This window comes from Acinetobacter sp. 18QD2AZ41W, from assembly GCF_009829025.1.
Taxonomy (GTDB): Bacteria; Pseudomonadota; Gammaproteobacteria; order Pseudomonadales; family Moraxellaceae; genus Acinetobacter; species Acinetobacter pseudolwoffii.
The window spans coordinates 56,774-114,444 of record NZ_WURP01000006.1 but is presented as its reverse complement, the minus strand read 5'-3'; the positions used below and the strand labels follow the sequence as shown (position 1 = coordinate 114,444).

At 45.7% G+C, this 57,671-nt stretch carries 44 protein-coding genes and 1 riboswitch (1 of these 45 cut by a window edge); of the genes, 29 read left to right on the top strand and 15 right to left on the bottom strand.

From position 1 onward, the window contains the following. From ftsA to lpxC, 3 genes are all read left to right on the top strand, one after another. Window positions 1–962, top strand: partial view of a cell division protein FtsA gene (gene ftsA, locus GVV58_RS10350; protein WP_005173256.1) — the 3' portion only. The gene continues 301 nt to the left of window position 1, outside the view; the window shows 962 of its 1,263 coding nt (coding positions 302–1,263); its start codon lies off the left edge, out of view; the stop codon is at window positions 960–962. 159 nt (window positions 963–1,121) lie between these two features. After that, window positions 1,122–2,312, top strand: a complete 1,191-nt coding sequence (gene ftsZ / locus GVV58_RS10345; RefSeq protein WP_159516489.1) for a cell division protein FtsZ — start codon at window positions 1,122–1,124, stop codon at window positions 2,310–2,312. A 126-nt stretch (window positions 2,313–2,438) separates the two neighbouring features. Next, the gene (gene lpxC / locus GVV58_RS10340; RefSeq protein ID WP_159516488.1) at window positions 2,439–3,341 is read left to right on the top strand and encodes a UDP-3-O-acyl-N-acetylglucosamine deacetylase; all 903 of its coding nucleotides are present in this window, start codon (window positions 2,439–2,441) and stop codon (window positions 3,339–3,341) included. Window positions 3,342–3,440: 99 nt separating this feature from the next. Here lpxC and GVV58_RS10335 read toward each other — a convergent pair whose 3' ends face one another. Further along, window positions 3,441–3,881, bottom strand: a complete 441-nt coding sequence (locus tag GVV58_RS10335) for a DciA family protein (RefSeq protein ID WP_005095034.1) — start codon at window positions 3,879–3,881, stop codon at window positions 3,441–3,443. Window positions 3,882–3,988: 107 nt separating this feature from the next. Between GVV58_RS10335 and GVV58_RS10330 the strand changes: the two genes are divergently transcribed. From GVV58_RS10330 to recJ, 10 genes are all read left to right on the top strand, one after another. Next, window positions 3,989–4,672, top strand: coding sequence for a M23 family metallopeptidase (locus GVV58_RS10330; RefSeq protein WP_005173245.1), 684 nt, complete (start codon window positions 3,989–3,991; stop codon window positions 4,670–4,672). A gap of 328 nt (window positions 4,673–5,000) precedes the next feature. Beyond that, complete coding sequence (gene aceE / locus GVV58_RS10325) at window positions 5,001–7,703, top strand: pyruvate dehydrogenase (acetyl-transferring), homodimeric type (RefSeq protein ID WP_159516487.1); 2,703 nt, start codon at window positions 5,001–5,003, stop codon at window positions 7,701–7,703. Between the two features lie 2 nt (window positions 7,704–7,705). Further along, window positions 7,706–9,718, top strand: a complete 2,013-nt coding sequence (locus tag GVV58_RS10320) for a 2-oxo acid dehydrogenase subunit E2 (RefSeq protein ID WP_159516486.1) — start codon at window positions 7,706–7,708, stop codon at window positions 9,716–9,718. 93 nt (window positions 9,719–9,811) lie between these two features. Continuing rightward, window positions 9,812–9,954: riboswitch (yybP-ykoY riboswitch) on the top strand. A 73-nt stretch (window positions 9,955–10,027) separates the two neighbouring features. Continuing rightward, on the top strand, window positions 10,028–10,603 hold the full coding sequence (locus GVV58_RS10315) for a TMEM165/GDT1 family protein (protein ID WP_159516485.1): 576 nt from the start codon (window positions 10,028–10,030) through the stop codon (window positions 10,601–10,603). Between the two features lie 184 nt (window positions 10,604–10,787). After that, window positions 10,788–11,585, top strand: coding sequence for an MBL fold metallo-hydrolase (locus GVV58_RS10310; protein ID WP_159516484.1), 798 nt, complete (start codon window positions 10,788–10,790; stop codon window positions 11,583–11,585). Between the two features lie 96 nt (window positions 11,586–11,681). Next, a complete protein-coding gene (locus tag GVV58_RS10305) occupies window positions 11,682–12,047 on the top strand; it encodes a YkgJ family cysteine cluster protein (RefSeq protein WP_074383866.1) in 366 nt (121 codons plus the stop codon). A 236-nt stretch (window positions 12,048–12,283) separates the two neighbouring features. Beyond that, entirely contained in the window at window positions 12,284–13,750 is a 1,467-nt protein-coding gene (guaB, locus tag GVV58_RS10300) for an IMP dehydrogenase (protein WP_005095051.1), read from the top strand. Window positions 13,751–13,872: 122 nt separating this feature from the next. Further along, window positions 13,873–15,204: a phosphoglucosamine mutase gene (gene glmM, locus GVV58_RS10295; RefSeq protein ID WP_034608847.1), complete on the top strand. Its 1,332-nt coding sequence runs from the start codon at window positions 13,873–13,875 to the stop codon at window positions 15,202–15,204. Between the two features lie 11 nt (window positions 15,205–15,215). Beyond that, a complete protein-coding gene (pdxH, locus tag GVV58_RS10290; RefSeq protein ID WP_005173224.1) occupies window positions 15,216–15,872 on the top strand; it encodes a pyridoxamine 5'-phosphate oxidase in 657 nt (218 codons plus the stop codon). A gap of 14 nt (window positions 15,873–15,886) precedes the next feature. Continuing rightward, window positions 15,887–17,587, top strand: a complete 1,701-nt coding sequence (recJ, locus tag GVV58_RS10285; RefSeq protein WP_159516518.1) for a single-stranded-DNA-specific exonuclease RecJ — start codon at window positions 15,887–15,889, stop codon at window positions 17,585–17,587. Window positions 17,588–17,638: 51 nt separating this feature from the next. Here the strand turns inward: recJ and GVV58_RS10280 are convergent, their stop codons facing one another. Together GVV58_RS10280 and GVV58_RS10275 are read right to left on the bottom strand one after the other, a co-directional pair. Continuing rightward, window positions 17,639–18,376, bottom strand: a complete 738-nt coding sequence (locus GVV58_RS10280) for a putative porin (RefSeq protein ID WP_159516483.1) — start codon at window positions 18,374–18,376, stop codon at window positions 17,639–17,641. 178 nt (window positions 18,377–18,554) lie between these two features. Beyond that, window positions 18,555–19,325, bottom strand: a complete 771-nt coding sequence (locus tag GVV58_RS10275; RefSeq protein WP_074383870.1) for a putative porin — start codon at window positions 19,323–19,325, stop codon at window positions 18,555–18,557. Between the two features lie 503 nt (window positions 19,326–19,828). Here GVV58_RS10275 and prfB point away from each other — a divergent pair. The 5 genes from prfB (at window position 19,829) to GVV58_RS10250 (ending at window position 24,802) form a co-directional block, all read left to right on the top strand. Next, window positions 19,829–20,924, top strand: a protein-coding gene (gene prfB, locus GVV58_RS10270; protein WP_100329506.1) for a peptide chain release factor 2 whose coding sequence is annotated in 2 segments (ribosomal slippage) — window positions 19,829–19,900 and window positions 19,902–20,924 — 1,095 coding nt in all. Because the reading frame shifts where the segments join, the coding sequence is not laid out codon by codon here. 147 nt (window positions 20,925–21,071) lie between these two features. Next, window positions 21,072–21,371, top strand: a complete 300-nt coding sequence (locus GVV58_RS10265; protein WP_005173210.1) for a metalloregulator ArsR/SmtB family transcription factor — start codon at window positions 21,072–21,074, stop codon at window positions 21,369–21,371. A 20-nt stretch (window positions 21,372–21,391) separates the two neighbouring features. Further along, window positions 21,392–22,477 (top strand): alkene reductase, encoded by a 1,086-nt coding sequence (locus GVV58_RS10260; RefSeq protein WP_159516482.1) that lies wholly within the window; start codon window positions 21,392–21,394, stop codon window positions 22,475–22,477. Window positions 22,478–22,556: 79 nt separating this feature from the next. Further along, entirely contained in the window at window positions 22,557–23,837 is a 1,281-nt protein-coding gene (locus GVV58_RS10255; protein WP_074383872.1) for a 3-deoxy-D-manno-octulosonic acid transferase, read from the top strand. 251 nt (window positions 23,838–24,088) lie between these two features. Then, complete coding sequence (locus GVV58_RS10250; RefSeq protein WP_159516481.1) at window positions 24,089–24,802, top strand: 16S rRNA (uracil(1498)-N(3))-methyltransferase; 714 nt, start codon at window positions 24,089–24,091, stop codon at window positions 24,800–24,802. Here the strand turns inward: GVV58_RS10250 and GVV58_RS10245 are convergent. Together GVV58_RS10245 and GVV58_RS10240 are read right to left on the bottom strand one after the other, a co-directional pair. Continuing rightward, window positions 24,776–25,756 (bottom strand): mechanosensitive ion channel family protein, encoded by a 981-nt coding sequence (locus tag GVV58_RS10245; RefSeq protein ID WP_159516480.1) that lies wholly within the window; start codon window positions 25,754–25,756, stop codon window positions 24,776–24,778. The genes GVV58_RS10250 and GVV58_RS10245 overlap by 27 nt on opposite strands. 107 nt (window positions 25,757–25,863) lie before the next feature. Further along, window positions 25,864–26,442, bottom strand: a complete 579-nt coding sequence (locus GVV58_RS10240; protein ID WP_159516479.1) for a DUF805 domain-containing protein — start codon at window positions 26,440–26,442, stop codon at window positions 25,864–25,866. 273 nt (window positions 26,443–26,715) lie between these two features. On the opposite strand from GVV58_RS10240, the gene acs reads away from it, so the two are divergent. Next, window positions 26,716–28,662, top strand: a complete 1,947-nt coding sequence (acs, locus tag GVV58_RS10235; RefSeq protein WP_074383876.1) for an acetate--CoA ligase — start codon at window positions 26,716–26,718, stop codon at window positions 28,660–28,662. Window positions 28,663–28,800: 138 nt separating this feature from the next. Next, a complete protein-coding gene (locus GVV58_RS10230; RefSeq protein WP_159516478.1) occupies window positions 28,801–29,982 on the top strand; it encodes an acyl-CoA dehydrogenase family protein in 1,182 nt (393 codons plus the stop codon). A gap of 65 nt (window positions 29,983–30,047) precedes the next feature. Here the strand turns inward: GVV58_RS10230 and GVV58_RS10225 are convergent, their stop codons facing one another. From GVV58_RS10225 to msuE, 4 genes are all read right to left on the bottom strand, one after another. After that, window positions 30,048–31,463, bottom strand: a complete 1,416-nt coding sequence (locus tag GVV58_RS10225; RefSeq protein ID WP_159516477.1) for a deoxyribodipyrimidine photo-lyase — start codon at window positions 31,461–31,463, stop codon at window positions 30,048–30,050. Window positions 31,464–31,583: 120 nt separating this feature from the next. After that, window positions 31,584–32,204, bottom strand: a complete 621-nt coding sequence (locus tag GVV58_RS10220) for a riboflavin synthase subunit alpha (protein WP_159516476.1) — start codon at window positions 32,202–32,204, stop codon at window positions 31,584–31,586. A 211-nt stretch (window positions 32,205–32,415) separates the two neighbouring features. Then, window positions 32,416–33,498, bottom strand: a complete 1,083-nt coding sequence (sfnG, locus tag GVV58_RS10215; protein ID WP_159516475.1) for a dimethylsulfone monooxygenase SfnG — start codon at window positions 33,496–33,498, stop codon at window positions 32,416–32,418. 29 nt (window positions 33,499–33,527) lie between these two features. Then, complete coding sequence (gene msuE, locus GVV58_RS10210; protein WP_005095088.1) at window positions 33,528–34,262, bottom strand: FMN reductase; 735 nt, start codon at window positions 34,260–34,262, stop codon at window positions 33,528–33,530. 377 nt (window positions 34,263–34,639) lie between these two features. Here msuE and GVV58_RS10205 point away from each other — a divergent pair, with 377 nt between their 5' ends. Further along, window positions 34,640–35,290, top strand: coding sequence for a response regulator transcription factor (locus tag GVV58_RS10205; RefSeq protein WP_004281370.1), 651 nt, complete (start codon window positions 34,640–34,642; stop codon window positions 35,288–35,290). Window positions 35,291–35,367: 77 nt separating this feature from the next. Here the strand turns inward: GVV58_RS10205 and GVV58_RS10200 are convergent, their stop codons facing one another. Both GVV58_RS10200 and GVV58_RS10195 read right to left on the bottom strand, forming a co-directional pair. Beyond that, a complete protein-coding gene (locus GVV58_RS10200) occupies window positions 35,368–36,129 on the bottom strand; it encodes a hypothetical protein (protein ID WP_005095093.1) in 762 nt (253 codons plus the stop codon). A 410-nt stretch (window positions 36,130–36,539) separates the two neighbouring features. Further along, the gene (locus GVV58_RS10195) at window positions 36,540–40,031 is read right to left on the bottom strand and encodes a PAS domain-containing hybrid sensor histidine kinase/response regulator (protein WP_074383882.1); all 3,492 of its coding nucleotides are present in this window, start codon (window positions 40,029–40,031) and stop codon (window positions 36,540–36,542) included. 181 nt (window positions 40,032–40,212) lie between these two features. Between GVV58_RS10195 and GVV58_RS10190 the strand changes: the two genes are divergently transcribed. The 4 genes from GVV58_RS10190 to betT all read left to right on the top strand — a co-directional run bounded on the left by GVV58_RS10190 (window position 40,213) and on the right by betT (window position 45,341). After that, the gene (locus GVV58_RS10190) at window positions 40,213–40,545 is read left to right on the top strand and encodes a DUF485 domain-containing protein (protein WP_159516474.1); all 333 of its coding nucleotides are present in this window, start codon (window positions 40,213–40,215) and stop codon (window positions 40,543–40,545) included. Window position 40,546: 1 nt separating this feature from the next. After that, entirely contained in the window at window positions 40,547–42,253 is a 1,707-nt protein-coding gene (locus tag GVV58_RS10185; protein ID WP_159516473.1) for a cation acetate symporter, read from the top strand. A gap of 228 nt (window positions 42,254–42,481) precedes the next feature. Further along, window positions 42,482–43,195 carry an ion channel gene (locus tag GVV58_RS10180; protein ID WP_005095099.1) on the top strand — a complete coding sequence of 238 codons (714 nt, stop codon included), beginning with the start codon at window positions 42,482–42,484 and terminating at the stop codon, window positions 43,193–43,195. Between the two features lie 175 nt (window positions 43,196–43,370). After that, window positions 43,371–45,341 carry a choline BCCT transporter BetT gene (gene betT, locus GVV58_RS10175; protein ID WP_159516472.1) on the top strand — a complete coding sequence of 657 codons (1,971 nt, stop codon included), beginning with the start codon at window positions 43,371–43,373 and terminating at the stop codon, window positions 45,339–45,341. Window positions 45,342–45,409: 68 nt separating this feature from the next. Here the strand turns inward: betT and omp33-36 are convergent, their stop codons facing one another. After that, window positions 45,410–46,321: a porin Omp33-36 gene (gene omp33-36, locus GVV58_RS10170; RefSeq protein ID WP_289845706.1), complete on the bottom strand. Its 912-nt coding sequence runs from the start codon at window positions 46,319–46,321 to the stop codon at window positions 45,410–45,412. Between the two features lie 1,115 nt (window positions 46,322–47,436). On the opposite strand from omp33-36, the gene GVV58_RS10165 reads away from it, so the two are divergent. Continuing rightward, window positions 47,437–49,143 carry a GGDEF domain-containing protein gene (locus GVV58_RS10165; RefSeq protein ID WP_159516470.1) on the top strand — a complete coding sequence of 569 codons (1,707 nt, stop codon included), beginning with the start codon at window positions 47,437–47,439 and terminating at the stop codon, window positions 49,141–49,143. Window positions 49,144–49,535: 392 nt separating this feature from the next. Here GVV58_RS10165 and uvrA read toward each other — a convergent pair whose 3' ends face one another. From uvrA to tenA, 3 genes are all read right to left on the bottom strand, one after another. Then, window positions 49,536–52,367: an excinuclease ABC subunit UvrA gene (gene uvrA / locus GVV58_RS10160; protein WP_159516469.1), complete on the bottom strand. Its 2,832-nt coding sequence runs from the start codon at window positions 52,365–52,367 to the stop codon at window positions 49,536–49,538. A gap of 181 nt (window positions 52,368–52,548) precedes the next feature. Then, the gene (locus tag GVV58_RS10155) at window positions 52,549–52,917 is read right to left on the bottom strand and encodes a hypothetical protein (RefSeq protein ID WP_005095110.1); all 369 of its coding nucleotides are present in this window, start codon (window positions 52,915–52,917) and stop codon (window positions 52,549–52,551) included. A 437-nt stretch (window positions 52,918–53,354) separates the two neighbouring features. Next, the gene (tenA, locus tag GVV58_RS10150; protein ID WP_100354916.1) at window positions 53,355–54,026 is read right to left on the bottom strand and encodes a thiaminase II; all 672 of its coding nucleotides are present in this window, start codon (window positions 54,024–54,026) and stop codon (window positions 53,355–53,357) included. 221 nt (window positions 54,027–54,247) lie between these two features. Between tenA and GVV58_RS10145 the strand changes: the two genes are divergently transcribed. The 3 genes from GVV58_RS10145 (at window position 54,248) to ssb (ending at window position 57,496) form a co-directional block, all read left to right on the top strand. Then, the gene (locus GVV58_RS10145; protein ID WP_004647275.1) at window positions 54,248–55,336 is read left to right on the top strand and encodes a DUF475 domain-containing protein; all 1,089 of its coding nucleotides are present in this window, start codon (window positions 54,248–54,250) and stop codon (window positions 55,334–55,336) included. Window positions 55,337–55,489: 153 nt separating this feature from the next. Continuing rightward, a complete protein-coding gene (locus tag GVV58_RS10140) occupies window positions 55,490–56,854 on the top strand; it encodes an MFS transporter (RefSeq protein WP_159516468.1) in 1,365 nt (454 codons plus the stop codon). A gap of 51 nt (window positions 56,855–56,905) precedes the next feature. Next, a complete protein-coding gene (gene ssb / locus GVV58_RS10135) occupies window positions 56,906–57,496 on the top strand; it encodes a single-stranded DNA-binding protein (protein WP_159516467.1) in 591 nt (196 codons plus the stop codon). The last annotated feature ends 175 nt before the right edge of the window (window positions 57,497–57,671 follow it).

Here is a 57,671-nt window from a genome sequence, read left to right as displayed (position 1 = left end):
AACATGCGATTACCACCAGCGAAGTGGTTCGTGCACTGGAGTTGGCCAAAGCCAGTCATTTGACTTCAGACCATTATCTGGTCAGTGCTGTGCCTTTGGGCTTCGAGCTGGATGACTCATCAGAGTGGGTGCTGAATCCGATTCGGATGTCTGCACATAGCATGACTGGTCATTATCATCTGATGATGCTGCCGATTAGCACCATGCAAAATATTGACCGTGCCCTCAAGGGCGCCAATATTGGTGTGGAGAAAATGGTGGTCTCAAGTCTGGCAACTGCTGAGGCCAGTCTGCTCAAAGATGAAAAAGAATATGGCGTCTGTCTGGTCGATATCGGTGCCGGCACCACCAATGTGGCGGTGTATGTGGATGGTCGTCTGGCCTTAACCCATACCTTCCAGCGTGGTGGCGAGCATGTGACCCGTGATATTGCGGCGGTGTTACAGACCACGACCGAAGAAGCTGAACGCCTGAAACTGCTGTATGGCTGTGTAGACCTGAAAGTGGTTAAGCCTGACCATATGATTCAGTTCCAGGGGATTGATGGGCCACAAACCATCAGCCGGATTGAGCTGACCGAAATTATCATGGCGCGTTATGACGAGATTCTTGGATTGGTGCGTGATGAACTGGTGAAAAATGGCGCGATCCAGGGCTTGTATCATGGTGTGGTCCTGACCGGTGATGCCAGTCATATTGAAGGTATGGTGAGTTTTGTACGCCGTACCTTGGGTGTGTCAGCTCATTTGGGTAATCCACCAACGCAGGTGTATGCCGATGAACAGCATCAGGCAGCGCTACGCCGTTCGCAATATAGTACGGTCGCGGGTTTGCTGATGTTTAGTCAGAGTGATACTCAAGACACGATTGTAGAACAGGATGATGTAGAGCGATTATCGTTAACTCAGCGCGTCAAGCGGGCTTGGTCTGGCTTTAATGACACCTTGAAATCAATCTTTTAAGTCGATTTTTATTGTGAATATTGTTGAGAAGATGTAGTTAATCGGGCTTGTACTTGACAAGTTAACGCATGAGCAGCATTCTTAAAAACAATTTTATTAAGATTAAGGCAGTGTACGGGCTTAGTGACTGCCAATTATGAATTAGGAATTTTATAGGTCATGGCCTCATTTGAATTTTTCGAAGACGATCATAGCGATAGCAATGGTCAAGCCCGTTTCACTGTGTTTGGTGTAGGCGGTGCGGGTGGTAATGCTGTACAACACATGTTGCAGTCCGATATCCAGGGCGTAAAGTTTGTTTGTGCCAATACGGACAAGCAGGCACTCGATCGCATGGAAGCCGAATTTAAAATTCAGCTGGGTGAGCAAAGTACCCGTGGTCTGGGTGCAGGTGCCAATCCGCAAGTGGGTCAGACTGCAGCAGAAGAAAGCCGTGAACTGATCCGCCAGCAGCTTGAAGGGACCGATATGGTCTTTGTCACTGCGGGTATGGGCGGTGGTACCGGAACGGGTGCTGCGCCAGTGGTTGCTGAAATTGCCAAAGAAATGGGTATCCTGACGGTTGGTGTGGTGACGACGCCATTCAACTTTGAGGGCAAGCGCCGTTTACAATCTGCGGAAAAAGGCATTGAAGCGCTTGAGCAGCATGTCGACTCATTGATCATCATTCCAAATCAGCGTTTATTGAAAGTCTTCCGTGATATTTCAATGAAAGATGCCTATAAAAAAGCGGATGATGTGCTACTGAATGCGGTACGCAGTATTTTTGATCTGGTGGTACGTCCGGGTCATATCAACCTTGACTTCGCCGATTTGAAAACAGCGATGAGTACTCGTGGTTATGCCATGATGGGTGTTGGTTTAGGCCGTGGTGAAAACCGTGCCCGTCAGGCTGCTGAACAGGCTATTCGTAGCCCATTACTCGATAACGTAACCATCATGAATGCCAAAGGTATTCTGATTAACGTAACGGGTGGCGATGATGTCACTTTTGGTGAAATTGAAGAAATCACCGATGTTGTTAACCAGATTGTCGATTTGGATGAAGGTCAGGTGTTCTACGGTACGGTATTTGATCCGGATGCACGTGATGAAATCAGTGTGACCGTGATTGCAACGGGTTTAACCCGTCATGCAGCGGATTCGGTTGAACCGACCAAACGTACCAATGTACAGGCAACGCGCCCAGCAGCAGCTTCACAGGCTGTGGTAGAAGATGACGATGTACCAGCGATTCAGCGCCAACAACATGAAACCGCTACGCCAGCGAATGCTGTAGCATCAGTTTCGAGCCCGCGTCCAACGCCAATGAGTATTCAGGATTATCTTAAGAATCAACAGCGTAAATAACATGTAACATCATGTGTTTACCATGATTACACAGGAAAGGTGGCTTTTAAGCCACCTTTTTGTTTTTTCTCAATGGCCAAATATGCTAACGTATAGCGGTTTTATTGATGAACAGATGAAAGAAGCATGTTGAAACAACGTACCCTGAAACGTATCGTGAAAGCGAGCGGAATCGGTCTTCACAGTGGGCAAAAAGTCATGATTAACTTTGTGCCGCACCATGCCGATGGGGGAATTGTGTTTCGTCGTATTGATCTGAATCCGCCAGTCGACATTCCTGCCGATGCGATGCTGATTCAGGAAGCTTTCATGTGCTCGAATCTGGTTCAGGAAAATGCCAAAGTCGGTACGATTGAACATGTCATGAGTGCGATTGCCGGTTTAGGAATTGATAATCTGATTATCGAAGTCTCTGCCTCTGAAGTGCCGATTATGGATGGCAGTGCAGGCCCGTTTATCTATCTGCTCATGCAAGGTGGTCTGCAAGAGCTGGATGCTGCGAAAAAATTCGTCAAGATTATTAAACCGGTTGAAGCACTGATTGATGATAAGCATGCTATTTTTAGTCCGCACCATGGCTTCCAGCTGAATTTCACCATTGATTTTGATCATCCTGCTTTTAAAAAAGAACATCAGTCCGCCAGTATCGATTTCTCGACTGAAACTTTTGTTTATGAGGTTAGTGAAGCACGTACCTTTGGTTTTATGAAAGATCTGGATTATCTCAAAGCCAATAATCTGGCGCTGGGAGCCAGTTTGGAGAATGCCATTGGTGTGGATGAAACCGGAGTGGTGAATGAAGAGGGTCTAAGATTCTCTGATGAATTTGTACGCCATAAAATTTTGGATGCAGTCGGGGATTTGTATCTGCTTGGACATCAGATCATTGCCAAATTTGATGGTTATAAATCTGGACATGCTTTGAATAATCAGCTGTTGCGCAATGTGAAAAGTGATCCAAGCTGCTATGAAATTGTAACATTTGATGACGAGGCCAATTGTCCAATCATGTATGTGAATGTGACATAAGTCATTGTGTTTGTGTCTTTATGTTTTAGTTATTGCGCCAATAGTGTGACATGTGTCGCATAATACTGCTTTTCTAATTTATTACATTTGATTGCTATGTTACTTTTTATTGCTTGCCAAACGTAGCAAAGCTTGGCTAAGCTTAGGGTCGCTTATAAAGTCAGCAGCACCACGAAGTAATTCCTGTGTTTCTGCATTTAAGGCTCTTTCAGGTGTTGCTGCAACAGGTTGCGTTTGTGAAGGATTCCGCAAACAAACTTGAAGTTTTGTAAGATCTGTTAATTCATTTATTTGAGAGAGTTGTGAAATGTATTGCTTTTGAAGATAGGCCAATTGACTGATCATGGCCTGGTTTTCACCGGTAATCGTTAACACACCATTTTGATAGCACACAACTTGCCAGCGTTCCGGTTGGGGCAATAGCGGTTGTACGAGTTTCGTAAGTTTCTGCCAGGCAGCAACTTGTGATGAGAGAAACGAAAAGTTTCCTGTTTTTATCTGTTTTCTGGTTTGTTGAAAAACGTTGACAGGTTCCGACATACATAATTCCTACATGTTTATGTCTTAATCTTATGCGCTTCTTTTAGTGGATATCAAGGATAGAGATCTTCAAGGAACTCGATTAAAGCAGTTTAGAGAGGTTTTTTATGCATATGCGACGTATTTTGTTGGCATTTTCTTTATCAGTTTCAGCTGCTTCGGTAGCCTTTGCAGATTTAGTCAATCTAAATCAAGAAAATGGTTCAACAGATCGTATCGAGCAATTGACGCGTACTCTGGCACAGGGTGCATATACTCATCCAGATGATATCGATATTCCAGCGCAAACCAAATTGAATGTCCAGCTACGTGAAAAGCCAGTTGAGCTTAACAATCGCACGCTGGCACAGAAGTATGCAAATACCTCATCTAATCGAGCTGCTGCAAATAGTGCTTATTCCTGGCTGATCGCTCATCCCTTACCCAATTCTCGCGTAAGTTCAAATTACGGTGGTCGTACCATGGGTGGCCGTGCTGAAAATCACTCAGGTCTTGATCTTGCAGCGCCAAGTGGTACACCAATTTATGCCACAGGCCCAGGTATTGTAACCAAATCAGGTTGGGGTACGGGTTATGGTCAATATGTTGAAATCAATCATGGCAATGGCTATTTAACACGTTATGCTCATGCTTCACGTCTTATTGCACGTGTGGGAGAACAGGTACAGGCAGGTGATCATATTGCCAACGTTGGCTGTACTGGCCGCTGTACCGGTCCACACTTGCATTATGAAGTTGTAAAAGACGGTCAACGTAAAAACCCATCTACTTATTTGGCTATGTTACCTTAAGTATAGACCTGAATTTCTATTAGGCTCTTTATACATAAGCATCTCTCCAATAAGCATTTCAAAGCGATTAAGCTAAGGCTCTTCAACCCACATTGAAGGTTTCTTCAGATAATCGCTTTTAAGTCTGATATTATCACCAACTATTATAATGAATGTATAATAAATCTCCTATATTGACTATTTTTTGTTATGTTGTGTAATTAAACGTCACCAATCATTTAGTTCCTAAATAGTACTGCCAAATCGCATTCAGCCAGAGCCATACCTGCTGAGGTCTCAAATATGGTACATATAAGACATTAAATTAGGCTTTTAGGAACTGTAGATTATGGCGTTTTATGGCGATACAGACGCGCAAGAAACCCAAGAATGGCAAGATGCATTTGACTCTGTTTTGCAACACATGGGTACCGAGCGTGCAGCATTTTTATTAGAAAAACTTTATCAACGCGCAATTGCAAAGCATGTTCCTATTCAGCGTTTAAATACTCCCTACTTAAATACGATTTCGGTTGAAGAACAACCGGCAATGCCGGGCGACCAGGATATGGAACGCCGGATTCGTGCGCTGGTTCGCTGGAATGCCTTGGCAATGGTATTGCGCGCAAATAAAACCGGTGATGACCTCGGTGGTCACTTGGCCAGCTTTGCCTCTTCCGCAACTTTATATGATGTCGGTTTTAACCATTTTTTCCGTGCCAACAGTGACAGCTTTGGCGGCGACATGATCTATTATCAAGGTCACTGTGCCCCCGGTATTTACGCGCGTTCGTTTTTAGAAGGCCGTTTGACTGAAGATCATCTGAATAATTTCCGTCGTGAAGTCGGTGGCAAAGGTTTGCCATCTTATCCGCATCCTTATTTGATGCCGGATTATTGGCAGTTCCCAACGGTATCGATGGGTTTGGGCCCAATCATGTCGATTTATCAGGCGCATATTCAAAAGTACCTGATGAACCGTGGACTGATCAAAGAAGAAGATCGTAAGGTCTGGGCTTATTTGGGCGATGGCGAGATGGACGAGCCAGAAAGCCTCGGTGCAATCTCGCTGGCAGGTCGTGAAAAACTCGACAACCTGATCTGGGTGGTGAACTGTAACTTGCAACGTCTGGATGGTCCGGTACGTGGTAATGGCAAGATCATTCAGGAACTTGAGTCACTATTCCGCGGCGCAGGCTGGCGTGTGATTAAAGTGGTGTGGGGCCGTCATTGGGACCCATTACTGGATAAAGATAAATCTGGTGCACTCAAAGCCGTGATGGAAGAAGCGGTTGACGGCGACTTCCAGCGTTACCAGGTCAAAGGTGGGGCCTATGCACGTGAAAAGTTCTTTGGTAAATATCCAGAAGCCAAAGAACTGGTCAAGGATTTAAGCGATGAAGATATTGATAATCTGAACCGTGGTGGCCATGACCCGTACAAAGTCTTTGCTGCCTATGCTGAAGCTTGTACTGCCAAAGGTCAACCGACCGTGATTCTGGCGAAAACCGTCAAAGGTTATGGTTTGTCAGAAGAAATTGAAGCAGTCAATAAAACACACCAAATCAAGAAGATGCAAATCAACTCTTTGAAATACGTGCGTGACCGCTTCAACCTGCCATTTACCGATGAGCAATTGGAAGAAGTACCATTCTATCGTCCAAGCGAAAATTCGCCTGAGCTGAAATACATGAAAGCACGTCGTGAAGCATTGGGTGGTTATCTGCCTGCACGTCGGAAGGAAAGCGAGCAACTGGCGATTCCTGAACTTTCGGTATTTGATTCGGTCTTGGCGGGTTCAAATGGTAAAGAACAGTCGACCACGATGGTGATGGTACGTTTAATCTCTGCGCTTCTTAAAGAGAAAGCAATTAAAGACCGTGTTGTTCCGATTGTGCCAGATGAAGCACGTACTTTTGGTTTGGAGGGCATGTTCCGCCAGCTCGGTATCTATGCTGCGCATGGTCAGAAATATACGCCTGAAGACCAAGAACAGTTGATGCATTATCGTGAAGCCAAAGACGGACACATGTTGCAAGAAGGGATTAACGAAGCCGGTGCGATGAGTGCATGGGCGGCCTTAGGCACAAGTTATTCAACCAATAACCTGCCAATGATTCCGATGTACATGTACTACTCGATGTTTGGTTTCCAGCGTATCGGTGATATTGCATGGGCAGCCGGCGATGCACAGGCACAAGGTTTCTTGCTGGGTGCAACCGCAGGTCGTACTACACTGAACGGTGAAGGCTTGCAGCATCAGGATGGTCATTCACACATCTTGGCCAATACCATTCCAAACTGTGTCTCTTATGACCCATGTTTCGGTTATGAACTAGCAGTGATCGTGCATGATGGTTTACAACGTATGTATGTGAACCAGGAACGTGTGTTCTACTACCTGACTGTGATGAACGAAAACTACGAGCATCCGGAAATGCCAAAAGGTGTTGAAGAAGGTATCAAGCGTGGTATGTACTTACTGGAAGAAGATGAAAAAGCCACTGTTCAGTTACTGGGCTCAGGTGTAATCCTGCGTGAAGTGATCAAGGCGGCGAAGATTCTGCGTGAAGAATATCAAATTCATTCAAATGTCTACAGCGTAACCAGCTTCAATGAACTGGCACGTGATGGTATGGTATGTGAAGAATACAACCGCTTGCATCCGCTGGCTGAAGATGTGAAAGAAGCATGGGTATCGAAACAGCTCCGTGGTACTGAAGGTATCGTGGTGTCTGCAACTGATCATATGCGTGCTTATAGCGAACAGATCCGTGCTTATCTTCCAGATGGCCGTCCATTCGTAGCATTGGGTACTGACGGTTATGGCCGTTCAGATACACGTGCCAACTTGCGTAGTTACTTCGGTGTTGATGCTGCCCATATTGTGGTGGCAACCCTGAAAAAACTGGCAGATGAAGGTGAAGTTGATGCGCGTCTGGTAAAAGATGCGATCTCGACTTTCGAGCTTGATACAGATCGTCCAGTGGCTTGGGCACCTCAAGAAACCCCATCTGTACATGCTGTTGCTGACTACAAAGAGGAGAACTAAGCATGCAAATTACGACTCCTGATATTGGTGTAGACAAGGCAACAGTGGCCGAAATTCTGGTCAAAGTCGGTGATACGATCGCGATCGATGACAGCATTGTGTTACTTGAATCTGATAAAGCCTCTGTTGAAGTGCCTAGCACTTCAGCAGGCGTGGTAAAAAGCATTCTGGTGAGTCAGGGTGATGAAGTCGCTGAAGGCGCGGTACTGATTGAGCTACAAGCTGAAGACGGCAGTACTGATGTGGTCGAGCCACAGCAAGCAGATGCATCTGAAAAAACTTCAGAAAATACCCCGACTTCATTGCCGGATCAGGAAATCATGCAGGAACTGGCTTCGCATCAGCCAAAAGCTTCTGCTGCTCCTGAGGCGCAAGCAAACTCACAAGTGGTTGATGTTCAAATCCCCGATATTGGCGTAGAAAAAGCCACTGTAGGTGAAATCTTGGTCGCTGTCGGTGATGAAATTGAGGTAGATCAAAGTATCGTAGTGGTGGAATCAGACAAGGCGACTGTTGAAGTGCCAAGTACGGTTTCAGGCACGGTGGAATCCATCGAGATTAAAGAAGGCGATACCATTAAAGAAGGTGTAGTCATTCTGAAAGTGAAAACTTCAGGATCGACCCCGACTGTTGCAGCAGAAGCGCCAAAAGCTGAAGCTGCGCCAGTTCAAGATGCTAAAGCGGAGCCAGTGGCTCAAGCTGCAGCAGCACCTGCGGGTGATGTTGAAGTGATGGTGCCTGATCTGGGTGTAGACAAAGCAGCTGTGGCTGAAATTCTGGTTTCTGTCGGTGATACGGTTGAAAAAGACCAGAGCATCATCGTGGTGGAATCAGACAAGGCCACGGTTGAAGTGCCAAGCACAACTGCTGGGGTGATCAAGGCCATTCATGTTGAGCTGGGTCAAAATGTCTCTGAAGGCATTGCACTGATGACAATTCAAGCTGAAGCGCAAGCAGAGGCTGCACCTGTTGCGGCTAAAGCGGAAGCACCGAAAGCAGCTGTTGCACCAGTAGAGACCACCAAAGCAGCACCTGCGGCATCTTCTACTCCAGCGGTGGCGACCTCTGACAATGCCGACAAGCTGACCAAAGAGCAGAATGTTGCCAACTCGAAAGTTTATGCCGGCCCTGCTGTACGTAAACTGGCACGTGAACTGGGCGTAGTATTGTCAGAAGTTCAGGCTTCAGGTTCCAATGCTCGGGTGATGAAAGAAGATCTGAAGGCGTATGTCAAAGCGCGCCTGACTACGCCACAGGCAGCTCCTGTAGCCGCTGCTGCTCAAGCCGCAGGTCTACCAAAATTGCCAGACTTTAGTGCTTTTGGTGGTGTGGAAGAAAAAGCCTTGACGCGTTTGCAACAAGTGTCTATTCCGCAGTTGTCGCTGAATAATTTCATTCCGCAAGTGACCCAGTTTGATGCAGCCGATATTACTGAACTAGAAGCGTGGCGTAATGAGCTGAAAGGCAACTTCAAGAAAGAAGGCCTGAGCCTGACCATTATGGCCTTCATCATCAAAGCAGTTGCGCACTTGTTGAAAGAAGAGCGCGAGTTTGCTGGTCACTTGGCCGATGATGGCAAGTCAGTATTGCTACGTAACGAGATCCATATGGGGATCGCGGTGGCAACGCCAGATGGTTTAACGGTTCCGGTATTGCGTCATCCCGATCAGAAGTCGATTAAACAGATTGCCACTGAGCTGGGAAGCTTGGGTCAAAAAGCGCGTGACAAGAAATTGTCGCCGAAAGATCTGCAAGGGGCGAACTTTACCATTACCAGCCTGGGCTCAATTGGTGGTACGGCATTTACGCCACTGGTGAACTGGCCGCAAGTGGCAATTCTGGGAATTTCACCTGCCACCATGCAACCGGTCTGGAATGGTGAAGGTTTTGATCCACGCTTGATGCTACCATTGTCTTTGTCATACGATCACCGTGTGATTAATGGTGCAGATGCTGCGCGTTTCACCAACAAGCTGACCAAGCTGCTTAAAGATATCCGTACTTTATTGATCTAATCTAATCTGATCAGATCATTTCAATCATAGACCCTGCTTCGGCGGGGTTTATTTTTGCCACATTGAAAAATAATGGATTTGATTCTATACTTGGCGCACTTCATTGGGGAGTAGCCGCCTTTTGCGCAAAGCAGAAGGGTGATGGTCAACATATTTGTCCTGAACCGGACATGGTCATCATAGCAAAGAACCAAATGAGCTTCTCGAAGCTTTCTTTTGTTGGCAAGACCTTTGATTTACCACTCTGCAGATTTTGGCTAGCAGGAGCGGTGAGTCATTGGTATTGGATGCTAGCCAGAGAAAGACCTCATGTATGAATTCTTACTGTCGACCGCAATCGTGGCACTGGCTGAAATGGGTGATAAAACCCAACTGCTGGCTTTGCTGCTTGCCGCACGTTTTCGCAAACCCATTCCTATTTTAGTTGCTATTTTATTGGCGACGCTGATTAACCATGGCCTTTCTGCGGTATTGGGGCAATGGATCACCACGGTGATTGGGCCGGAAGTGTTGCTGTGGATTGTGTCGATTGGTTTTATTGCGATGGCGGCCTGGATGCTGATTCCGGATGAACTCGGAGATGAAAATGCCAGTATCAATAAATGGCAAAAATTCGGGGTATTTGCTGCAACCTTCATTTTGTTCTTTCTGGCAGAAATTGGCGATAAAACCCAGATTGCCACAGTCGCGCTGGCAGCACGTTTCGATAGTATATTCTGGGTGATGCTCGGTACCACTTTGGGGATGATGCTGGCCAATGCACCTGCGGTATTTCTAGGAGATAAACTGGCGAACAGGCTGCCGATCAGCCTGATTCATAAAATTGGCGCGGCCATTTTCCTGGTGATTGGTGTCGCCACTCTGCTTCAATATTATTTATTTTAAAAATACAGTAATAATTGCATGAATCCTGAGCTAAAAACTCAGGATTTTTTATGCCTAAAATAAGCTTAAAACTTTGATAAGTAGTGTGATATGGCCAGTTTTATTGATTGTAAGTTCAACTAAATACTTATATGTTATATGGGTATAAAACAGCACTTTTAAATTTAAATCGGGGAATATATACATGGTTTTTGAACGCACCACATCGCAGGTCCTGTTTGATAACGGGACACATAAATGCATCAGTTTTACCAGTCTGGTCAAAGGTGAAGGCGTTCAGGCAAACCAGTTTTTAATCATTGATAACGAGCGGGCGGCGGTACTCGATCCGGGTGGTGATCTCACCTATGTTCCGCTAACCATGGAACTGAATAAATACACCCGGTTGACCAATCTGGATTATGTCATGGCTTCGCATCAGGATCCTGACATCATTACTTCGATGCCACGCTGGCTGGTATATACCGATGCCAAAGTGGTGGCTTCCAAGCTCTGGGCGCGTTTCTTGCCACATTTAAACTCGGCTTTTATGAGTGACCGGATGAAAGGCAACTGGCTAGATCGGCTGGTCGAGCTCCCGGATCATGGTCAGATCATTCCTCTGGGTAAGGCCAATATTGTGGCGGTACCAGCGCATTTTCTGCATTCAGTCGGCAATTTCCAGTTTTATGATCCGATTGCCAAGATCCTGTTTTCGGGAGATATGGGCGCATCGATGGTCGATGATGCTGCCAAACCATTGGAAAACTTTGCGGCGCATATCCCAAAAATGAAAAGCTTTCATCAGCGTTATATGTGCAATAACAAGGTGATTCGTCTTTGGGTGAACATGGTGCGGGGCATGGATATCGAGATGATTGTGCCGCAGCATGGCACGCCTTTTATGGGTAAAGAGCAGATCACCCAGTTTCTGGACTGGATTGAAACGCTGCAATGTGGCACCGACCTGATGGACGAAACTGTTTTTACCTGTCCTGAATAGTTCACAGAAAAATAAAATTTTTCTTGTGTAGAAAAACAACATTTTTTATATTTCTTCTCCAAAAAACTTTTTTTTGATCATGAGAACTTATAAGAAATGTTATCTCAAGTTCCAACACCAGATGCATGTTTAAGCTGCGGGGCGTGCTGCGCCTATTTCAGGGTTTCGTTTTACTGGGCTGAAGGGATTCATATGCCTGAGCATTATACGGAACCTGTAACAGCAGTTTATTCATGTATGGCTGGAACCAATCAAAAAAATCCACGCTGTATTGCACTGGATGGCACCATCGGCCAGCAGGTCAGTTGCGGTATGTATGAGCTGCGCAGTTCATCCTGCAAAGAAGTACAGATCGCCGATGATCAATGCAATAAAGCCCGTTTGGCACATAATATGTTGCCTTTTATTCAGATTGAAAATGATGAAGCTGACAATGATGACAGTTTTGAATACGTCAGCTAAATCGACCCAAAGCAGAGTTTAGGCTCTGCTTTTTAGCTTTTCAAAGTATCGGGATTGAGTTCAAGCATCAGGCTAATGTGGTCAGTTCTTTTCTGATGTCGTATTTCTCAAATTGATTCACTGGAAAAAATCCAGCCCTCAAAACTATTTTAATGCAAAAATAATTTTGCAATTGCAATGAAATTTAAGTCGATATTTGTTTATAATAGTGCACGGAAATTACCAGTGAGACTGTTATGTTGACCATCGTTCAAGACGCGTTAACCTTCGATGATGTCCTATTACTCCCTGCCTATTCTACTGTTCTCCCAAAAGATGTCTCTCTAAAGACACGCCTGACCCGTGGCATTAACCTGAATATTCCTCTTGTGTCTGCAGCGATGGATACGGTGACTGAGTCCCGTATGGCAATTGCAATGGCGCAAAACGGTGGTATCGGTATTTTGCACAAGAACATGGATATCGCTGTTCAGGCTGCAGAAGTGCGCCGTGTGAAAAAATTCGAAGCGGGTATGGTCAAAGACCCGATTACAGTTACTCCTGAAACCACAGTACGTGAATTGATTGCTTTGACTCAAGCCAACAATATCAGTGGTGTACCAGTGGTGAAAGATGGCAAAGTGGTCGGTATTGTCACCGGTCGCGATACACGCTTTGAAACCAATCTTGAGCAGCCAGTCAGCAACATCATGACTGGTCAGGATCGTCTGGTAACAGTTCGCGAAGGCGAATCGAAAGAAAATATCCAAGCCTTATTACAGCAGCACCGTATTGAAAAAGTATTGGTGGTGAATGATCAGCAAGAGCTGAAAGGCTTGATTACGGTGACAGATTTCCGTAAAGCTGAACTTTATCCAAACAGCTGTAAAGATGATTTAGGTCGTCTACGTGTCGGTGCTGCAGTCGGTACCGGTGCAGAAACCCCAAGCCGTGTTGAAGCACTGGTTGAAGCTGGAGTCGATGCGATTGTTGTCGATACAGCACATGGTCATTCTGCGGGTGTGATCGAGCGCGTACGTTGGGTGAAAGCCAACTATCCACAAGTTCAGGTGATTGGCGGTAACATCGCAACTGGTGATGCTGCATTGGCCTTACTTGATGCAGGTGCGGATGCGGTTAAAGTCGGGATTGGTCCGGGTTCAATCTGTACCACACGTATTGTGGCCGGTATTGGTATGCCGCAAATTTCTGCAATCGATTCTGTGGCCAATGCGCTGAAAGATCAGATTCCTTTGATCGCGGATGGTGGTATCCGTTTCTCTGGCGATATGGCCAAAGCGATTGGTGCGGGTGCAAGTACCATTATGGTTGGTTCATTGATGGCCGGTACTGAAGAAGCACCGGGCGAAGTTGAATTCTTCCAGGGCCGTTACTACAAAGCCTACCGCGGTATGGGTTCGTTGGGTGCCATGGCGGGTGCAACCGGTTCGGCTGACCGTTACTTCCAGGACTCTAAAGCCGGTGCCGAGAAACTGGTTCCTGAAGGCATTGAAGGTCGCGTACCGTACAAAGGTCCAATGGGCAATATCGTGCATCAGATGATGGGCGGCCTACGTTCTTCGATGGGTTATACCGGTTCTGCCGTGATTGAAGACCTGCGTCAAAATGCCAAGTTTGTGAAAATCACTTCTGCCGGTATGTCGGAATCACATGTGCATGATGTGACCATTACCAAAGAAGCACCCAACTATCGCGTGGGTTAATCTCCTGTGATTTAAAATTTTTAAAAGCCGTCATGCAAATGACGGCTTTTTTATTTTGGTGTAAAGTGTGGCACAGGGAAAAAATGGGTGAGATCAATCATCCGCTAAGAAGTGAGATAAAGATGAGTTATTTTGGTACGGATGGTATTCGTGGAAAGTTTGGCGAATTGCCGATTACCCCTGAGTTTGCCCTGAAATTGGGGTTTGCAGCCGGTAAGGTTTTAAAGCGTCATAGTAAAAAAGCCAAGCCCTTGGTGGTTTTGGGTAAAGATACCCGTTTGTCTGGCTATATCCTGGAAGCCGCCTTGCAGGCAGGTTTAAATGCGGCTGGCGTCTATGTTCATCTTTTAGGCCCACTGCCAACACCGGCGATTGCCCATTTGACCCGCGCCTTGCATGCCAGCCTGGGAATTGTAATTTCTGCTTCGCATAATCCGTATTTCGATAACGGTATTAAGTTTTTCTCGGCGGAAGGCAAGAAATTACCGGATGCCTTGCAAGAAGAAATCAATCAGGAACTCGAACAAGATTTCATCATTGAAGATACCGCGAGCCTGGGTAAAAGTATCCGGGTCAAAGATGCCAATGGTCGCTATATTGAATTCTGTAAATCGACTTTCCCCTATCATCTGGACTTGAATGAACTCACCATTGTGGTGGATTGTGCCAATGGTGCCGCCTATAACGTCGGGCCTGCTGTGTTCCGTGAGCTGGGCGCACGTGTGATTGCCATTCATAATGAACCGACCGGGTTAAATATCAATAAAGACTGTGGTTCGACTCATCCTGAAAGCTTGCAACAAGCCGTGATCCAGCATCAGGCCGACTTAGGTGTTGCTTTTGATGGCGATGCCGACCGTGTAGTTCTGGTGGATAAGTCTGGAAAGCTGATTGATGGCGACCATATTCTGTATATTCTTGCCACGCAAAGCTCGAAAAAGCCGGCAGGTATCGTCGGTACCTTAATGAGCAATATGGCACTGGAACTGGCACTGGAAAAAGCTCAAGTGCCATTATTACGTGCCAAAGTCGGCGACCGTTATGTGTTGCAAGGTCTGGAAGAAAACGGCTGGACGATTGGTGGCGAGCCTTCTGGGCATATTCTGACCTTGGACAAGAGCACCACCGGCGATGCGATTATTGCCGCCTTGCAAGTGCTGACAGTCATGGTTGAACAGAAGAAAGCCCTGCATGAGCTGGTGGCTGATTTTCAACTGTTGCCAAATGTCCTGGTCAATGTGCGTTTAGATGCCATGTTTGATCCTTATTCAGTACCGGCCTTGGCCGCTGAATTTGAAAAAGCCGAACAGCAGCTTAAAGGGCGTGGCCGCTTGTTGATTCGTAAATCAGGCACTGAACCGGTGATTCGTGTCATGGTTGAAGGCGAAGATTTAAGTGAAGTGACTGCACTGGCAAATTCATTAGCTGATGCTGTACGTGCCAATGCCGCTTAGAGGAAGAAAGAATGAGTGATCTGATCAAAGATCTGAGTGAGCTACGCCTGAATTATCAGAAAGGCGAGCTGCAAGAACAGCAGGTCAACCCGAATCCGCATATGCAGTTCTTGCAATGGTTTAACCATGCACTAGAAGCGAAGCTGCATGAACCCTATGCCATGTCATTGGCAACGGCGGATGCTCAAGGTCGTCCGCATGTGCGTACCGTATTACTGCGCGGGGCGACTGAAGCCGGCTATGACTTCTATACCAATTATGACAGCCAAAAAGGTTTGGATCTGGCCGAAAATCCGTATGCTGAATTATTGTTCTATTGGCAGGATCAGGAACGTCAGATTCGGGTGAGTGGTAAAGTCATCAAGATTTCTGAACAGGAGTCGACTGATTACTATCATAAACGCCCACGTGACAGCCAGATTGCTGCGCATATCAGCACCCCGCAAAGTGGGGTAATTGCCAGCCGTGAAGAGCTGCAACAGCGTTTCTGGGATTTGCATAATCAGGTGGCGAATCAGCAACAGCTGGATAAACCGGAGTTTTGGGGCGGTTATCGTCTCGAACCCGATTATTATGAATTCTGGCAGGGCCGTCCGAACCGTCTGCATGATCGTTTAAGCTATGAGAAAATTGACGGTGCATGGCAATTGCAACGCTTGATGCCTTGATTATGCCAAAAATCATGCCAAAACTTGACATCAAACAGCGCCCCTTTCTGACCCGTCCTGAAAATTTTCAGGGTGTTCCAGCATTTGTGGCTGAAATTCTGGCCCGTCGTGGGGTGGAGTCCGGGCAGGAACTTGAGCTTAAACTAAAGCATCTGCTGGCACCGACCATGAAAGGCCTGACAGATGCGATTCAGTTGATCGATCAGGCAATTGATCGTGGGCAGAAAATCGTGATTGTCGGCGATTACGATGCCGATGGTGCAACCAGTACTGCACTCATGGTGCTGACTCTACGTGATATGGGGGCGAATGTCGAGTATCTGGTACCAGACCGTTTTAAATATGGCTATGGTCTGACTGCTGCCATTGCCGATCTGGCTTTCGTCAATTTCACGCCTGATCTGCTGATTACCGTGGACAATGGTATTTCCAGCCATGCAGGAGTGAAACAGGCGCAAGATCATGGTATGCAGGTGATTATTACCGATCATCACCTGACCACCAAGCCGACACCTGAAGCCGAAGCGGTGGTCAATCCGAATCAGCTGGGTTGTGATTTCCCCAGCAAAGCCTTGGCCGGGGTCGGGGTGGCGTTTTATGTGCTGGCCAATCTGTCGACCCATCGCAAAAAACTTGGAAAATCGACCACTCAAATTATTCATTATCTTGATCTGGTAGCACTCGGTACTTATGCCGATGTCGCCAGTCTGGACTATAACAACCGGATTCTGGTCGATGCGGGCTTGAAACGGATTCAGCAAGGGCAGTGCCGCGCGGGGATCAGTGCGCTACTGGATATTGCAAAACGTGATCCGGCAGGTCTAAAAGCACAAGATCTTGGTTTTGTCTTAGGGCCGCGAATTAATGCAGCCGGACGGATGGAAACCATGGACATCGGGATCGAGTGTCTATTGGCGCCGGATCTGGCAAACGCCTATCCACTGGCCGAACAGTTGAATCAACTGAATGTTGAACGCCGTCAGGTCGAAGCTAAAATCAAGCAGGACGCTTTAAACGAACTTGAGAAAATCCAGCTAGACGAAACTGAATTGCCGGCTGCATTAATCATGTTTGAACAGCATTGGCATCAAGGTGTCATTGGTATTGTGGCGGGGCGTTTAAAAGAGCAGTTTCATCGTCCGAGTATTGTCTTTGCCGCAGATGAAGATGGGAGACATATCAAGGGTTCGGCGCGTTCGATTGAAGGGATTCATATCCGTGATGCGATTGAACAGGTGGCGGAGCAATATCCACATTTAGTCAGTCATTTTGGCGGGCATGCAGCAGCAGCGGGTTTAACCCTGAAAAAAGAAAATTTTGCTGAATTTAAGCAGGTCTTTGAAGCACTGATTGCTACGATGGACGCGGATTTATTCACTGCGACTTTATGGACGGATGGGGAGCTATCCGCTTCGGCTTTCCAGATCGAAACAGTCGATATCCTGCAACATTTAAGTCCGTGGGGGCAAAAATTCCCTCCACCTATTTTTGAAGGGATCTTCAAGATTATGGACTATCGTTGGCTCAAAGATGTACATCTTAAATTACGCGTGGCGTTGGAAAATGGGCAGGTGATTGATGCGATCGCCTTCAATGCAGCGGATAAATATGAATTTGACCCGATGAAAGATACGCGTTTGGTCTATGAGCTGGATAAAAATGTCTTTAATGGTAATGTCAGCTTGCAGATGCGGATTATCCATTTAGAACAATAGGCCATAAAAAACCGCTCAAGTGAGCGGTTTTTTGACTTTTAATCGGAATGACTAGAAGCGGTATGCACCACGTACACCGAAGATATCAGTATTGTCACCAAAATCAATTGAGCCTTCTAAGCTAACTTGTTGGTTAAAGAATTTCTTGGCACGAATAGTAAAAACATCCTTACCTTCTAGATCTGAGTCAGAGAATCCTAAGCCAACACTGAAAGTTTTGTCGAGGTATAGGTCTGCACCTAAATTATATGCATCGATATCACCGAAGCTTGCACCACCTTCAAAATTCATGTCGTATTGGCCGACTTGAGTCACATATTTAGCACGTAAAGTTGGGTCAATTTCATCATCTGCATCATCTTGAGAGATACCAACAAGACCAAGCGCGACTAATAAGCCGGGTACAGGTAAATAACCAACTTCAGCGGTATAACCTGTTTGATCCCCGAAATCGTTATCAGAATGAGATATATCAGCACTTAGGTAGAAATCGGAATTTGGAACAAAGTATTCAATACCTGCATCAATGCCAAACGTGTCTGAATCATCTTGATAGCTTAATGCACCATTTACATTGCTGGCACGGTTTAAGAATGCAGCTTCATTTAGAGGCGAATTTTTGACTTGGACCGAGTTGAAGTAGTAAGTCCCATCGATAGCAAAACCTACATCTGAACCACCTTGGTCACGATCAATAAGATCAATAGAAGCCCCAACTTCAGTTTGGTAAGCATGTGCAGTTCCCAGGCCAGCAAGAAGTGCTGTAGCAAGAGCAAGTTTCTTAAACATTTAGATTTTCTCTCTTTGTTATAAAAATATGACTGTATTATTAACAGTTGTAACAAATTGTACAGTTTATATTCGCCCAGTCAATGTGCAAAAAATACCTAAATGCTGATTAAAAGTGCAATAAAAAAACCCATCCGAGGATGGGTTTTTTTATAAATGGCTAATCTGTGGTTTTAGATTAGAAGCGGTATTTCGCTGCTACACCAAATTTGTTGTAATCATTGTTGCCTACTTCACCAAAACCAACTCGACCTTCCAGGCTCACTTGCTGGTTAATGAATTTACGAGCACTGATCCCGAACTCATTGGTATCTGTAGGGCCAAGATCTTTACTTGCGTAATCTACACCAACACTGAGTGTCTTATCGATAAAGTAGTCTGCTGCCAGATTGTATTCATCTAGATCACCAAAGCCTGCGCCAGCTTCCAGGTTGATATCTTTACCATTACTAAGTGTAGTCACATATTTAGCACGTAATGTTGGATCTACGCCGTCATCATAGTCATTATCATAACCTTTTAAACCGGCAGCAATTAATAGGCCCGGTGCTGGAAGGTAACCGATTTCAGCGCCATAAACGGTTTCATCAAAGTTTTCATAATCATCACGACCAATATTACCGCTTAGGTAGAAATCTGAATTTGGTACAAAGTATTCAGCACCTACGCCGTAACGATGACGGTCATTATTACCAACTTCATCATACTGATATTGAGCACTTACATTGCTGGCACGATCAAGGAATGCTGCTTCTGCTAATGGGGCATTACGTGTTTGAACTGGATTGAAGTAATATGTACCATCAACACCGAAAGAACCGTTAGTTCCGCCGACATCTTGATCAACTACTCCTGCTGATGCACCGATTTCCGTTTGGTAGGCATGTGCTGCTGTACCAGTCAAAGCCATCGCTGAAAGTAGTGCCGAAGCAATCGCTAATTTTTTCATGGTTACTACCCCTCAAATCTTTAGTTAAAAACATTACACTTTTTGTTACAACTTTCAGTCTAGAGCAATTCCAAAGATCGTCAATCAAAGGAAAGTTACAGTAATGTGAATAGCGTAATCTTATGTAACATTTACCAAATAAGTAACTGAATAATAAAATTAAATTTATAATGTAGTGTTTTATTAAAACTGTGTAGATATTGTGGAATGTATTGAATTTGCTAATTTTTTATTCAATTTAGTGAGATTTTTCCAAACCTGAAATCAATTGGAAAAGTATCTTTTGACGGTAAATTCCAGACCTTAAATCCAATCAGGCTCCAGAGCAAAAAGACCCTTAATAGCCAATTGAGTCGTCAAATTTACCTGTCGAAAATAGAGCGCTAAATTGTGATGACATTCGAGCTTTGCACCGGATAGATCACACTAAAATAGCAGAAATAGACTGTGCTATAATCTCGGGCTAAATAATTTGTGCCTAATTTTGATTGAGAGTAATTCACGTGGAAATTAATCCGTATCTAAACCAATTAAAAGACTTAAACGAACGTGGTCAAACACTACGGGGGTATCTTTGACTACGATCTGAAAAAAGAGCGTTTAGAAGAAGTCCTGCGTGAATTAGAAGATCCCACCATCTGGAATGACCAGAGTCGTGCCCAGGCCATGGCCAAAGAAAAAGGCGAACTTGAGAACGTATTAAATGTGCTGGATGGTTTGACCACACAGCTTGAAGATGCGCAGGCCTTGCTTGATCTGGCAGTGGAAGCGGATGATGAAGGCTTACTGGAAGATGTACAGGCTGAACTGACTACAGCTGAAGAAGAACTGGCTAAACTTGAATTCCGTCGTATGTTCAACAATCCGATGGATCCTAATCCTTGTTATTTAGAAATTCAGGCCGGTTCGGGTGGTACTGAAGCGCAGGACTGGGCATCGATGCTCATGCGGATGTACCTGCGCTGGATTGAACGCCATGGCTTTAAAGCAGAAATCATGGAAGAATCGGACGGCGATGTCGCAGGGCTTAAATCAGCGACGATTCGTGTAGACGGTGAATATGCCTATGGCTGGTTACGTACCGAGTCAGGCGTACATCGTTTAGTGCGTAAATCGCCATTTGACTCGGGCAACCGTCGTCATACCTCATTCTCGGCTGTGTTTGTTTCGCCTGAAGTCGATGACAATATTGAGATCGAAATTAATCCGGCAGATGTGCGTACCGATACCTATCGTGCATCGGGTGCCGGTGGTCAGCATATTAACAAAACGGATTCTGCGGTTCGTTTAACGCATGCACCGACCGGGATTGTAGTGGCCTGTCAGAACCAGCGTTCACAGCATGCCAACCGCGACCATGCCTGGAAGCAGTTACGCGCCAAACTTTATGAACGTGAAATGCAAATTCGTAATGATGCTGCAAAAGCGCTGGAAGATACCAAGTCTGATATCGGCTGGGGAAGCCAGATTCGTTCATACGTTCTGGATGATTCACGTATTAAAGACTTACGTACCAGTGTCGAAAGTTCCAATACCGGCGCGGTTCTGGATGGCGATCTGGATAAATTTATCGAAGCAAGCTTGAAACAGGGCTTGTAAGAAGTCGTTTAAATAGTTGGCGTAACCAAGTTAGTACAGACTGTGACTCTTATATCTAAATTTATCGATATATAAATCGATAAAATGCGATATAATCGGTTTAGATGCTGAAACAAGTTTTTTTACGCCACAGATTGTGATGTACCTATGGATCTTGATCTAATTTTTAAAGCTTTAGCCAATCCGATACGCCGGCAGATTCTGGAATGGTTGAAATCGCCAGAACAATATCTGTCTGTGGAAGAGTGTGGCGGCTTTCAACGTGGGGTCTGTGCAGGGCAGATTGAAAAGTTAGGACAAGTCTCTCAGTCCACCATGTCCAATCATTTGTCTGTCTTGCAGCAGGCCGGTTTAATCACCGCGACCAAGCATGGACAATGGTCTTATTTCTCGCGTAATGAAGCTTTGATTCAGCAATATATCGACTATATGCAACAACACCTTTAATCCAACAGGTGGGAGTACCGATGGCTGAATTAAATTCTCCTTTAACGCTTGGCGCGTTAGAACTTAAAAACCGTGTCATCATGGCGCCGCTTACGCGTAGTCGTGCAACTGACGACCGCGTACCAACGCCAATGATGGCCGAATACTATGTACAACGTGCAAGTGCCGGTTTAATCATTTCTGAAGCCACGGTGATTTCTGAAGAAGCCAATGGTTACCGCAATACTCCTGGTCTCTTTACTGATGCGCAGGTAGCAGGCTGGCAGCAGGTGACTCAAGCGGTGCATGACAAAGGTGGCCTGATTGTGGCGCAGCTGTGGCATGTGGGTCGTGTGTCTGATCCAGAACTGTTAAATGGTGAAACGCCAGTATCGGCGAGCAGTGTACAACAGGCCGGTCATGTCAGTTTATTGCGTCCAAAACGTCCTTATGTGTTGCCGCGTGCGCTGGAAATTTCAGAAATTCATGCCATTACCGAACAATATAAACAGGCGGCAATTTGCGCCAAAGCTGCCGGTTTTGATGGGGTTGAACTGCATGCCGCCAATGGTTATCTGATTGACCAGTTCCTGCAAACCAAGACCAACCAGCGTGAAGATGAATACGGTGGTTCAGTCGAAAACCGTGCCCGTTTCCTGCTGGAAGTCATGGATGCACTGATTGATGTCTGGGGTGCAGGCCGTGTCGGAATTCATTTGGCACCGCGTGGCGATGAACACGATATGGGCGACAATGATCCACGTGAAACCTTTGGTTATGTGATGGAACAGTTGGGCAAGCGCCAGATCGCGTTCTTCTTTACCCGTGAATATCTGGCGGAAGACAGTATCTCGGAGTATATGAAACAGCGTTCAAACGGCGTGCCGTATATGGCCAATATGCGTTTAAGTCGTGACGATGCGATTGAATTGCTGGCTTCAGGCAAAGCAGATGCGGTAGCTTTTGGTAAGGCTTATATTGCCAATCCGGATTTATACGAGCGCCTACTCGAAGATGCACCGCTAAATGAACTAAAGTTGGAAAATATGATCGGAACCAATGTCGCAGAAGGCTATATTGATTATCCGACATTGGCTGAAGCAGACGCTTTAACTACTGTAGAATAATCTAAAAATGAGCCACATCGATTAACATGTCGATGTGGCTCTGTTATATTTTGTCGATTGAATCTGTTTCGAGGCGCATTTGGCTACTCCATTTTGGTATAACGCAGCGTTAGCTCTGATTAAACCCTTATATCAATCGCGTATTCGTAAACGTGCGACCGATCCTGAACAATTACAACAAGAACTGACAGAACGTTTCGGCCCATTTCAGCCGCCCAAAAATCTGCATGCCATCTGGTTTCATGTGGTCTCGGTCGGTGAGACCAATGCTGCCCAGCCTCTCATCGAACATTATTTAAAATCGGGTCATCCGGTGCTGGTCACCAATACCACCAAAACCGGTCAGGCACGGGCCAAATCACTTTTTTTAAAAGCACCTTATCTGGATTTATTTCAAGCGGTCTATTTACCTGCTGATCAGAAAGTACTGATTGGTGATTTTTATCAGCAGTATCAGCCAAAACTATTATTGCTGATGGAAACCGAGCTTTGGCCGAATCTGCTGGATCAGGCACCAGAGTTTGATGTGCCCAGTATATTATTGAATGCGCGTCTTTCGGAAAAGTCAGCCAAGGGCTATGCCAGGGTTAAAGGTCTGACCCGGAGCATGCTACAGCAGTTAAGTCAGCTTTTGGCACAGGATACTGCCACCCAGCAGCGTTATATCGAGTTGGGAATCACCGCCGAAAAAACCCAGGTTTTGGGCAATATCAAATTTGATATTACTGCACCACAAAGTTTTGTAGAACATGCTGCAAACTTGAAGCAAGCATGGCAACTGGCAGGTCGCAAAATTATGATACTGGCCAGTACCCATGCGCCTGAAGAAAAAGAAATTCTAAGCGCTTTAAAATCGGCTTTAGATAGCAACCCAAAACTTTTATGTATCGTCGTACCCCGTCATCCGGAACGTTTTGATGAGGTGTTTCAGGCTGCACAGAGTTTAAATTTAATAACTCAGCGCCGTAGTTTGGCCCAGAACATTGAAGCAGATACCCAGGTTTATCTGGCGGACTCGATGGGGGAAATGTGGCTCTGGTATGCTTTGAGTCAAGCCTGTTATGTTGGTGGCTCGCTGAATGAGCCGGGTGGTGGGCATAATATTCTGGAGCCGATTGCCTTGAATGTACCGACTGTTTTAGGCAAAAACTATTTTAATTTTCAGACCATTGTCGATGAATTCGTTCAAGCAGATGCAGTAGAAGTTGTGCAGGATGCGCAGCAGGCGGCAGAGGTATTGCTGGAACTTTTGCAAGATCAAATCAAGGCACAACGTTTAAATACAGCAGCGCAGAGAATTATGCAGTTAAATACGGGATCGCTTGCCAAGCATATTCAGGTGATTGATCAGTATCTTTAATTGATATTGATAAGTAACAGATATTGGATTTACCAAGACGGCAAGGATGCCGTCGTTAGGCTGTGTGGATTGAAGTTTTTTCAATATTTCTAAGCTGGCTTATCTAGCCTACTTTTCAAAGATGAAAAGTAGCAAAAATCTTTTGTATCACTGAAGGGATGTCCTTATCCCTCAGGGATACGCGCGACATCCATGTCGCCACCCTCTAGCGGATAGAGGTCATTCAACAGTTCTTCGGTATAAAATCTTCTATGAATATTGTCCTTCTTGACCATCGACAAACACAATCGGATCTCTGGACGATTTCATCGAAACGTCAACTGGAACATTTACAGCAGCATGTGCAGATTCAAGTTGGAGATACCTTAAAAGTGGGAGTACTGGAAGGTCAGCGCTATCTCACCGAGATTGTCGAGATTTCTGAAAAAGCAGTGCGACTAAAACCGCTTCAAGAAGATGCTATTCCAAAAAAATTACCCGTAACTTTAATTGTGGCCTTGCCACGGCCGAAAGTGCTGCGCCGTCTGATCATGGACAGTGTCACTTTGGGCGTGGAAAAAATCATTTTACTGCATAGTTATCGCGTCGATAAAAGCTACTGGCAAACCCCATTTTTACAGCAGTTAAATCATTATATCGAGCTGGGACTGGAACAGGCCGGGGATACAATAGCTCCGAAAATCGAGCTGTATAAACGTTTTAAACCTTTTGTTGAAGATATTTTGCCAGGCTTGATTACGGCTGACCGACCCGCTTATGTGGCACATCCTTATGCCAAACAATCCATGCCTTTTGCGATTCCGCATCCTTGTACGATGATCATCGGCCCGGAAGGCGGATTCATTCCGTATGAAGTAGATTTACTGGTTAAAAACGGCTGTCAGGCTGTGAGTCTGGGCAACCGTATTCTCCGCACTGAAACCGTGATTCCCTATGTCCTAGGTCGTCTGTTTAGCACGAGCTGAGGCATCTTCATTGCCTTCGCCGCGATAGACTTTGACTTCCTGTACCGGATAAGGAATTGAAATATGATGTTCGGCAAACGCCTGAATCACGCGTTCCTGCACCGCACTGATTGAGGTTCCTGTGCCTGTCTCAGTGGTATCGACCCACCAGAGCGCTTTTAAGGTAATGGAAAAATCAGCCAGCGCCGTGACATTGACACTAAAGCCCGGCTGACTGAGGATGGTCGGGTCTTTATCTAAAATGGCGGTAATCAGGTCTTTGGCTTTCTGGATATCATCTTCATAGCCAATGCCCACTACAAACTCACAGCGACGGCGGGTATAGGCCGTGTTTACCGTCACGGCACTGGTATAGACCGTGGCATTGGGAATCACGATACGGCGGCCATCCGGTGAACGCAAAAAAGTCGCACGAATCTGGATATCTTCGACTGTGCCTTCCATGCCATTGACGATAATATCATCGCCAATCTTGAATGGTTCACCGAGTAAAATCAGCACACCAGAAAGCAGGTTCTGGAAAATATCCTTGAAGGCAAAACCAATGGCGACTGAACCAATCCCGAGGGCACTCATGAGCTGACCCGGGGTAAAGCCAGGCACGGCAATGACCAGACCAATCAAAACACCAAAGAAAATAATAAAGGTACTGCCGACACGGTTCAGGACCAATACCAGATTCTGGCGGGTATAAGAGCGGTTCTCTAAGGTTTTGCGCACAAAAAACTTAAACAGTTTTGACAATAGCCAGAAAATGACAATGACCACCAGCGCAATACCGAAATAAGGCACGCGCTCCCAGAAACCTTCCATGATCTTGTCAATGGTGCTATAGGCATCGTTGTACTTGGCAGTATGTTCAATCACGGTCTGGGTGGTTTTTTCAGTTGCCTGATGCAACAACTCCGTGGTGCCCTCAGTGACCTGGCTTAAGGTATTATTTTGCTCTGCCACAAAAATTCCATCATTTAAATTTTGCCTATTTTGCCTGATGTTGAGCAAAAAATTAAGAAGCGCTATCCGCCAGGAATGGATATTTCCTAAAAATAAGCAGACGGCTGTTAAAAATATTGTGTGGTTTTTTGCATGATCTCAGGCGGGATATGTGGCTGTTCTCCACCGCTCATATAACCCAATAAAGCCAGCGACCCAGATAGGCTCAGTAGTATCAGGACAATCATCAGCCAGGCCAGCATCTTTTCCCAGAGCAGGGTCATCCGCGCAGGACCGTAGTCATTTATGCCGCGATCTCCCGAACCAAAAACGATATAAAGCCATACAAAAATGTTCACCAAGGGCAGCAACAGCAGCAGCGCCCACCAGCCACTGCGGTTCATGTCATGCAAACGGCGAACGGTCACCACTAAAGCGAAATAGGCATAGACCAGAATCATGATCAGCACGCCGATACCGGCCAAGCCTTGTAGTGAAAGCAGCCAGTTAGAATCCATTGAATGGACTGCAATATTCACAATATCAATACTTAAGCCCAGCGCAATACTGCTAAACAGGAAGATGAAATGTAGAAATGCTGACCACGCAATAAAACTCAGACGCCCGAAACGGCCTTTTATCGACAAGGGATGATCCGTTGCCACTAAAGCGGGAGGGGTGAAATAGGGAGATTCTGGCGATTTCATAAATATGATCCTGAACTGAACAAGACGAAATAAGAGCGAGAGCTAAATTCTATTTTTTAAAGGGCATTGCTACAGATCATACACAGTTATGCAGAATATTCTGTACTGTAAGTTGTGCTTTATTTTGTTTGAATTTGAATAAATAATCTACGACGAAAGCAGGATTGCCGGATTCGAAATAAGCAGGCCATACTGCCGTTATGCATAAAAAACAATCAACGACACAGCATTAACCTCTCGTGATGAGATAGAACAAAATCAAGGAAGTGACATATGCAAGAGATCTATCCAGTACCCGAAGATTTTAAAAAAACAGCACGCACGCTTGAAGACCAGTATTTCGAACGTTATCAACATTCCATCGAGCAGCCAGAAGCATTCTGGACAGAACAGGCACAACGTCTGGACTGGATCAAGCCTTTTACCCAAGTCAAAAATACCAGTTTCGATCCCGACAATTTTAAAATTGAATGGTTTGCTGATGGTCAGCTCAATGTCAGCGCCAACTGTCTGGACCGTCATCTGAAAGAACATCCCTATAAGCCGGCCATTATCTGGGAAGGGGATCATCCTTCACGGCACAAGATTATTTCTTTTGCCGAGTTGCATGACGAAACCTGCCGTTTCGCCAATGTGCTGAAAAAAAATGGCATTGCTAAAGGCGACCGGGTGATGCTGTACATGCCCATGGTCTCTGAAGCCGCGATTGCCATGCTGGCCTGCGCGCGCATCGGGGCGGTGCATTGCGTGGTATTTGGTGGGTTTTCACCGGATTCTCTGGCCAGCCGGATTGAAGACTGTCAGGCCAAAATGGTGATTACGGCCGATTCCGGTATGCGCGGCGGGAAACCGATTCCGCTGAAAGCCAATGTTGATGAAGCCCTGAAACTGGCTGGTACAGACTCCATTCAAAATGTAATAGTGGTGCATCGCACCGGCAACCCGATTGAAATGCAAGAGGGGCGCGACCTGTGGTATCACATGGAAATCATGTCGGTGAATGACATTTGCCCACCGGAACCGATGAATGCCGAAGATCCGCTATTTATCCTGTATACCTCAGGTTCGACCGGCAAGCCCAAGGGCGTGATGCATACCACGGGCGGTTATTTGACTTATGTGAATTGCAGTTTCCGCGAAGTGTTTGACATCAAACAGGATGATATCTTTTGGTGTACCGCAGATGTCGGCTGGATTACCGGACATTCCTATGTGCTGTATGGCCCCCTGTCGAATGGCACCACGACTCTTATGTTCGAGGGTGTTCCGCAGTATCCGAGCTGGGCGCGTACCGGACACATTGTCGATAAGCATAACGTCACCATTCTCTATACCGCACCGACAGCCATCCGCGCCATGATGCGTGAAGGCGATGCCTTTGTGCGGGAAAGTGACCGCAGCAGCCTGAGAATTTTAGGTTCGGTGGGTGAGCCGATCAATCCTGAAGCCTGGAACTGGTATTACACCGTGGTCGGTGAAAGTCGCTGTCCCGTCATTGATACCTGGTGGCAGACGGAAACCGGCGGTTTTATGATTACGCCATTGCCAGGCGCGACTGATTTGAAACCGGGTTCTGCAACACGGCCTTTCTTTGGGGTACAACCTGCGATTGTCGATGCAGATGGCAAGGAGCTGGAAGGCGAAGCTGAAGGCAATCTGGTGATTAAAGATTCCTGGCCGGGCCAGATGCGAACCATCTGGGGTGATCCGGAACGTTTTATCGAAGCCTATTTCTCGACTTATCCGGGTACTTATTTTACCGGAGATGGCGCGCGTCGCGATAAAGACGGTTATTACTGGATTACTGGCCGGGTCGATGATGTGCTGAATGTGTCCGGACACCGTTTAGGCACAGCTGAAGTTGAAAGTGCGTTGGTGGCCCATGAAGCAGTGGCTGAGGCTGCTGTGGTGGGTATGCCGCATGACATTAAAGGGCAGGGAATTTGTGCCTTTGTCACCTTACAGGCCGACGTGACCAGTTCAGATGAATTGCGTGCTGAACTGGTGAGCTGGGTGCGCAAGATTTTGGGGCCAGTGGCGACACCCGATGCACTGTACTGGGCACCCGCTTTGCCCAAAACCCGTTCAGGGAAAATCATGCGCCGGATCTTGAGAAAGATTGCAGCCAATGAGCTGGATAGCCTGGGCGATACCTCGACATTGGCTGAACCACAAGTGGTGGATCATCTGATTGCAGAAGTACAAGCCAATCCTCGTTAAATAGCTAAAGTCCACAAGCAAAATACCGGCTGCACGCAGCCGGTATTTTTAGATCAGGAATAAGCTCTGCATGCTTTCGAATATAGCGCAACGTCTTGATCTGCTAAGCTGCCCACATGCTGAACATGAGTTAAAATAATGAATGTACGATCACCATATTTAGATCAATCTCCTGTCGATATTGCCCAGAAACTGGCAGAACAATTTGCCCAAACTGCCGCAGTGCGAGACAAGCAGGGCGGTAATCCCAAGCATGAACGAGACCTGATCCGTAACAGTGGTCTGCTCGGCTTGTCTATTCCTGTTGCCTATGGTGGACAGGGTGCAGACTGGCGGACAATTTTTAAAACCATTCAGACCCTGGCGCAGGTCGATAGCTCTCTGGCGCATATTTATGGATTTCATCATTTATTGATTGCCACCGTACAGCTATTTTCCCAACCCGAGCAATATGGCAAATGGTTTGCACAGACTGCGCAAAATAATTTGTTCTGGGGCAATACTCTCAATCCGCTGGATCGTCGTACCACGGCAACTCAAGTCTCAGAGCATGAATATATTTTCCATGGTGATAAAAGCTTTTGTTCTGGTTCGATCGATTCGGATATGTTGCTGTGTTCAGGTTATAACGAAGCAGGAAAATTGCTGATTGGCGTGATTCCTACCCAGCGACAGGGTGTGAGCTTTCTAGGCGACTGGAACAATATGGGCCAGCGCCAGACTGACAGCGGCACCAGTCATTTTGAACAGGTCAACATTCACCGGGATGAATTGCTGCTCAATCCGGGGCCACTGAGTACGCCGTATTCCAGTTTACGTCCATTGATTGCGCAGCTGATATTTGTGCATATGTTTCTCGGTGTCGCCGAAGGGGCTTTTGAAGTTGCCAAACAGACCGTACAAACCCAAAAAGCCTGGTCAAAATCCTTGGCTGAACATGCAGTGAATGATCCTTTTACCCAAAAGCATTTTGCCGAGTTTTATGTGCAGCTGGAAAGCGTGCGTTTATTGGCAGATCAAGCCATTCAGACCTTGCAGAAAGCTTGGAATATCGGCCCTGATCTGACTGCCGAGCAGCGTGGTGAAGTCTCGATTGCGATTGCCACCGCCAAAATTGCCGCGACCAATAGCTCTTTATATATCACCCAGAATATTTTTCAGGTCATGGGTGCACGGGCAACGACTGCGCAACTGAATCTGGACCGGTTCTGGCGTAATGTTCGGACTCAAACCTTGCATGATCCGGTGGATTATAAATATCAGGAAGTGGGGGAATGGGTGCTGACCGGAAAAGTGCCTGATCCAAGTTTTTATTCCTGATCCTAATAATAAAACAGCCTCTATATGAGAAGCTGTTTTATTATTTTTAAGATGACGGGTCTTTTTTAAAGCTGCTTAAAAGCCTCGATTGCCCGGACACGGGAAGATTTTAAATCCACAAGCGGTTTTGGATAGTCCAGTTCACGGTCAGGGTTTTTGGCGTAGGGTTCATGAATGCTTTTGGCATCCAGATGCGCCAGTTCAGGCACCCACTGACGGATATAATCCCCATTCGGGTCGAACTTCTGTGACTGGCTGACCGGATTGAAAATCCGGAAATAAGGCACCGCATCCATACCCGTCGAAGCACACCATTGCCATCCGCCATTATTGGCTGCCAGATCACCATCAATCAGCTGCTGCATGAACCAGCTTTCTCCCAAACGCCAATCGATCAGCAGGTTTTTGCACAGGAACATTGCGGTAATCATGCGCACCCGATTATGCATCCAGCCGGTGGCCAGTAGCTGCCGCATCCCGGCATCTACAATCGGGATCCCGGTTTGGCCCTGTTGCCAGGCTGCCAAATCTTCAGGTGCATGCCGCCACTGGATTTTATCGGTATTTTCTTTAAACGGGCGATGTCTGGAAACGCGGGGAAAATCGAACAGGGTATGCTGATAAAACTCACGCCACAGCAGTTCATCCAGCCAGGTTTGTTGACCGAGATCATCGATCTGGAAATAGCCATGATGTTGTTTAAACAGCGCCTGAATGCACTGGCGGATCGAGAGAATGCCGATATTTAAATAAGGCGAGAGTTGACTGGTGCCATTAAGCGCTGGAATATCACGATCTGTTTGATAGCTGCTTAAGCGGTCTTTGATAAAATCATCCAGCATCTGTAGGGCATGAGTTTCATCTACGGGCCAAAGTTTTTCAGAATTTTCTATTGAATAGCGACCCGCAAACTTTTCCAGATCAAAATGTGTCAGCTCTGCAGGCAATTCGAGCAAGTCCTGAGACGCAATCACAGGATAAGCAGAAGGCACATCGAGAATCAGCCGCTCATAGCATTTTTTCTTAAAGGCACTATAGACTTGATAGGGTTGATTGGACTGATTGCGGATACTCGCCAATGGAAAGAGGGTACGATCATGATACAGCTCGACCCGAATCTGCTGCTGTTCCAGTCGTTGCTGAACCTTGAAATCACGCTGTAGTTCATTGACCCCAACTTCAATATGTGCATGCACGCTATCAATCTGCAAGTTTTGGCAGAGTGCTAACATCTCATCAGCAAGATTACGCCACAAGCCGACTTCTCGCACAATTAAAGGAATATTCAGTTGTTCTAGTTGCTGTTTGAAAACCTGTAGCCGTCGCAGATAAAAATCGATTTTGATCGGCGCATCTTGATGTAACTGCCATTGCTCAGGAGAAAGCACCACCAAAGCCACACAGGGGCCTTGTTGAGTGGCATGCCACAAAGCGGCATGGTCTTGAATTCGAAGGTCTTGGCGAAACCAGATCAGATGCATGGTACTTTCTTAAATCAGGGAGTTAGCCTGCATTTTAGGCAATCTGCTACCGATGGAATAGTATTAAAATATTAATATGATAGGAGACTGATTTTTGCACGTACCAGTCTCTTTATACCATTAAGCTTTGGCTTGATAAATATTTTCCAGAGTATCCACCAAAGTACGGGTCATCTGGTCAATTTCATAATTCACTGTATCGCCCACCTGGATGTGCTTCCAGGTGGTCAGACGCAAGGTTTCTGGAATCAGGTCAATCGAAATTTCACTGTGGGCACGATCGACACGGTTCACGGTCAGGCTGCAGCCATTTAGCCCAATAAAGCCTTTTAGGAAGAAGTACTTGATATTACCCTCTGGAATCTGTAAATCGATATGCAGGGTTTCACCGCGAGCTTCAACCTGGATGACCTTAGCCCTGCCTTCAATATGACCATACAGATTATGTCCACCGTTTTCTGCACCGACTTTGGCAGAGCGTTCAATATTCACTTCATCACCAATTTTTAAGGCTTTCAAGGTGGTAAGCGCCAAGGTGACATTGGAAATATCAAAATGAATCTGTTTCTGCGCCCGGTCAATCGTGGTCACCGTGAGACAGACACCATTTACTGCCACACTGGCGCCAATAAACACATCTGCAAAAAAGCCGTGCTGATCACTGACCAATAGGGTAATAAAACCATCGCCTTTGCGAATCTCGATGACCTGTTCCAGGCCTTGAACAATACCGGTATACATAGTTAAAACGTCTATTCTTGCAATTGCATCCCATTGTAGGCAGGAAAGCTAAATCCGGCTAGCGCTTTACTGGACTGCTTGGTTTCTGTCCGGATAAAAAAACCCTCAAGCCGAGCCTTGAGGGGGAAATAGAGAATGTGCCGTCATTATTATAATATTTGGGCATAAGCACCACTTAGATTTAAGCAGATTTAGCCTGCACAACCTGCTGTTATTGTGCTTCTAGCTCACGCACCAATGGCAACACCTTTTCTCCAAAATATTCGACTTCTTCAACACAGTGCAAGAAACCGGAAAGCACCAGATCGACTCCAATATTTTTTAAAACTACAATACGTTCAGCAATTTGCTGCGGTGTGCCAATTAAATTGGTCTTGAAACCGTCGTTATACTGGACTAAATCTTCAAAACTTGATTTTGCCCAGTTGCCTTCGCCTTCAGTTGTCGAGGCACCGGCTTCACGTGTCGCTTCAGCAAAATTTTTCACTGCTTTGATATTGGCCTTATCAATAATTTCCTGTAACACCGCTTTGGCTTGTTCTTCAGTATCACGTGCGATGATAAAGGCATTGACCCCAATTTTTACAGTGTGATTATTGGCCCGGGCTTTTTCGCGAATATCATCAATCTGTTTTTTCAGCTCTTCAGGGGTGTTGCCATTGGTGAAATACCAGTCTGAAACACGTGAAGCCATATCGCGCGCCGCACGTGAACTGCCACCCTGAAAAATCTCGACCGGTTTATCCGGGAGCGGTTGTGGGCGTAAGGTATAGTCTTTAAATTGATAGAACTTGCCATCAAAATTAAAGTGATCCGTATTCCAGATTCCGCGCAAACTGCGAATAAACTCTTCTGAACGGGCATAACGCTGGTCATGCTCTGGCCATTCTTCACCAATCGCATCAAACTCGCCCCGGAACCAGCCACTGACCACGTTAATTGCAATCCGGCCATTGCTGAGCTGGTTAATGCTGGCCAATTGTTTTGCCGCAAGCGCAGGTTTCCACGGCCCGGGTAAAATTGCTGCAATTAACTTGATCTTGCTGGTTTGTGCGAGCAAGGCATGACTGAAGCTGACAGATTCATGCTGGTTTTCTGCACCATAGCTTGACGCAAAACGAATCTGGGTCAGGCCATATTCAAAACCGCTTTTTTCTGCTGCTTGTGCCAGACGCACGTTATATTCATAGCTCCAGTCGGTACGCTGTTCGATGGTACTGACGACAAAACCGCCACTGACATTCGGAACCCAATACGCAAATTTGATGTCTTGCTGTATTTGCTGTTGTGACATATTTCAACCCTCGAAGTGAAAATCGCTGATCAAGCAACTTGCGTTTGCGCTGATTTTTTACTGTGCAAGCGGGATTCTGCTGCATCCAGACTTGGTACAGCCGCAGAGGGCAACACTTCTTCTTGTTCGATTTGTTTATTGATGCTCAAGTTCTGGTTGGCCTGTTGGGTTTTTGCTTTAATGACTTCGGCACGTTGTCCTTTGGCCGGTGCCCATTCCAGAATAGGCAGGGCACGTGCTACTGCCAGGGTAATACGATCGCGGAGCAATTCACTGTGAATGGTATATTCAGGAGTGAAATCACGATCAGTCGCATACACGCCAATCGGTAAAGTCTGAGCCTGGAAGAAGCTGAATAATGGACGTAATTGATGTTCGAGCACCAGCGCATGTCGGTCACTACCACCTGAAGCTGCTAAAAGTACCGGTACATCGACCAGTGCAGTCTGCTCGACAAAATCAAAGAAATGTTTAAACAAGCCGGTAAATGAAGCGCGATATACGGGTGTACCAACAATCAGCGCATCTGCAGCTTCGACTGCGGCCAGATCATCCTGAACGCGCTGCGGTAATTGATTACGATAAATCGCACCACCCAGGAGCGAACCAATTTCACTAAATTTAATAAAATGTACATGAATTGGTGTCGCTTCACCCAGTTCATCAATAATGGCCTGAACCAAGGCTTCTGTTTTAGACGGATGATTTAAACCACCCGATACGGCAACAATATTTAAGGGTTTTTGCGCATTAAAATTAGACATGTTTAGAACCTGAAAAATAGGAGTAATCTCGGAATGTCCTTATTAATCCCGATTCAGTGCCGGGCTGTAAAATAACGAAAAGCTGAAAAGTTATCTGATTTTTCGATATATGAAAAAAGCCTGGTTTATAAGCATTAATTTTAATATAAGTTTTTGATATGTAGATTTATATTGAATATAGCTAAGCTTTTTAATTTAGGAATACGTTATATATAAAAAAGTGATGAGAATTAAATAATTATTGAAATACCGCGAAAAATGGTGATTTTGAAGAAAAACTGCATATTATTTTAAAAATTGTAGAGTCTTGCATATCCTTAACCGGGTTGTGTGGTTAGAATAGGGTCTACCGTGCCAAGATCTCTCTCACGTTGCCTATGAATATTTTAATCGTTGATGATCATCCACTATTTCGTCATGCCTTGATTCAGGCTGTACGTTATAGCCTGCCACAAGCCCAGATTCATGAAACTGCGGCAGTCAATGAATTTTATGAACGTCTAGAAAATGGCCCCGAGCCTGATCTTGTGCTGCTGGATTTAAATTTGCCAGGCGCATCAGGTTTTTCTGCCTTGGTACACGTCCGCGCGCAATATCCGTCGCTGCCGATCATTGTCGTGTCTGCACATGAAGAAGTCAGCATTATCCAGCGTGCCATTGCGCATGGTGCCATGGGCTATATTCCAAAATCTGCCCATCCAAGCCATATTGGTGAAGCGATTCGCGAAGTGCTGGAAGGCGAGATCTGGTTGCCGCCAAATCTGCCAGCCAACATGAACTTTGACCCGCGTGCTGCCGATGAAACTGCCTTGGCGGAACGGATCCAGTCTTTGACCCCACAACAGTTCCGGGTATTGATGATGGTGGCCGAAGGCTTGCTGAATAAGCAGATTGCTTATGAACTGGACGTATCAGAAGCGACCATTAAAGCGCATGTGACTGCAATTTTCCGTAAGCTTGGCGTACAAAACCGGACACAAGCGGTATTGGCCATTAATGCACTGAATATTGAAGACCGAAAAATGTAAGTTCTGTATATCCGCATGGAAAAAGACCTCCCTGGAGGTCTTTTTTATCTGAATAATTCAGTGAAAAAGCATGCATATTAAGCAATATAATCCTGCTTGCGGGTGAAATCATCGCAGAATAACGGATTTAAAGCACATTGCAATTCATCGATCTGATCTTCGGTGACATAACCCTTGGATTTCAGATATTCTGCCACGCGATCATCTCGCAGGCTCAGGAAAGTCGCATCATAAACGCCCAGATCGACAAAGAGTGCAGCCGTTTCCAGACTGTTAAAACGGTCCAGATAGACTTCATTGTCATACATCAGGAAGATGTGATCATCGCGCGTGTTCGGATCGACATGTAAACGCTGCGCCAGCTCATGCGGGCAGGTTTTGATAAATAGTAAATCAGACAGCTCGTCAAACTGGCTGGTATCCAGACAGTTGTCTTCGTTTTTGACTTTACCCAACCAGGCCTTAAACACCAGGACGGCACCACCACGCAGCAACATGCTCCAGATCTGATGACGAGTTTGCGCCGGCAGATCCGCTGTTTCAGCTTCTAAAGACTGAAGCAATTTGTCTTCCTGCTCGGCAATCCGTTCAAACAGACCCAGTCCTTGCGGCTTGTAAGCATAAGGTTCAAAGACATCAAAATGTAATTCATCAAAGACTTGCAGTGCCAGAGGGACTGCACTCTGATACAGCGTTTCCAGTGCCTGATACTGTGCATCATTCAGCTTGCTGTATTTAAAGATCTGTGCCCAGTCAATACTTGGCAATAAGGCATTGGCGCCATATTGACGGTGAAACTGCTGGGCCTGATTCAGGCCATGGTTTTGATCTATGTTCATGTGAAGAACTCCGATATGCAGAAAGATCAGCTACCCAAATAATCAAGGCATGTATGAGATGGAAACTGATCGTTTCTTATTCCTCTATTTTTAGAGCCAAGCATAGCTGATAAAAAATACGACTAAAGTTATAGTGCTGGAAAATTACCCTTTAATTATGAGTTAAAACAAATAGATAATTAATTGTAAATAAGTGTACTGCTGTACAGGTACAGATTGGTCATTTTTTGCCATGGTGAATTAGAAAATGAACATTTTGGTCAATTTATTCGGCTGTATTTTCGGCATATTTGCTGCTTTTAGCACATTAGAATAAATTTTATGCAAGCTAGGTGATTTTCTGTGGCAGTTGAGTATAAAAAATGCCCATTTTAAGCTTTAAAATGGGCATTCATGAATGCAATACAATCTTAGGAATCAGAAATTTTCAGTCCGGATAACCATGATCGTAAGGATGCAGGTTTCAGTGGTTTTTTCAGCAATACAATATTCAGCTCTTTCAGGCGCTGTGGCAATTCTGGATCGGAATCGGCAGTAATCAGCGCCACCGGAACATCATTGCGGCGCTGTTCCAGAATAAAGTCTAAACCGATCTTGTTCTGATTGAGATGCTGATCGACCAGCCAGACCTGAATATTTTCCTGCTGAATCAGCCTCAATGCCTGCTCTGGTTCGGTGGCTTTAAAGACTTGATAACCCCATTTGCTCAACAAGGTCGCCATCCCTTCCAGAATGGTTTCATCATTATCCAGACACAGGATTTTAAACGCCTTGGTTTTTAGTGGTACGGCCTGAACAGGTGCAGCGACGACTTTGGGTGCTGCGATGACAGGCACTTCAATCATAAAACAGGAGCCTTTGCCCAGCGCCGAATACACATGCACAGGATAATCCAGCATGCTGGTCATGCGTTGTACGATGGCCAGACCCAGTCCAAGGCCCTGTTCACCCCATGGAGAGGTATGGCCGCAACGTTCAAACTCCTGAAACAGCTTGATACGTTGTTCTTCGGCAATCCCCGGTCCGGTATCCCAGACGCCAATGCGGATATGATTCGGTTTGGTACTGGAGCGTAAGACCCCGACCATCACTTTACCTTTGGCGGTATAACGCAGCGCATTACTGACAAAGTTCTGGATAATCCGGCGAATCCACTGTGGATCGGTATCAATCCAGAACTGCGCATCATGTACACTGAATTGAATGCCACGTTGTGCCGCAATGGATTTAAACTGCAGTTCCAGATCACTGAGCAGGTCATGTAGCGGATAGGCCTGACGTTTCGGCTGAATGGTACCGCCTTCCAGTCGGGCAATATCCAGTAGCGCAGACAGCATGCTTTCTGCACCATGCAGGGCACGATCTAGTTGCTGCAAGGTCTTGCGGTCTTCGTCATTTTGCACGCTTTGTTCCAAGGCAGTACTGAACAGACGCGCCGCATGCATCGGCTGCAACAGGTCATGACTGGCGGCGGCAATAAAGCGGCTTTTCGACATATTGGCTTTGTCGGCCTGTTCACGCGCCAGTTGCTGTTCGGACAAGGCATCTGCCAGCTGTTGGGTACGATCCTGAACCCGGGCTTCCAAGACGGCTTCATTTTCACGGAAGGCAGTAATATCGGCAAAAGTTGTAACGAAACCACCCCCTTCGATCGGATTACCACGCATCTGAATGACCCGGCCATCTTTACGAATCCGTTCAAATTCATGGGCACTGCCGACCTGCATCCAGTGAATACGCTTGCGGACATGTTCTTCGACCGAACCCGGCCCACATTCACCACGTTCGGCGTTATAACGGATCAGATCTGCGATTGGACAGCCGACATAGACAATATCGGTCGGATAATCGAACAGTTTCAGATACTGATTATTCCAGGCCACCAGACACATGTTTTCATCGACTACGCTGACCCCTTGGGTCATGTGATCAATCATGGTCATGATCAGATTCTGGTTAAAACGTTGCCATTGCGAGGCCTGATCGAGAATGTTGGCGACCTGACCCAAGGCCAGGCCATTATTGACCATGGCCGTGGTCAGCAGGGTACGTGCCGAAGCTGCCCCGATGGTACCGGCCAGATATTGTTCGGTAAAACGCCACCACATGCCATTGGCGCTGCTATTTTCATTCAGTTCGACACTGTTTTGGGTACAAAATTGCTGAAAAGCGCGGGTAGTGGGCCCTTCACCGGTAATGCGCTTGGCCAGGGTAATCAGATCGCCGACTTTTAAACGCGCCACATCCTGATGCGAATAACTGACTTCAGTTGAGGGACTCTGCGATGGCAGTGGCTTGGTTTCATAATAGAAGAAACTTTCAGCCTGAATCTGTTCGGCAATACTCGGACGGAAAATCCGCGAGATCCAAATATATAGGATTGTATTCAGGCCCAGTGCCCAGACCACCCCATGCGTCAGCGGATCAAACGATTCGAAACCGATCAGCGCTTCAGGACGTAACCAGTTCCAGCCAAAAGGGCCGTTAGTGAGCAGATTTTGGCTAAAGCGGTGATAGGCTTCTGGCAGGCTGCGCAGAATGGTGGGAAATAGCAGGGTATAGGACCACAAGGCAAAACCGGTCAACAGACCCGCATATACGCCCTGCTTACTACCACCGCGCCAGTAGAGGCCACCGATCAGGGCAGGGGCGAATTGTGCTACGGCACTAAAGGCCAACAGGCCAAAAACAGAAAGCTGATCAATATCATTAAAGAAGTTGAAGAACAGGAAGCCCATCAACATCACGCCCAGAATACAGATCCGGCGGGTAAATTTCAGTACCAGCGGCAAGCGTTTATCATGTCGGGAAATCAGTTTTAAACGCCATAGCGCTGGCATGATCAGATCATTACTGAGCATGATGGAAAGTGCCACAGAAGACACCAGCAGCATCCCGGTAGATGCGGAAAAGCCGCCCAAGAATGCCAATAAAGTGAGCCAGTCCTGATTATAGCTGAGGGGTAAGGACAGGACCGCCACATCTGGAATTGCCAGATATTGCGGCGCCGCATGCAATGCCCAGCTGGCAATCGGAATAATCGCCAGCGTGGTCAGAATCAGATAAACCGCAAACCAGCGCCGTGCACCGCGGATATGTTTTTCATCACGCAGCTCCACCACTGCCACATGGAACTGGCGTGGCAGGCAGATAACTGCCAGGGCTGCCAGCAAGGTCTGAACCCAGAAACTTTGCGGAACCCCAAACAGCTGGACATCACGGAAGGTGGTACTGATATCTGTGCTGATCTGTGCCATATTTCCTGGTGCTTCAAACATAAAGAAACAGGCGACTGCCAGCAGGGCAAAGAGCTTGACAAAGGATTCAAAGGCCACGGCCAGCATCAGACCGCCATGCTGTTCAGTATTGGCAATCTGCCGGGTGCCAAAGATCATCGCCAGAATGGCCAGTACACCGGTCAAAAACAGCACCCCATTGGTGGTGTTGGCAATTCCGGCAGATGGTTCCAGAATGACTGCGGCACTCAGGGCAATGGCGCGTAGCTGTAAAGCCAGATAAGGCACAATCGCGACCACTGCCAGAATGGTGACCAGCGATGCCAGCGGGCCACTTTTACCATAGCGCGCCGCGACAAAGTCCGCGATTGAGGAAATCGCATGATGCTGTCGTACCCGTCCTAATCGGCGCCAGATATCATAACCGACGGCAACGAATAACAGCGGGCCAAGATAGATCGGCAGGAAAATAATGCCTTCCCGTACTGCAGCACCTGTGGCGCCATAAAAGGTCCAGGATGAACAGTACACCCCTAAAGTTAAACTAAACAATAGCATGCGCCCACGGGTACTCAGCCGGCTGGCATGTTTTTCCCCGTAAAAAGCGCAGATAAAGAGCAATGCGATATAGAGGGCAAGTACCCCTATGATGAGCCAACTGTTCATATAGCCTGATGTGTGCTGAGCATGCCGCTATGATAGCGCATCATGAACGCTGCAGTTTAAATTGGTCATTTTTTAACGACCAAAGTCTAAATTACAATAACATAGGATTCTTGTTAAGTTGTAATAGTGATAATTCGAATTAAAAATAGTCGGCCCAAGGTTGGGCTTCAGGAGAGTAATTATGGATGAGGTACAAGTAGATCGCATTCTACAAAATCCAAAATTCAAAGAAATGGTTGCCAAGAAAAGTCGTCTTAGCTGGACGCTTACGGCAATCATGTTATTCGTTTATGTCGGCTTCATGCTTTTGGTCGGCTATAACAAAGAGTTTCTATTGTCTTCACTTTCAGGTGGTGTGACCACGTGGGGTATTCCACTCGGTCTGGGCATCATTGTTTTGTCATTCATTTTGTGTGGCGTGTATTCCTACATTGCCAATAACAAACTGGATCAATTGACCGAAGAAGCAATCCGTGAAGTTGAAGCAATCGCTCATGAAAAAGGACCACGTTAAGATGAAATGGAATTCTCTTATTGCCCTGGCGACCACCCTTATGGCTTCAGGTATGGCTTTCGCTGGTCCTGACTTGGGTGCAGCAGAACAGCAACCAACCAACTGGCCTGCAATTATCATGTTTGTGATTTTTGTTGGGGCAACATTGCTTATTACCAAATGGGCAGCGAAACAAACCACCAGCACCACAGATTTCTATACGGCCGGTGGCGGTATTTCTGGTTTCCAGAATGGCCTGGCCATTGCCGGTGACTATATGTCAGCAGCATCATTCCTGGGTATTTCCGCGATGGTGTTCCTGTCAGGCTTTGATGGCTTGCTGTATTCACTGGGCTTTATGGTCGGTTGGCCGATCGTATTGTTCCTGGTGGCAGAACGTCTGCGTAACCTGGGTAAATACAACCTGTCAGACGTAGTATCTTTCCGCTTGCAGGAAAAACCGGTACGTACCTTGGCTGCTTTAAGTTCACTGGTTGTGGTGGCGTTCTACCTGATTGCACAGATGGTGGGTGCAGGTCAGCTGATCAAACTTCTATTCGGTCTGAACTATAACATTGCAGTCGTGATCGTTGGCTTGTTGATGATGGCCTACGTAATTTTCGGCGGTATGTTGGCAACCACCTGGGTACAGATCATCAAGGCGGTCATGTTGCTGTCTGGTGCGACCTTTATGGCATTCATGGTCATGAAAGGCGTGGGCTTCAGCTTTACCAACATGTTTGAACAGGCGATTGGTGTTTATTCAAAAGTACATGACTTGAGCCTGACAGATGCGACCAAGATCATGGGTCCGGGTAGTCTGGCGTCTAATCCGATTGATGCGATTTCTTTAGGTCTGGCATTGATGTTTGGTACAGCAGGTCTTCCACATATCCTGATGCGTTTCTTCACGGTAAAAGATGCCAAAGAAGCGCGTAAATCAGTCGTGGTTGCTACAGGTTTTATTGGTTATTTCTACCTGCTCACTTTCATCATTGGTTTCGGTGCGATTCTGTATGTATCGAACAACCCGCAATTCCTTGATGTTGCAAAAATGGCGGTGACTGGCAAGCTGGAGCTTGTTGGTGGTAACAATATGGCGGCGGTGCACCTGTCTGATGCAGTGGGCGGCGACCTGTTCATGGGCTTCATTTCTGCAGTTGCATTTGCCACGATTCTTGCAGTCGTTGCTGGTTTGACTCTGTCAGGTGCCTCAGCTATTTCGCATGACTTGTATGCCAACGTGTTGAAGAAAGGCCAAACTACGCCTGCCTCTGAACTACGTATGTCTAAGATTGCGACTTTAGGTCTTGCGATCTTTGCAATGATTCTCGGGATTCTATTCGAGAAACAAAACGTAGCCTTCATGGTCGGTCTGGCATTCTCGGTTGCAGCATGTGCCAACTTCCCGGTACTGGTATTGTCTATGTTCTGGAAAGGCTTGACGACACGTGGTGCAGTGATTGGTGGTGTTGCAGGTCTGGTAACCGCAGTAACCTTGATTGTGCTGTCTAAAGCAGTATGGGTCGATACTTTGGGTATTTCTGATACGCCAGTAAACCCGTTCAATGGTCCTGCAATCTTCGCGATGCCATTGTCATTCTTCTGCTGCTGGTTGTTCTCTGTGACGGATAATTCGGCACAGGCTCAGGCAGAACGCAAAGCCTTTGATGCGCAGTTTGTACGCTCACAAACTGGTATTGGTATCTCAGGCGCATCAGATCACTAAGATTTGATATCCTGCAAAAAAAGTCCCGTAAGGGACTTTTTTTATGCCCTTATGCTCCAAATTTTTTAGAGCAAGCGCCGTACTGAATTTGGGTGCGCTAGATTTTACTTTGATTTTTTCAATCTTTGCATATAAATCGTACAGCTATATACTGCTTTAATCATGCTATGTTAAGCCTGATAAAATAACAATACATGCGTGCATGACTAGACAAACAAGAAGGGCAGTATGAAGCAATCTTTGCAGCAGTTCTGGCACAGTTTTACCCATCTGCCCTCAGCATGGCTGCTTTGTTTACAATTGCTGATTTTGATCTTGTCCATGTTGAGTTATGAAAACCTGCCCTATCGGGCAATCACCTGGATGCTCGGTGTCCTGGTGTTACTGGTCATTGCCAAGGTCATTCGCCAGACGCCGATGTTTACCATTTTAGGACTCAGCTTTGTGGCCGGCGCAATTCTATTTTCTTCACTGATTGTTTTGGGCCTGCGCTATACCTGGGTCTATGTGACGGCGAATCTGTTTGAAGCCAGTGCATATTTTAGTGCTGCTTATGGCCTGTTGCGTTATATGTTTCATGACCGCTATCTTACCAAAGATGAACTCTTTGCAGCTGGAGCGGTATTTACCTTACTGGCCTGGGGCTTTGCTTTTCTTTATAGTGTCTGCCAGTTATGGGTGCCTTATAGCTTTTCAGATCCTGACTTGCAAGCCCATCAGCCTTGGCTAGATTTGATCTTTCTCAGCTTTAGTGTCCAGTCCGCCACGGGCTTGTCGGATGTGATGCCGGTCAGTCCGCTGGCACGGATGCTGGCAATTATCCAGATGTTTGTCGGGGTGATGTATCTGGCGCTGATTGTATCCCGCTTAATTGCCTTGCAATATATCGCACGTCTACCTCATAAAAAGAACGTGAAAAATAGAGAAAACCCGCCTGAGTAATGAAGTTCATCCTTTTATTGTATTGGTTACAGTAACTTAACGGCTTTATTTTGTGTAACATCCTAAAATAGCAGGAGATCTAGCTTCCATAGACTGAATCTGTCTGATCATTTTGACCTTACCAATAATTATTTGACGCTGTTTGTCGATCCAATTTTTAAAAAATGGAGGAGGTATGCCTTCCACAAAACCATCCTGGTTTGCCAATATCAATCCAAATGTTTTTATTAGTACTGTCGCCATTATTGCGATATTTTTAGCGTTGGTCGTATTTGCACCCGATGCTTTTTCAGTTTTCACCCAGCAACTGAACCAGTGGATTACCACCTCCTTTAGCTGGTTCTATGTATTGTCGGTGGCGATATTTCTCATCCTTCTGGTTTATATTGCCCTATCGGATATGGGCAAAATCAAACTGGGACCCGACCATAGCCAGCCGAAATATAGCAGTGCCTCCTGGTTTGCGATGTTATTCACCGCAGGAATGGGGATTGGACTGATGTTCTTTGGCGTGGCCGAACCGGTGATGCATTATGTCACGCCACCTGCCGGTGAACCGGAAACTGTACTGGCTGCACAACAATCTATGCGGGTCACCTTTTTCCACTGGGGCTTACATGCCTGGGCTATTTATACGCTTGTTGGCCTATCCTTGGCTTATTTTGCTTACCGGCATCAATTGCCTTTAAAAATCCGTTCGGCCTTGTATCCACTGATTGGTCAAAAGATCTATGGTCCGATTGGAGATGGCGTCGATACCTTTGCCACCATTGGTACGGTATTTGGTGTGGCCACCACGCTTGGTTTCGGGGTGACCCAAATCAATTCAGGTTTGAACTATTTGTTTGGCATTGAACAGGCACCCAGTACTCAGGTCATTTTGATTATTGTGGTCAGTGCCATGGCGGCGACTTCCGTATTTTTTGGATTAGACAAAGGAATTAAACGTTTATCTGAACTAAATTTGGTACTTGCACTGCTGTTGCTGATTTTTGTCTTTGTGGCAGGTCCGAGTATTTATCTGTTACAGACGACTATTCAGAATGCCGGCCAGTATGTCTCTAATCTGTTTAGTATGACCTTTAATCTGTATGCCTACCAGCCAAGTGGCTGGATTGGGGGCTGGACCATCATGTACTGGGCCTGGTGGATTTCCTGGTCGCCATTTGTCGGGATGTTTATTGCCCGGGTCTCGGAAGGGCGCAGTATTCGTGAATTTATCGTGGGTGTATTGCTGATTCCAACTGGATTTACCTTGATCTGGATGGGCTTTATGGGCAATGCCGCACTGTACAGCATTATGCACGAAGCTAATACCAGCTTGCTAGAAGCAGTTCAGCGTGATTCATCTGTGGCTCTATTCGAATTTTTAGCTAATCTACCCTTCAGTTCAGTGACCAGTATCATTGCGACTTTACTGGTGATGCTGTTCTTTGTGACTTCTGCCGATTCAGGAGCATTGGTGACTGATTATCTGACAGCAAAAAGTGAAAATTCACCGACCTGGCAGCGTCTGTTCTGGACCGTACTCATGGCTTTACTGGCTATCATCCTTTTACTGGCAGGAGGCTTAGAGGCTTTGCAATCGGCCACGATCATGAGTGCTTTGCCATTTACCTTCATTATGCTGCTGATGTGCTGGGGATTAATCAAAGCCTTACATCTGGATGTCACCAAAATGCATGCGCTGCAAGCCGCACGGATTACCCCGCGTGCGATCCAGAATCCGCGCAGCTGGCAACAGCGATTAGGCCTGATTATGCATTATCCGCACACTCAGGAAGAGGTGCAGCAGTATATTCAAAATACAGTGAATAAGGCATTTCTCAGCTTTCAGAGTGAATTGAAACGGCGCCGATTACACGTGACGATTAGTCCGCTAGAAGACGGTATACAGCTCCGTGTTGATCATCAGGATGAAATTAATTTTATCTATCAGGTCAATGCGACCCAGACTTTAAGTCCAAGCTTTATGTCTGAACTGGAGAATGCGGGCGTAGATTCCTATCAGGCAGAAGTCTTTTTAAGAGAAGGCGGGCAGGGCTATGATGTGATGGAATGGACGCAAGAAGATCTATTACAGGACATCATTGACCAATATGAACGTCATTTACACTTCTTAAGTCTGGTACGTACGCCTGAGTAAACGGAGTCATAAAACAATAAAAAAGGACGCAATATGCGTCCTTTTTTAATTCAGAATCTAATCAGAAATTAGAAACGGAATTTAGCATTTACGCCGATCGTTTGGGTATCACGAACTTGAGCAGTTTGCGCAAGATTTGCTTCGTAGTTAGCATTTACATAAGATGCGCCAACTGCAACAGCAGGAGTGATGAAGTAGTTTACGTTCGCACCCCAAGCTTTGTCTGGAGAACCAGCATAGCTAGATTCCATATAAGATGCGCCAACGCTTAACTGTGGGTTAAGGAAAAGCGTAGTACCTAGGTTGTAGGCAGTGTCTTCACCATAAACTAAACCAGATTCAAAACCAATTGACATGTTTGTACCGTCAATCGCGCCTACGTATTTAGTACGTGCAGTGATTGCGTCTTGGTCTTCATTAATTGTTGCAGATTCAAGAGCAGCTTTAGCAACGCCATTAGAAACGATGTTGAAAGCGTCATAAGAAGTCTGGTCAGCAACACTGGTATAACCCACAGCAACCAAGAAGTTAGGGATTAGTAATGCACCTAGTTCTAATGCATAACGGTCACCATTGCCGTCTGCTTTACCCGCTTTGTTATCCGCGATGGTATGGCTATAAGAAGCGCTTGCATAAACAGGCACAACTTTAGTTGGGATATAAGTTTCACCTTTCACGCCGTAAGTATGATTTACAGTACGTGAACGTCCAGCTTCTTCTTGACCATTTTCGCCATAGCTATACGCTAGAGCAACATTAGATGCTTGGTTTAGGAAAGCAGCTTCAGCTAAAGGACCTTTAGAAGCATCTACATCTTTAAAGTAATAAGTACCTTGAACAGCGCCAGTGAAGTCTTTGTCATTTGCAGTGTTATCGATGTACTCTGACTGACCTTGAACTTCGAATTGATATGCTTGAGCACCGGTCATCGCTAATAATACAGCAGTGGCTAAACCTAGTTTTTTCATGATATTTACCATTTTGTTACAAAAGATGTACAACATAGAACGTATTGTATTGTAACAATTTATTAAGTCAATCCGCTTTGAATTTAGTATTTTTTCGTCTTAAAATAATGTATTAGTTTTGTGTAATATTCATCTATTTAGCTTGAAATTGAATTTTATGTAAAATTTGTTTTATAACAAAAAGCTAGAGCTTAAAAATAGAACACTACGTCAAAGATTAAGAAGAAAATGTGTGGATATTGTTATTCATTAATTAAATTGATTATTGATTTTTTATCGTAAAATTCAATTTATGTTTTAAGGATAAATTCATAAATATGTCAAAAAATATAAGATGAATTATATAATTCATCACGCTTTATTATAAATTGTACAAATTTAATGCAGAATTTCTCTAGAATTGTAATAGGTGTCTCTTTTTTGAACCAAAATGTGATGCTTTTTAATCTCGACTAGGCCAATCGGCTTTACATTGTTAATAGATTTTTACATAATATCAGTATCAGGTTAAAGTTCATGTTTCATCATGATTTAGCGTGATCCTCCACAATTTTTGTTTTATTGGTCCAGCTTTCCCCAAGGTTGGGCTTTTTTTTATCCGCATTTTTTATTTACTTTCTATTCATCTTCTAAGATAGAAACTGTTCTGTAGCAATGAACTTCAGCAATAAAAATAGTAAAAATAAAGCACTAAAATGGTGCATATTAATTCATTAATAGATGACCTAAAAATATAAGCACTAAAAAAAACCCCAGTTTTCATAGAAAACTGGGGTTTTTTCGCCAAAATTTGCGGGTAAACTAAAATATCTGCTGAGGAATAATTTAACTCGCCCTAATGCGGTGCATTATGCACCCAATTGTTGCATGTGTAAATAGTGCGGAAAGCAAGTTTTGATATTTTTTTTAATGCTTAAAAGTCCTGTATTTGTGTTGTATTTTTTGTAGGATAAAACCCATAAAACTTTAGCCTGAATTTAAAAAGTAGCGCTTTTAAAAATTAAAATCAAAAAAATATAGAAAAAACATTAACTAAGTTAAATAACTACTTTAAGAGTATTTCATTTTATTTGTATGATAATCGCTCTATACAGCATTCTTTTGGTATTGGGGCGTAATAAAACAGCATGAACACCTTACGCTCAGGCTGGATCAGTAAACGTTTATACTGGGCCATGTCGATCATTATTTTAAGTCTGCTTTGTATCTGCATTCCCTTGATCGTCAGTAGTGGTCAAAATTATTTAAAATCGGTACAGACCTATCAACAGTTAGATGCACTACAACAGGTCGCTGATCTGGCCAATCGAATCTCCCGTGAGCGTGCTCCTGCCAATAAAGCCATGTCCAGTTCGGCAGAAGATTTTGCGCAGCATCAACAAGAATTAATGATTTACCGTCAGCAGGTGGATCAGCAGTTTTCCCAGACCGCTGAGGTATTGGCAGAATCCGGTTTCAACGATCTGAGGCAGCAACTTTTAAAGGTCAAAATCAGTCTTGACCATGGACGTGCCCAGATCGATGCTTATACCCAGATGCCGCGTCAGCTGCGCAGTGCTCAGGAACTTGATCAGGCAATTCTGGCCATGTTTGCTGCATGGGACAGCTGTCGTGAAATTTTAAGAGGCGTGGTTATCGCTTCAGATAGCTCGTCGACTCATCTCTATCGTTATATTAGCCAGATTTTATTTTTATCCGATTTACGTGATCAGGCCGGTCGTGTGGCTTCGAGTATTATAGCGCATGTGACTTTTGCTACGCCTCTTCCCACGCAAAATATCACCCGTTCTTTACAGACTCAGCATCAGGTGCATTATCTTTGGGCATTGATTGAAACCATTCAACCGGCTGAAGACAAGACAGATGAATTTATCCGTTTACATCGCCGGGTAGAAACTGATTTTATTCAGCAAGGTCTGCCGATTGTTTCTGAACTGATCAATGATAGTGTGGAGAAACGTACCTATCATTTGACTGGAACCCAACTGACTGAAGCCATTGTCGATAAATTTTCGACCGTGGTTGACCTGCAAAGCTATCTGCTTCAGTACAGCAGAGAAGTGGCCATTCAGGAAATGAACAGCAATATGCAGCGTTTGATCTGGAGTGTACTGGTATCGCTGATTTCATTGCTGACCGCGATTTCAACCATGATTTTTGCACGTAAACAGGTTTTTCTGCCGCTAATTCAGGCACGCCGCATGTTGTTGAGTTTGTCTAAAAACTTGGGTCGTCAGAAAATTGATATGCGGCTGCGTGAAGTGAATCATTCTGATTCTTTATTCGCTGCCATTCAGAAATTGCAACAGATGTTGCAAGAACGTGATGCGCTAGAGTTCCGTTTAAAGAATATTGCCCATTCCGATTCTTTGACCGGATTATCCAACCGTTTCGCGCTAGAAGAATATATTCGTTTTATGGAAAATCAGCCGGGTCAATTGAGCCAAACCTGTTTGATGATTATCGATATTGATCATTTTAAACAGGTGAATGATCGGTATGGGCATATTGTGGGTGATCAGGTGATTCAACTGGTGGCCGAACGTTTAAAGGCCAATGTTCGGGCGACGGATTTGCTGGTGCGTTATGGGGGCGATGAATTTCTGGTGCTGATTGAAAATATCCAGATGCAGCAGGCATTGATTGTGGCAGATAACATTCGGGCTGAAGTGGCTGAGCGTCATATTTTGACTGCAGCAGGAGACGAGATTCAGATTTCGGTCAGTATCGGGGTGGCGATTGGGGCTGTTTCCTGGATGGCTTTGTTGTCAAATGCCGATGATGCTTTGTTTAAAGCCAAAGCGAAGGGACGGAATGTGGTGGCTGAGGTTTAGTCTAAAAGATTCCTTCTCTACTTTTGACTGCACAAAAGTAGCCAAATGCATTTGTTCGAATGATGCTAAGTCCCTTTAGCACAGTCAAACGGGCAACATCCATGTTGCCAGTCATGTGATTTAATTTGGATGATCTTTAGACTTAAGTTGGTCATGTTCATGCCAAATTATTTCCAATGCATCAGACTAAAAAGACGCATGAAAACTGGCAGCCAATTCATTCTTCAATAGATAAGTATTTTGATGCCTATGAAGGTTATATCTCATCTCATGATGCTAAAAAGGTAGATGATCAAATATTGGCACAATTGGCTGAAGAAATTCGTTCAATAGGATCATGAAAAATAAAAAGCCCTCCTTGATAAAAGAAGGGCTGATAAATCTTGGATAGCTTATTTCAACAACGCTTTCAAAAACTTACCCGTATGTGACGCTTTGACTTTTACCACCTGTTCAGGCGTTCCCTCAGCAACAATCATACCGCCTCCCGAACCACCTTCAGGGCCTAAGTCCACGACCCAATCGGCGGTTTTAATCACGTCTAGGTTATGCTCAATCACCACAATGGTATTACCCTTATCACGTAGCTGATGCAGGATGTCCAGCAGCTTGGCAATATCATGGAAATGCAGACCCGTGGTCGGTTCATCCAGAATATACAGGGTTTGACCGGTATCGCGTTTGGCCAGTTCACGTGCCAGTTTGACACGCTGCGCTTCACCACCGGAAAGCGTGGTCGCAGACTGACCCAGACGGATATAACCCAAACCTACCTGATGCAATGTTTCCAGACGACGGTGAATGACGGGAATGGCATCGAAGAAATGCATGGCATCCTCAACGGTCATCTGCAACACATCGGAAATATTCTTGCCCTTATAGTTCACTTCCAGCGTTTCACGGTTATAACGTTTGCCATGACAGGCATCGCAAGGCACATACATATCCGGCAGGAAATGCATCGCCACCTTGATCATGCCGTCGCCTTCACAGGCTTCACAGCGACCACCTTTCACGTTAAACGAGAAACGACCCGCGGCATAACCACGTGCTTTGGCTTCCGGAGTTTGTGAAAACAGTTCACGAATCGGGGTAAATAAACCGGTATAAGTGGCCGGATTGGAACGTGGGGTTCGTCCAATCGGACTCTGGTCAATATCGACGACTTTGTCGAGGAACTGCAAGCCATCAATCGATTCAAACTTTTCCGATGTTAAAGTGGTTGCACCATTCAGTTGGGTCGCCGCCAAAGGTAACAATGTCCGGTTAATCAAGGTCGACTTACCCGAACCCGATACCCCGGTAACACAAGTCATAATGCCCAAAGGAATGGTCAGATCGACTTTTTTCAGGTTATGCCCAGATGCACCCATCAGCTTGATCTGTTCTTCAGGTTTAGGTGGCTGAATCCGTTTTTTCGGCACTTCAATTTTTAACTTGCCAGACAAATATTGTCCGGTCAGCGAGTCAGGATTGGCCAGAATTTCATCATAAGTCCCTTCAGCAATCACATGTCCACCATGTACACCTGCACCCGGGCCAATATCAATAATATGATCGGCGGCACGAATTGCATCTTCATCATGCTCGACCACCAAGACGGTATTGCCCAAGTCTCGCAGACGGATCAGGGTTTGCAGCAGACGGTCATTGTCACGCTGATGCAGACCAATTGAGGGTTCATCCAGCACATACATCACGCCCATCAGGCCGGCACCAATCTGGGAAGCCAGACGAATACGCTGTGCTTCACCGCCCGACAATGTTTCGGCAGAACGCGACAGGCTGAGATAATTCAGACCGACTGAGACCAGGAAGTGCAGACGTTCACGGATTTCCTTGAAAATCTTGTCGGCGATTTCTCCGCGTGCGCCTTCTAGGTTAATGTCCTGATAATAGCTTTCGGCATCACCAATCGACATGCGGGTAATGTCGGCAATGGTCTTGTCCAGAATTTTCACATTCCGCGAGATTTCATTCAGCCGTGAACCATCACAGGCATCACAGGCAGCATTGGACAGATACTGCGCCAGATCATCACGCACATAATTACTTTCAGTTTCACGGTAGCGGCGTTCCAGATGCGGCAAAATCCCTTCAAACGGAATCACCCGATTATGACGACGGCCACGCTCATCGATATAACTTAGATCAATTTTTTCTTTGCCGGTGCCGTACAGGAATTTTTTCTTGGTGTCGGCATCCAGTTCATTCCACGGCGTTTCTAAAGAAAAACCAAAATGCTCGGCGACTTTCTGGATCATGCCGTAATAATAAGGACGCTGACGGTCCCAGCCACGAATCGCACCCTGACTGACACTGACTTCAGGATTGGGAATCAGTTTATCGGCACTAAAATGACTGCGGGTGCCGAGACCATCACAGACCGGACAGGCACCAAAAGGGTTATTGAACGAGAATAAACGCGGTTCCAGTTCTGCGACAGCGCGGTCACATTCCGGGCAGGAATGCTTGGCAGAAAATACCCGATCATCATGTTCATCCTTCATCCAGGATAAAATCGCAATATCGCCACCGAGGCGCAGTGCAGTTTCAAAACTTTCTGCAATACGGTTGCCCAGATCATCACGGACTTTAAAGCGGTCGACCACGACTTCAATGGTATGTTTTTTCTTTTTGTCCAGTTCTGGTGGCGGATCAATTTCCATAATCTCGCCATCGACGCGGGCACGGACAAAACCTTGACTCTGTAACTGCTCAAATAAGGCGGTATATTCACCTTTACGCTCACGCACCACCGGGGCAAGCAGCATCAAGGCTGTGCCTTCTTCCAGCACTTTGACTGTATCGACCATTTCCGTGACGGTTTGTGCCACCATCGGCAGGTCATGTTCTGGACAGAAGGGCGTACCGACACGTGCATACAGCAGACGTAAGTAGTCATAAATTTCGGTAATGGTACCCACGGTAGAACGCGGGTTATGGCTGGTCGATTTCTGTTCAATCGCGATGGCTGGACTGAGACCTTCAATCGAATCGACTTCCGGTTTTTCCATTTGTGAAAGGAACTGGCGTGCATAGGCAGACAGCGATTCCACATATCTGCGTTGACCTTCGGCATATAAGGTATCAAAGGCAAGCGAGGACTTACCTGAACCAGACAGTCCCGTAATCACCACAAACTTGTCGCGTGGTATATCAAGGTTCACATTTTTCAGGTTATGGGTACGTGCGCCTCGAATACGGATGTGGCTTTGGCTCATGCAAGGATCCTGGAATATTCATCAAAAACCCTTATATGATACCGGATGAAAAATGTTCAAGTGCAAATAAAAGTATTTTAAACGTCAAGTTATGTCGGTGATTGGTCAATTCATCACAATACCGAGAAATATCACAGTAGATCGCTTCACTGTTCAGAATGACTAGACGTGAGGGAAGTTCTTAACAAGCTGCTGCATAGCGGCGTTCAAAGATCGATTCAACATCCTCAAAGCAGGTGTCACGTGGTATATCATGATGCAGTCGCGCATAGAAATTAACTTCATTTTCCAGAATTTGCAAAAAGCCCTCATAGTCTTGTTCGAAAAAATCCAGGTCGAGCAAATCATTACGACGGGCCTGATGACAGCGGTACTTTTCAATAAATTTCAGCAGATGTTTCTGGATATGCGTGTTGGTATGGTAAATCAGGTAAGTTGCTGCTGAACCACAATCCAGACAGCCCTGTTCCAGATAAATTTCTTCATTATTCAACCAGCAACATTGCACCGTAAAAAATGCCCGAATCGCCTCGGTACCTAAAGTGTCCATATCTGATGCCTCTTTCTGGGACTAAACTATTAAATGATAATTATTCTCATTTATTATGCGGCAATGTGTGGCGAATAGCTAGGTTTAGCTTACTCGCCACTCAGCAGTTTTGTTGTTCTTTTCCCAGACTAAGCCGTTTTTATAATCAATTGATGACAATAGATCCGATTTTAATCGATAAGATAAAGACGCCCAATCTTCAACAGTAATACTGATCAGTTAAGGCGTTTAGAAATAGACTCTTTAATTTTTTAGTCGTCCAGGGCGGAGTCTTAAGGTTTTAAATCAAAAACTTGTAAATCAGTTGTTACTTTGGTTTCGCCCAGCGGATGACTTTTCCAACTATCAAATATAATCATGAATTTTAAAAAGAAAATGCCAGTCAATTTCTTAACTGACTGGCATTGTGGTTTTAAACAGGGCTTTTTTTGTGCATCTTATTGGTCTAGGCCAGGCCACTGGCGTTGCTCAAAGGCGCTGTCCCAGAATAACCATTCCAGACGGGCCGCATGCGTATAAGCTTGGTGCATTTTTTCCAGTGTATCGGCATCAACGCGCGCCGCAACACGGTCAATGGTCGCAATTACATTACGCACAGCCGTGTGGAATTCTTCGCCTGAATAGGTATCCACCCAGGCCTGATAAGGATTATTCGATGCAGAATTATCGACTATATCTTTGCCGACTTCTGCATAAATCCAGAAACATGGCAGTAACGAGGCCAGTACCACCGGGTAGCTTTCCGACCATGCAGTCGAAGTGAGATAAGAGGTATAATGATGGCAAGCCAGCGTCAGAGGAGTACTTTCGAACTGGTCTTTGCTAATGCCAAAATCCTGCATAAAACCGTCATGCAGGCTACGCTCCACCACAATCGCAATTTTGGCGGCTTCAGCAAACTGAATCACATCATCTGCCTCAAATGCTTTGGCGGCACAGACTGCCAGTGCACGGCCATAAGCCAATAAATAATGTGCATCCTGAATCACATAATGACTAAAGGCCTCACGGCTTAATGTGCCTTGTGCCAGTTGCTGATTAAAGGGCAGAGCCAGGGTCTTCTGATAAAGCCCTAGATTACGTTGCCATAGCTCTTGTGAAAAACTCATGCGGAAATCCTTCGCAGTTCAAGTTAAACCATGCAGCACTATAGCAAAGATCGGGCTGTTGAAAAGAACGGCAGATTTTAGAAACAGAAAATAAGATAAAACAGCTCAGGAAGTGCTTTGGTTTATGCGCTAAAAGTTTCATAATTAGCTTAACTTTTCCTATTCGTATTGCTGCTCTCTCGCAGCCATACATTTATTTAATTTATCCAAGGTCGTTGTGTATGTTGAAACATTTTGGTTTCTCGATTGCATTTTCGATCGTGTGTCTTGGTTTGTCTGCGTATTGGGGTTATACCCATGGTCCTGACGCAGGCCTGCAAACCATGCTCACAGCGCTGACCATTACCGCTATTCTGGCGATTATGGAAGTGTCGTTGTCCTTTGATAACGCGGTTGTCAATGCCTCAGTCCTACGGGGTTGGGATCATTTCTGGAAAATGCTGTTCCTGACAGTCGGTATTCTGATTGCAGTCTTCGGAATGCGTTTGATCTTCCCGGTGGTCATTGTTGCAGTGACTGCAGACCTGGGCTTTATGGAAGTGGTACGTCTGGCCCTGAATGATCCGAAAGAATATTCAGCACGTTTAATGGCACATCATCCCGAAATTGCAGCTTTTGGTGGTGCTTTCCTGTTGATGGTATTCCTGAACTTCTTCCTGGATGAAGAAAAAGACACGCACTGGTTCAGACGGGTGGAACGCCGTCTGTCCAATCTGGCCAATGTACCAGCGATGTCGGTGTTTATCGCACTGGTGGCCTTGTTAATCATGGCAGCCAATGTCGATGAAGCCAAGCGTCTGGCAGTGACTATGGCGGGAATCTGGGGCATCGTAATTTATATTGGGGTGCAGGTCTTGAGCCATATGCTCGGTGGTGAACCGGAAGTCGATGAAGAAGGCAATGCGATTCGTCATGATGAAAATGGCGTACCGACGGGTGTAGTGAAAGCCGGTATTGGTGGTTTCCTCTATTTAGAAGTCCTGGATGCCTCTTTTAGTTTTGATGGCGTGATCGGTGCCTTTGCGATTACCTCAGACGTGGTCATCATCATGCTGGGTCTGGCCATTGGTGCGATCTTTGTCCGTTCAATGACGATTTATCTGGTTGAACAGGGCACATTGGATGCCTATATTTACTTGGAACATGGTGCGCATTATGCCATCGGTGCACTGGCTTTTATCATGATTGCCAGCGGAACCGGTCTGCATGTACCAGAAGTGGTGACCGGTCTGATCGGTGTAGCCTTTATTGTCTGGGCAGTATTCGCCTCGATTCAATACAAAAAACGTCAGGCAGCTTTAGACAAATAAAGCGCTGTTCCTGAATAAAAAGCGTAGCTCCGGCTGCGCTTTTTTATTTTTAGATTGGCATCATCTTTATTTCAAATAAAATTCATGTCTTCTTCATGAGCTGAATGTCCTATAATCTGGGCTCCAGATTAATTAACCCAATCGCCATAATTTATGATGAATGCTTTAGAACGTCGTTCAACCTTTGCCCTGAGCAGTATTTTTGCACTGCGCATGCTGGGGTTGTTTATGATTATCCCGGTGTTTTCTGTGGCAGGGCAGGCATATCAATATGCAACGCCTGCACTGATCGGTTTGGCGGTCGGGGTCTATGGTTTGACTCAGGCCTTATTACAGATACCATTTAGCCTGATTGCAGACCGCTATAGCCGTAAGCCTTTGATTGTTTTAGGACTGCTGCTGTTTGCCTTGGGTGGTGCGATTGCAGCCATGTCTGACAGCATTTATGGCGTGATTATCGGTCGTGCCATTGCTGGTGGTGGCGCAGTATCCGCTGTCGTCATGGCCTTGCTGGCCGATGTCACGCGTGAAGAAAACCGCATGAAAGCCATGGCAATCATGGGCATGAGTATTGGTCTGTCTTTTGTGGTGGCATTTAGTCTCGGGCCTTGGCTGACAGGTCTGGTTGGCATTTCGGGATTGTTCTGGGTCACCACGGTGATGGGATTGGCTGCCATTGCCATGCTGTTTATGGTGCCTAAAGTCACGCGCCATCATAAAAACTTTCAACAGGGTTATCTGACCCAACTGAAACAGGTGCTCCAGATTGGCGATTTGAATCGTCTGCATGTATCTGTGTTTACCCTGCATTTATTGCTCACAGCCATGTTTATTTATGTGCCTTCGCAGCTGATCGAGTTTGCAGATCTGCCGCTTTCCAGTCATGGCTTGGTCTATTTACCCCTGTTGGTGCTAAGTCTGTTCTTTGCTTTTCCGAGTATCATTCTGGCAGAAAAATACCACAAAATGCGCGCGATTTTTCTGGTGGCGATTAGCGGTATTATTCTGGGTTTAATGGTGATGGTCTTTGGTTTTGAATCCAAATATATCTTGCTCATTGGCCTGGGCCTGTTCTTTATTGCCTTTAACGTGATGGAGGCCTTATTGCCTTCCTGGCTGTCTAAAGCTGCACCGATCCAGTCTAAAGCGACGGCAATGGGCGTGAATGCCAGCAGCCAGTTTTTGGGTGCCTTCTTTGGTGGGATGATCGGTGGTCAATTGTTGCTGCTCAATAATACCTTGATGGGCTGGAGTATCCTGACCGGGATTGCGATTGTTTGGCTGCTGATGAGTTTCGGGCTAGCTCAGCCACGCTATCTTTCATCACTGGTGCTGCGTTTGCCGGAAAGCAGACAAACTGACGAATGGACTTCTCAGCTTTTGGCGATTCGTGGTATTGAAGAAGTCGTGGTGATGGCTGAACAGCAAGTTGCCTATATAAAAGTCGATAAACAGCAGATTGATGATGCTTCGCGACAACAATTAACGCACTTGTTAGGTAAAGAGGTAGCCATTTAAGCATAACTCTTATAAAGTAAAATACAGAAATATATAGGAAGTAAACAGCAAATGCGTGGTGTAAATAAAGTCATTTTAGTGGGTACTTTGGGTAAAGATCCGGAAACCAAAACTTTTGCAAATGGTGGTTCTCTCACTCAATTTTCGATCGCCACTAGCGATTCGTGGACAGATAAAAGTACCGGTGAACGTAAAGAACAAACGGAATGGCACCGTATCGTGTTGCATAACCGTTTAGGCGAAATTGCGCAGCAATATCTGCGTAAAGGTTCTAAAGTATATATTGAAGGTTCATTACGTACCCGTCAGTGGACTGATCAAAATGGTCAGGAGCGCTATACAACGGAAATCCGTGGTGATCAAATGCAGATGCTGGACTCGAATCGTTCACAAGGCGAGCAGGGCGACAACAGTTTTAACCAGCCACGTTTTAATAACAATAATCAGGCGAGTAACAACCAAAGTAGCGGTTATGGCAATAATCCGCAGTCGGGTTATGGTTCAGCGCCGCAGCAAGGCGGTTTCAACAACAATCAGGGTGGCGGTTATGGCAACAATAACCCGAGTGGTTTTGCACCGAAATCTGCACCTGCACCAACAGCAGCGCCTGCAGCTGATTTAGATGATGATCTTCCGTTTTAACTTATCAGAACGGTAAATCTTCATCCAAGACCCACCTGAATCCGGTGGGTTTTTTATGTCTTGAATTTGCTTTGTTTAGTTTGGATAGAGCTCAGAGCTTTATGATTGCTAATCTAAGTTGCAAAAAATTATATTTCAACTGCTCGGCTTATGTTCAAAATTCTAGGCTCCATAT

Excerpts from the sequence above, each read along its gene's own strand:
- GVV58_RS10155 (WP_005095110.1), bottom strand. The coding sequence starts at position 52,917 with ATGGACACTTTAGGTACCGAGGCGATTCGGGCATTTTTTACGGTGCAA.
- sfnG (WP_159516475.1), bottom strand. The coding sequence starts at position 33,498 with ATGTCACAACAGCAAATACAGCAAGACATCAAATTTGCGTATTGGGTT.
- GVV58_RS10205 (WP_004281370.1), top strand. The coding sequence starts at position 34,640 with ATGAATATTTTAATCGTTGATGATCATCCACTATTTCGTCATGCCTTG.
- GVV58_RS10260 (WP_159516482.1), top strand. The coding sequence starts at position 21,392 with ATGGCTGAATTAAATTCTCCTTTAACGCTTGGCGCGTTAGAACTTAAA.
- GVV58_RS10190 (WP_159516474.1), top strand. The coding sequence starts at position 40,213 with ATGGATGAGGTACAAGTAGATCGCATTCTACAAAATCCAAAATTCAAA.
- GVV58_RS10330 (WP_005173245.1), top strand. The coding sequence starts at position 3,989 with ATGCATATGCGACGTATTTTGTTGGCATTTTCTTTATCAGTTTCAGCT.
- GVV58_RS10240 (WP_159516479.1), bottom strand. The coding sequence starts at position 26,442 with ATGAAATCGCCAGAATCTCCCTATTTCACCCCTCCCGCTTTAGTGGCA.
- recJ (WP_159516518.1), top strand. The coding sequence starts at position 15,887 with ATGCCAAAACTTGACATCAAACAGCGCCCCTTTCTGACCCGTCCTGAA.
- GVV58_RS10305 (WP_074383866.1), top strand. The coding sequence starts at position 11,682 with ATGTTATCTCAAGTTCCAACACCAGATGCATGTTTAAGCTGCGGGGCG.
- GVV58_RS10220 (WP_159516476.1), bottom strand. The coding sequence starts at position 32,204 with ATGTATACCGGTATTGTTCAAGGCCTGGAACAGGTCATCGAGATTCGC.
- uvrA (WP_159516469.1), bottom strand. The coding sequence starts at position 52,367 with ATGAGCCAAAGCCACATCCGTATTCGAGGCGCACGTACCCATAACCTG.
- glmM (WP_034608847.1), top strand. The coding sequence starts at position 13,873 with ATGAGTTATTTTGGTACGGATGGTATTCGTGGAAAGTTTGGCGAATTG.
- GVV58_RS10335 (WP_005095034.1), bottom strand. The coding sequence starts at position 3,881 with ATGTCGGAACCTGTCAACGTTTTTCAACAAACCAGAAAACAGATAAAA.
- GVV58_RS10280 (WP_159516483.1), bottom strand. The coding sequence starts at position 18,376 with ATGTTTAAGAAACTTGCTCTTGCTACAGCACTTCTTGCTGGCCTGGGA.
- GVV58_RS10165 (WP_159516470.1), top strand. The coding sequence starts at position 47,437 with ATGAACACCTTACGCTCAGGCTGGATCAGTAAACGTTTATACTGGGCC.
- GVV58_RS10185 (WP_159516473.1), top strand. The coding sequence starts at position 40,547 with ATGAAATGGAATTCTCTTATTGCCCTGGCGACCACCCTTATGGCTTCA.
- GVV58_RS10195 (WP_074383882.1), bottom strand. The coding sequence starts at position 40,031 with ATGAACAGTTGGCTCATCATAGGGGTACTTGCCCTCTATATCGCATTG.
- GVV58_RS10275 (WP_074383870.1), bottom strand. The coding sequence starts at position 19,325 with ATGAAAAAATTAGCGATTGCTTCGGCACTACTTTCAGCGATGGCTTTG.
- lpxC (WP_159516488.1), top strand. The coding sequence starts at position 2,439 with ATGTTGAAACAACGTACCCTGAAACGTATCGTGAAAGCGAGCGGAATC.
- GVV58_RS10140 (WP_159516468.1), top strand. The coding sequence starts at position 55,490 with ATGATGAATGCTTTAGAACGTCGTTCAACCTTTGCCCTGAGCAGTATT.
- tenA (WP_100354916.1), bottom strand. The coding sequence starts at position 54,026 with ATGAGTTTTTCACAAGAGCTATGGCAACGTAATCTAGGGCTTTATCAG.
- GVV58_RS10230 (WP_159516478.1), top strand. The coding sequence starts at position 28,801 with ATGAATGTACGATCACCATATTTAGATCAATCTCCTGTCGATATTGCC.
- betT (WP_159516472.1), top strand. The coding sequence starts at position 43,371 with ATGCCTTCCACAAAACCATCCTGGTTTGCCAATATCAATCCAAATGTT.
- ssb (WP_159516467.1), top strand. The coding sequence starts at position 56,906 with ATGCGTGGTGTAAATAAAGTCATTTTAGTGGGTACTTTGGGTAAAGAT.
- GVV58_RS10200 (WP_005095093.1), bottom strand. The coding sequence starts at position 36,129 with ATGAACATAGATCAAAACCATGGCCTGAATCAGGCCCAGCAGTTTCAC.
- GVV58_RS10320 (WP_159516486.1), top strand. The coding sequence starts at position 7,706 with ATGCAAATTACGACTCCTGATATTGGTGTAGACAAGGCAACAGTGGCC.
- acs (WP_074383876.1), top strand. The coding sequence starts at position 26,716 with ATGCAAGAGATCTATCCAGTACCCGAAGATTTTAAAAAAACAGCACGC.
- msuE (WP_005095088.1), bottom strand. The coding sequence starts at position 34,262 with ATGTCTAATTTTAATGCGCAAAAACCCTTAAATATTGTTGCCGTATCG.
- aceE (WP_159516487.1), top strand. The coding sequence starts at position 5,001 with ATGGCGTTTTATGGCGATACAGACGCGCAAGAAACCCAAGAATGGCAA.
- pdxH (WP_005173224.1), top strand. The coding sequence starts at position 15,216 with ATGAGTGATCTGATCAAAGATCTGAGTGAGCTACGCCTGAATTATCAG.
- guaB (WP_005095051.1), top strand. The coding sequence starts at position 12,284 with ATGTTGACCATCGTTCAAGACGCGTTAACCTTCGATGATGTCCTATTA.
- GVV58_RS10180 (WP_005095099.1), top strand. The coding sequence starts at position 42,482 with ATGAAGCAATCTTTGCAGCAGTTCTGGCACAGTTTTACCCATCTGCCC.
- GVV58_RS10265 (WP_005173210.1), top strand. The coding sequence starts at position 21,072 with ATGGATCTTGATCTAATTTTTAAAGCTTTAGCCAATCCGATACGCCGG.
- GVV58_RS10315 (WP_159516485.1), top strand. The coding sequence starts at position 10,028 with ATGTATGAATTCTTACTGTCGACCGCAATCGTGGCACTGGCTGAAATG.
- GVV58_RS10310 (WP_159516484.1), top strand. The coding sequence starts at position 10,788 with ATGGTTTTTGAACGCACCACATCGCAGGTCCTGTTTGATAACGGGACA.
- GVV58_RS10250 (WP_159516481.1), top strand. The coding sequence starts at position 24,089 with ATGAATATTGTCCTTCTTGACCATCGACAAACACAATCGGATCTCTGG.
- GVV58_RS10225 (WP_159516477.1), bottom strand. The coding sequence starts at position 31,463 with ATGCATCTGATCTGGTTTCGCCAAGACCTTCGAATTCAAGACCATGCC.
- ftsZ (WP_159516489.1), top strand. The coding sequence starts at position 1,122 with ATGGCCTCATTTGAATTTTTCGAAGACGATCATAGCGATAGCAATGGT.
- omp33-36 (WP_289845706.1), bottom strand. The coding sequence starts at position 46,321 with ATGGTAAATATCATGAAAAAACTAGGTTTAGCCACTGCTGTATTATTA.
- GVV58_RS10145 (WP_004647275.1), top strand. The coding sequence starts at position 54,248 with ATGTTGAAACATTTTGGTTTCTCGATTGCATTTTCGATCGTGTGTCTT.